The sequence below is a fragment of the Rubrivirga sp. SAORIC476 genome, assembly GCF_002283555.1.
Classification (GTDB): domain Bacteria; phylum Bacteroidota; class Rhodothermia; order Rhodothermales; family Rubricoccaceae; genus Rubrivirga.
This window is the reverse complement of record NZ_MVOI01000003.1, coordinates 1,318,170-1,375,840: the sequence shown is the minus strand read 5'-3', so window position 1 is coordinate 1,375,840 and position 57,671 is coordinate 1,318,170. Positions and strand designations below refer to the sequence as shown.

Here is a 57,671-nt window from a genome sequence, read left to right as displayed (position 1 = left end):
TGCGGTTACGGGCCGACACGATTCATCGTGTCGCTACGGGGCGGTCGACGGGCCTCCGTCGCTACTGTCCGCCGCCTGGGGTGGTCCCGGCAGGGATCTGGCCGCGGAGCCGCTCGATCTCAGCCAGCGCCTCCTGGATCTGACGCTCCTGCTCGGCGAGGCGCCGCTCACGCGCCTGGAGGTCCTCGAGGATCTCCGCGATGGCCGCCTCCCGGACTTCGAACGGCGCCATCTCGTAGTAGCCGCGGTCCTCGAAGTAGCCCCGGAAGAGGAAGTTGTGCTTCAGCGCCTCCATGTTTTCCGAGAACCGGAACGCGCCCACGGCGCCCCACCCGGCAGCCTGGTTGAGGCGGTCCGTGATGGCCCGGATGTCGGTCGAGACGGTCTGGAGCTGCGCCGCGCCCTCCTGGAGCTGGGCCGCCGTCGAGAGGAACGTGGTGTAGATCTCGTCCTCGTTGAGGAAGCGCGCCACGGTGCCGTTGCCCGTGTAAACGCGCGTCAGGATCTCGTCGACGCCGCGAGACGCGTTCTCGGCCACCGACACCAGCTCGTCGGCGCGGGCGGTGAGGCTGCGGAGCGTGTTCTGCGACTCGGCGACCGTCGCCTGGAAGGTGTTGGCCGTGGCGACGGTGGACTCGTAGAGGCGGTCGTCGTAGAGGAACTGGCCGAGCGTGCCCTCGCCGGTCCGCACGTCGCCCATGATGCCCGCAAGCTGGACCGTCACCGAGTCGAAGCGCGAGATGGACGTGAACAGGCGGTCCGAGACCTCACTCAGCGCAAACGGGTCGACACCCGTGATCTGGCCGTTGTCGGCCACTTCGGGTCGCCCTGGCGAGCCGTCGGTGAGCGACACGATCACGTTGCCCACCAGCCCGTCGGTCTGGATCAGCGCGCGGCTGTCCTCGCGGATGAGCGGCCGGGCGTCCTCGTTGATCGCCATCGTGACGGTGATCGGCTCGCCGGGCGCGCTCGGCAGGCGGACCGACTCCACGCGGCCCACCGAGATGCCGTTGTAGAAGACGCTGGCCCCGTTCTGGAGCCCGGCGACCTGGTTGAAGGTCGCCCGGACCGAGAAGGTGTCGGCGAAGAGGCTGTTCTGGCTGCCGATCACGAACATGATCCCGACGGCCGAGAGCAGGCCGATCAGGACGACGAGGCCGAGGCGGGCTTGACGGGTCATGTGCGAAAGCTAAGGAACGAGGGTACGCCGGGTCGGCGGCCCCGGTGCCCGAGCGAGAATGGGAAGCGAAAGAGGACGTGTGCGCTGTGAGCCGGGGAGGAAGGGACCGGGCTGGGTCTCCATCCGCAAGCCCGGCTAGGCGTGCCCGTAGGCGTCGGTGCCCTGGAAGAACTCCTTGAGCGCGGGAATGTCGGAGTGGCGGACCTCGTCGAGGGTGCCAGACGCCGCGATCTGCCCGTCCAGCAGGAAGAAGGCCTTGTCGGTGATGATCTCGGCCGCCAGCAGGTCGTGCGTGATGGCGATCGAGGAGATGCCGCGCGTGTCGCGCAGCTTCACGATCAGCTCGGAGACCACGCGGACGGAGACGGGGTCGAGGCCCGTCGTGGGTTCGTCGTAGAGGATGATGTCCGGCCGGAGGATGAGCGTCCGTGCGAGTCCGATGCGCTTCTTCTGGCCGCCCGACAGCTCGGCCGGGTACTGCTTCGACGTCTGCGGCAGGTTGACGTCCTCCAGGCTCTCCTGGATCAGGTCGTCCTTCTCGTCCCTCGTGAGCGTCGTGAGGCGGTCGAGGAAGAAGCGCATGTTCTCGTAGACCGTCATCGAGTCGAACAGCGCGCCACCCTGGAAGAGGTAGCCGAGGCGGGTCCGCTTGCGGTCGAGTTGCTCGGGCGTCATCAGGTCGAGGCGCTCGCCGAGCACCCAGACCTCGCCCTTGTCCGGCTGGAGCAGCCCCACGACGTGCTTCGTGAGCACGCTCTTGCCGGTGCCCGAGCCGCCCAGCACGACGCCGCTCGTGCCGCGCTCAATGGCCAGGTTGACGCCCTTCAGGATTTTCTTCGGCCCGAAGCCTTTGTACAGGTCGCGTAGCTCCACGACCACGTTGTCGGGCGGCGGCGGCGACGTGCCCGTGACGGGGCCCGCCTCGGGGTCGACGAGGTGCGGCTCGGCGTCGCCCGGAACGCCGGACATCGGGGCTCCCGTCGGCGCGTCTGCCGGGCCGGGCAGGCCCTCGTCGGCGAGTGGGCGCGGCCCGGAGGTCGCGTCGCCTCGGCGGCGGTCGGCACGGTCGGAGATGCGGGACATGAGTGAGGAGGTGCGAGATGCAGGATACCGGGAGGGCGGATCTCGTCCCCGGTGCCTCGTGCCGCTAGGCGGAGCCGGAGATGTCGCCGAAGATCATGATCGAGAGCCGAACCACGACCACGTCGGCGAGGAGGATGAGGAGGCTGGAGATGACGACCGCCTGCATGGCTGCCCGGCCGACCTCGCGCGTCCCGCCGCGGACGTTGTAGCCCAGGTAGCAACTCACAATGCCAACGATGAACCCGAACACGGACGTCTTCATCGTGTCCACGCCCACGTCCACGAAGCGGAGCGTGTCGAAGGCGGTCGCGATGAACACGCGGATGTCCATGCCGTCGGAGAGCCAAGCCTCCAGGTAGCCGCCCGTGAGCGCGAGGATGTCCGAGATCATCGTCATGATGGGAAACATGATCACGCAGGCGAGGACGCGCGTGATGACGAGGTAGTGGAACGGCTTCAGCGCGGCCACCTCCAGCGCGTCGATCTGCTCGGTCACCTTCATCGACCCGAGTTCGGCGCCCATGCCCGCGCCGAGCCGGCCGGCCAGCACGAGGCTCGTCAGCACCGGCCCGATCTCCTTGATCACGCTCAGCGCCAGCATCGACGGCAGGAAGCTCTCCGCGCCGAAGCGCGCCAGCGTCCCGCGGCTCTGCATCGCCAGCACGATCCCAATCGAGAAGCCGACGACGCCGGTCAGAGTGAGGCTCTTGACCCCCACCTCGTCCATCTGGTTGATCAGCTCCTTGACCTCGAACGGCCGCCGCCAGACCCGTGAGAGGAACCGACCGATGAAGCCGAACAGCCCGCCCACCTCGGCGAAGAAGGCCTCGCCCGGAACCGACTGGGTGCGCGCGGCCTCTTGCCGCTCCTCGGTCTTGCGCTCGATGTCCTTCTCCTGAAGGATCTTCTCGTTCTGGCGCGCGCGGCGCCCCGCCCGGAGGCGTTGCGTCAGCGAGTCGGTGGGGAGAGGCTCCATGCGTCGAAGCTAGTGTCCAAGTGTAGGGGTGGGCGAGGGAGCGACATCCCGCGGGCGCGTCGGCGCGGGAGCGCGTCCGAGCCCTCGGTCGCCGCTGCGCGCGGGCATCCGCTCGCTCACCATGCCACCTCGTAGTTGAGCCCGGCGCCGACGCCGCGCTGGCCGCTGTATTCGGTCTGGGCCGAGAGCCACTTGAGCAGCTCGTAGTCGAGCGACACCAGGATGGGCAGCCGGTCCTCGCCCTGCGAGTTCTGACCGAGCGGGACGATGGCGCCGAGCGTCCAGAATAGCTTGCTGGAGAGGTAGTCGCCGAACTTGATGACGAGGTCGCCGCCCTCGTAGTCGATCTGGGCCAGTTCCAGACCGAGCGTCTCGCTGGCGAGGCCCTCGGCGAAGCCGGAGACGGTGCCGAGGGCGAGGTTGGTGCCCGCGCCCGCGAGCGCGCCGGTGCCCACGAACTCGTCGGCGAGGCGGCCCGTGGCGATCAGCGACACGATGTCGGCCGCCTCCATGGTCGGGTTCGAGCTGAGCCGGATGGCGGGGTTGTCGTCCAACTGCCCGTTCGCCGAGAGCGTGATCGTGACCGAGGACTGGCCCGCGATGGAGCCCGGCAATCGGATGTCGAGGTTGGCCGAGAGGTCGACCCGGGCCGCGAGCGGATCGCCGTTGAACTGGATCGACCCGCGCTGCAGCTCGAACTGCCGGTTGAGCGTCTCGACGCTGCCGCGGACGAGGTCGATGGTGCCGAACAGGCGGCTGGACTCTGCGAACGACGGCTTGCGCGCGTCGACCTGCCCGCGGAACTCGATGTCGAACGGGAGCCCGGCCTTCGACCGGAGCCACACGTTCTGCTGGATGTCCACGGAGAGGGCGTAGTCGAGGGCGTCCACGAAGCGGCTCGTGGCGGTGTCGCGGGCCGTCACGACGCGCCCAAAGCGGGACTCGACCTCGCGGATCTGCGCGGGCGTCAGCTCGACGGTCGCCAGCTCTGGGGGCACCAACTCGTCGGTGAGGTAGATGTCGCCCTGGGCGAGGACCACCGAGCCGCGCAGCACGGGGCGGTCGAGCGTGCCGGTCAGCCGCATCGGCGTCGTGCCCCGGTCGAGCACGAGCGCGTCGTACGTCCGCGTGTCCATCGCCAGGAAGTCGCGCGGCGTGATGGTGAGGTCGAGCTCGCCCACCGACAGCTCGCGCAGGCGGATGGTGCCGGTCACGTCGAGCGCGGTCTCGCCCTCCTCGTTGAGAATGCGGACGCTCTCCAGCTCGATCTGGTCGTTGCTGAACGTCACGTCGGCCTGCACGGGCTCGTAGGTGACGCCGGTCGCGACGACGCCGAGGCGGCCATCTTGCAGCTCTGCACTGCCCGCGAGTTCAGGCGCGGCCTGGGTGCCTGAGATCGTCAGGTCGAGGCGGAGCGTGCCGCCGAGGGCGTTGTAGGCGCGGTCGTCGAGGAACGGGCGGGCCCAGTCGATGGGGAAGGCCTGCGCGCGGGCGCGGAGCGCCACCTGCTCGTCGCCGGCGACGCCCTCGTCCGTCGGCCCGTCGACCAGCGAGAACTGGAGCGGGATGGTGCCGTCGACCGTGAGTGTCTCGCCCTCAATGTGGGTGAGGACGGCGTTCAGCCCGAGGCGGCCGTCGGCGTAGTTCACGGTGGCCTGGAGGGCCCCCACCGGCTCGCCGCGCGAGGTCAGGTCCGCCAGCCCGATCCGGCCGTCGATACGGGGCGCGTTGGCGGGACCGGTCAGGTCGAGCGTGGCCGAGAGGTCGCCGCCGAGCGCGTCGAGGTTGACGAAGTCGGTGAGCCCGTCGATGGGCACGCCCTCGGCCGTGATGACGAAGTTCTGCTCGCCCTGGAGGTCCACCTGGCCGTCGGCGGCGATCTGGCCGAGGCCGTTGTCGGACGCCAGCAGCAACCCGCGCACGTCGTAGAGGCCGTCCTCGATGGCGATCTCGCTCGGCTGGAGAAGGCGCCACGTCTGGTCGTCGATCTGGAAGCGGCCGGTCTCCAGCACCACGCCGCGCGTGGTGGGGTCGATGCGTGCATACACGTCGAGGTCGCGGCGGTCGTCCACGCGCACGGAGGCGTCGATCACGAAGTCGCCCGCGTCGGCGCTGAGAATCGCCGTCCCCTGCTCGACGCGGTAGGTCGGTCCGGAGAGCACGTCGAAGGACGCGCGAACGCCGCCGCTGAGCGCGCCCAGGCCGAGCGAGTCGGCCAGGGTGCGGTCCCAGGAGGCGTCGATGAGGGCATTGAGGCCGGTCACGGCGATCTCGCCCTTCGCAGGCTCATCCGGATCCTCGACCGGTCCCACGACCAACTGCCGGGCCTCGGCCGAGCCCGTCAGGCGGAGCGGGCCGCCGGCCTCAGCCGTCGCGTGGAGCGTCAGCGTGCCGCGCTCCAGGCCCAGCACGCGGTTGGTCGAGGCGGCCAGCGGCGCGAGGCTGCGGACGCTGGCGTCGAGGCGGAAGTCGGACGCGGCGTCGGGCGCGAACAGGGCGAGCGTGCCGCCGCCGGACGCGTCGGCGAGGTCGCTCGCCAGCCGCAGCGTGTCCACGCGGACGATGCCGTCGGCGAGGGCGAACCGGGTGGCGAGCGTGTCCACGGTGACGGGCCCGAGGGTGGAGGAGGCCCCACGGATCGCGCCCGAGAGCGTCATCGTCTCCGGGGCCGTGCCCCGCCCGGCCACGTCGAAATCGAGCGAGAGACGGATCTGCTGATCGGGCGGCAGGTCGAGGAGCGCGACCACGTCGAGCGCCTCGGTACGGCCGCGGACCGAGTAGGTCGGCAGGTCGGTGAAGAGCTGCGCCGTCACGTCGGCCACGACCCGGCCGCCGGTGCCCGCCTCGGTCGGCGGGAAGGCGAGATCGAGGGCGCCGTCGAGCGAGCCGTCCGTGAGCGTGAACCGCAGCGTGCCGTCGTCGATCTCGGCGTCGTTGATGCGTGACGGGCGGAGCGTGATCACCCCGTCGGCGTCGGCCGTGGGCAGGTCGGCGAGGCCCGCGAGGCGGCCGGAGAAGCAGCCGTTGAGGTCGGTGCGGGGCGCCGTCTCCGAGAAGTCCGACACGTCGAGGTCCGAGAAGCAGGTGCCGTCGAAGGCGAAGCTCTGAGTCTCGTCGAAGGGGCGGCCCGTGAGGGCGAGCGTGAAGGCTCCCTCCGGCGTCCGCAGCGGCCCGTTGACGGTCAGGAAGCCGTTGTCGAGGGTGACGGCGAGGTCGGCGCTGTCGATCAGCCGCTCGCCGTAGGACGACGGTTCGGTGATGGCGACCTGGGCGTCGAGCGTGAGCGTGGCCGGGTCGAGGCCCGCGCCGCGGGCGACGTAGGTACCCGTGAGGTCGCTGTAGCGCTCCGGGATGCCCTGCACCTCGGCGAGGTCGAGGCGGGTCATGGTGCCGCGAAGGTCGTAGCTCAGCGGCTGCGCGAACGGCCGGGCGGTGCCGACGGCGGTGGCCTGCCCGCCGGGCCCGAAGTCGAGCGCGGCCTCCAGCGTGGCGACGCCCTGGCGAAGCTCCACGTCGAGGTCGGCCGCGGCGAGGTCGAACTCGCCGTAGCGCGAGCCCCGGAGCTGGGCTGTCAGGTCGATGGGCGCCTGCGTCAGGTCGATGCCCGAGCCATCGAGCGTGAACGAGCCGGTGAGGTCGCTGTTTTGGCTCGGGTTGCCCGTCAGGGCCTCCAGGTTGAGGCCGTACGCCTCACCATCGGTGATGGCGTAGTTGAGCGGGTCGCCCAGCTCCAGCGCGCCGAGGGCGACGATCCGGCCCTGGTCGCCTGCCAGTGCCACGTCGGCGTCGAACTCGATCAGGCCGCGGTCCACGTCCGCATCGACGCGGGCGTCGGAGAACCGCAGGCGCCGGTCGGGCAGGCCGATGTCGGCGCGGGTGAGGTCCAGCGCAACCGTCCCGCTGAAGGTGTCCACCGAGTTGCCGCGGCCGACGACGGCGAACTCGCCTGCGAAGGCGTCGGTCCGGCCGGAGCCGGGCAGGAGGACGCCGAGGTCGACGTCCTGGGCCGTGCCGGCGACCTGGACCGTCGGGAGGTCGTCGAAGGGGCGGGCGCGGCCCTCGGCGGTGAGCGTCGCGCCGGGCAGCGAGCCGTCGAGCGTGAACGTGACGCGCCCGGCCGCGAACGACCCGTCGAGCGCCAACCGGTCGATCTGCCGTTGGCCGACGCGCGTCTCGCGCAGCGCCACGTTGAACGGGCCGCTGAGGGTTTCGAGCGTCGTGCCCTGGAGGTTGACCTGCACGTCGCCCGTGACCTCGGCCGCGAGCGCCGGGTTGCCCGTCAGCACGGACGGGTCGAAGCGCTGGAGCGTGCCCTCGGCGCGGTAGCGGACCGGCCCGTCGGTTTCGCGCGACACCTCGCCGTTGAGCGCGATCGTGGCGTCGTCGAGAGCGCCCGAGAGGGTGGCCGTGAGCAGGCCGCCGTCCGAGTCGGCGCGGAGGCGGAGGCGGGGGTCGCCGTAGAGCTGGACACCCGCGAACGCTCGCGCGTCCTCCAGCGCCAGCGGCGTCGCCTCGACGTTGGCGTCGAACACGGGTAGCGCGCCGTCGCCGGTGAACTGGAGCCGCGCGCGGCCCCGGAGATCGGTCCCGGCGGTGCTGCGGACCGCGAGCGAGGTCAGCGAGAGGTCGCGCTTCGAGAAGTCGCCTGCGGCGGTCAACACGGCCTCGCCCCGGTCGAGGGGCGCCAGCGCCCGCAGGGAGAGCGCCTCGATGGAGCCGGAGAGGCTGTCGCCCCGCTGCCGGAAGCCCGTCACGATGGCGTTCAGGTCGCGGACCGAGTGGACCGAGTCCTCGATGCCTTCGGCGCGGTACCAGATCACGTCGGCCTGGCTGCGGCGCACGATGACGCGGTCGAGGCGGACGCCGAAGTCGCTCGGGCCCTTGTCCGGGTCGGCGGGCTTGAGCAGACCGGCCATGTTGAACGTGCTGTCGGCACGCTGCCGGGCCACCACGCGGGCGCCGCTCACCATGAGGTCGCTCGCCGAGAACGTCCGCCGGAGGAGCGTGGTCAGGTTGTAGTCCACGAGCACCGTGTCGACGGCCACCACCACCTCGCCATCGCGGCGGACCTCCAGGCCCGTCAGCCGGGCGCCGCTCAGAAATGAGCCCGCGAGGGTCTCCGCGGAGACCTCGACATCGTCAGCGAACACATTCGCGATCTGCTGCACGACCAGCCCCCGGGCCAGCGACCGCCCGGCACCCGTCTGCAGGAAGATCAGCGCGCCCGCGACGACGAGGACCAGCCCCAGGCCCACGAACCCGAGCACCCGCCCGGCCCGGCGGACCGGCCCGCGCCGCCTCGGTGCCGCGCCGGGCGTCTCTGCGGGGCCGCCGTCACCGGAGAGGGGCGCGTCCGGACCGTCCACACCGTGAGGGACGCTCGCCTGGGGGGCGGCGCCGTCGCCCGAGGAGGCGGCGTCGGTGCGGGTGGGATCGGTAGGCACGGAGGCGTGAACGCCGGAGCGAGGCGGAAGGTCTGAGGCGGACAGAGAAGAGCGTGTCTGGGGGCGTCCCCCAGATCAGAACGTCTGGCCGATGGTGATGTAGAGCTGCGTGCGCCGGAGGAAGGCGTCCAGGAAGCCGACCCCCACGACCGACCGTACCGGGATCACGGTCGGGTCGAAGGCGACCCCGGCCGCGCGGGCGTCCACGTAGCCGGGCGTCTCGTCCTGGCCGAGCGGGCTGACGCAGCTCGGCTCGTCGGCGTAGATCGAGGCGCCGCAGTAGACGCGGGCGGGTTGGCGGAGGTCGAGGTAGGACGGGTTCACCTTGACGCCCAGGCCCACCGCCACGAAGCCGACCGGCGTGAGGTACGACAGCCCCGCGCCCACGCCGACGCGCAGGCCGCCCTCCTTGTCGAGCTGGTCGGCGAGGGACGAGTCGGCAGGGGTGCCGCCAGCGCGCAACAGGGCGCCCGCCGGCACCGTGCTCGGCGACCAGACGCCGCCCGCGTCCGCGAACACCTGTGCGCCCCACTGCGGGCCGAGCGCGTCGAGCGGCAGCGTGAGCTGAACCGACGCGGACGCCTTGTAGCGCCCCCCCACGCCCACGTAGTTGACGTCGCGCGAGCTCGTGAGCAGCGTCGGGTCCGGGATGACGCCAGCCGTAAGGGCCGGGGGGGTGACGGAGAACGTCTTCGGCCCGAGTTGCGCGGACGACCAGCCCCGCACGTCCGACGTGCCGCCCGCGTAGAACAACTGGTCGCGGAAGAGCACGTAGTCGCCGACCGAGTCCGGGTCGGCGCCACCGGTGGAGAGCAGGGTGCCCAGGGTGACGCGCGAGACGAGGGTCGTGCGGGCCCCGATGGGCCGCGTGACGGACGCCGCGACGCGGGCTCGGCCGTACGCGATGTCGCCCGCGGCGACCGACAGGGAGGGCCGGACGACGTAGCCGCGCGTCGGCTGGAGGGGGTCGTCGAGGGTGCCCCAGGCCACGTCGAGGCCGAGAACGCCGGTGGTGGCGCGGAGCGTGTCCGGCAGGAAGGGAGTGAGCGGCGAGTCGATGCGCCCGGCATCGAGGATCCGGATGCCGAGGCCGCGCGAAAGGTCGCGCGAGCGGCCCGTCAGGGAAAGCGCCGCCGTGCGCAGCGGCGCCAGCGTCAGCAGCAGCGTGTTGGCGACCTCGGCCTGGACGCTCGACTCGATCTCGTCGTCGCGGACGCGGTACGACGGCTGGAGCGTGTACGAGAGGCGCCGGTCGAAGACGTACGGTTGCCGGAACGGGACCGCCGCCCGGAAGTCGCGGATCGGCCCCCCCGAGACCGAGGTCGCGCCCGTGCCGCCGATGCCGGACGCGATGCCCGTGCGCCACTCCACGTTGACGCCCAACTGGCGGGCGCCGCCGAACGCGTTGCGGTGCGTCGCGGCCGTACGCAGCGTGATGCCGCCGTCGGAGAAGTAGCCCGTAAACGCCGAGAGGACGCGGCTCGGCCCGCGCCGGACCCGCACCGAGACGGGCACGGTCGTGTCCCCGCGGACCGCCTCGGGCGCCACGTCGACCAGGGCGAGCTGGAAGAGGCCGAGGCCGAACACCTCGCGCTGGCCCTCGGCGAGGGCGCTCGCGTCGAATGAGTCGCCCGTGGCGAACGGGAGCTCGCGCGTGATCACGTTTGCCGACATCGACGAGTCGCCCTCGACGGTGACCGCGCCGATGCGCGCCTGCGGGCCGAGGTTCACCTTCACGCGCACGTCGGCGCGGAGGCCGGTCGAGTCGGGGAATTGCTCGGCGCCGGCGTCGGCCCAGGCGTAGCCGCGGTTGCGGAGCCACGAGAGGGTCTGGCTCTGGAGCTGCACCAGCGCGAACGCGTCGAGGCGGGCGCCCTCACGGAGCGCCGTCCGCCGCTTGAAGTCGCCCCAGGCCTCTCGGATGTCGGGCGGGAGGGCGTCCTGGACGCTGCTCTGGCCGGGCCCGGCGAACGTCACCTCGCCGATCAGCCGCGGCGGCCCCTCCTCGATCACGAACGTGACGTCGACCGCATTGTCGGTCGTGTCCAGCTCCACCTCGTAGTCCACCTGGGCGCGCGGGAAGCCGCTGTCCTCGTAGTACCGCGTCAGGCGGACGACGTCCTTGGCCAGCTCGATGGGCAGAAACGGGTACGGGCCCTCGTCGCCGCGCCGGAAGATCCACAGGATCGGCTTCACGGGCGCCTTGGTCGCGATCTGCAGTTCGAGGTTCTCGATCAGCAGCGTCTGGCCGTCCACGAAGTCGAAGCCCATCGTGGCGACCGTCGTCTCGTCGTCGACGAGGGTCAGCGGAGCCTGCGCGCGGGCGGGAGCGAGCACGCACAGGAGGAGGGCGACGGCGAGGGGGCGGGCGATCACGCGGGGGCGTCCGGTCGGGGGAAGCGGGCAAGCTACCGACCACCGTGCGAAGCTCACGAGGAGGGAGGCCCTGGGATGTCGTCCTCGGCGGGGTGGGGCGTGAGGGCGGCCCCGTCGCCGCCGGGCGGCAGCGCCGACACGTCGGGCGCGTCAGCGGGTTCCACGGCCGCTTCGGTGTGCGCCTCGATGGCCTCCGCCTCGACGCGCTCGCGGTGGCGCCGGAAGATGCCCGCCTTGCTCGCCCAAAGCTTGCGCAGGCGCGACTTGCGCGGGCGCGTCCGCCGCTCGTGCAACGCCGCCACCGCCGCGCCGATCACGAGGATCAGGCCTGAGACGTAGACCCAGAACACGAACGCCAGAATCAGGCCGAACACGCCGCCGAGGCCGCCGAGGCCCTCGCCCTCCTGGGCGTATCGGTCGAAGTCGGCGACGTGGGTGGCGTAGATGGCGAAGCCGTTCTTGGCGATCTCGAACAGGACCGCGGCGACGGCGGCGCCTGCGAGGGCGCTCCGCACGGGCGTCCGCGGGCGGGGCACGAAGAAGTAGAGCTGCGCCAGCATCCCCACCGTGAGCACGTAGGGCACCAGGAAGGTGACCAGCTGCAGCAGGCCGCTGGCTGCCGTCCCGACGAGGCCGGGGTCCAGCCCGACCTGGGCGGCGAGGGCCCCGCTCCGGGCGCTCAGCACGCGCGCGCCGGCTGTGATCGCGAACGACATCAGGAACAGCGTCCCCACCTGTGCCGCCATCCGGAGGTCGAACAGGTAGCCGCGGACGATGCCCCGCATCTGGTGGCGGCTCTCGCCCATCGCCGCGCCGACGACGTAGCGCAACGTCGAGAACATCGTGATCACCGTGACCAGGAAGAACACGGCACCGAACGTGGTGATCGCGCCGGACGCTTTCTGCAACTGCATCACCAGCTCCACCAGCCCGTCGCTCTGCCCCGACGGCAGGAAGTTGCGCAGGAAGGCCGAGACGGTCGTGAAGGGGTCCTCCTGGCGGATCACGAGGCCGAAGATGCCGGTCGCGAGCAGCAGCAGCGGAAGCAGGGTGACGAGCGTCTTGAAGGCGATCGCCTGCGCCCACACGAACGCGGGCTCTTCGGTCAGCACCTTCAGCAGCCCCTTCCCGTAGTAGCGGGGGATGGTGAGGGCCTTCTTGGCGTGATGGGCAGCAGTGCGCAGCATGTGTGCATAGAGTACGACTGCCGCGGGACGGTAGGTCCAGAGGCCGTCCCGCGTGACCGGCGGTTCTGCGGTGTCGCAGAGTCTACTCTGTCGGCAAGGGCAGGCCGTGCTGGCGCACGAACGAGAGCCGGTCCCAGTAGCCGCGCTGGAATACAATCCGCCCGTCGCGCACGTGGAAGAAGCCGCAGCCGCGCAGCCCCAGCGGGTCGCGCCACTCCAGGATGGCGCAGTCTCCGTCCTCGTAGATCGCCTCGACGAGGCACACCATCTCGGCCAGCGCGAACTCGCGTGCGAACATCGCCCGGATCGCCTCGCGCCCCTCGATGGGGGCCTCCACCACCTGGTGGTTCACGGCGTCGGGCGCGTAGAGGGCTGCGAGGCGGTCCACGTCGGCGGCGTTGAAGGCCTCGACCCAGGCCTCGACGGTGGCGCGCGGGCTCACGCTGTCGCCTTCCGCTCCTCGTAGACCGGCGGCGCTCCGTCGGTGATCGAGGCGGCCGTGATGCGGCAGACGGTGCCCGCGTGCGCGTCGGGCGCCTCGAACATGAGGTCCAGGAGGACGCCTTCGAGCACCGACCGCAACCCGCGCGCGCCCGTGTTGAGCCTCACCGCCTTCTCCACGACCGCGTTCAGGGCGTCGTCCTCCAGAACCAGGTCCACGCCGTCCATCGCGAACAGCTTCTGGTACTGGCGGACGAGCGCGTTCTTGGGATCGGTGAGGATGCGCCGGAGGTCGGCCGGGGTGAGGGCGTCGAGGGCCGTCAGGACCGGCAGGCGGCCGATGAGCTCCGGGATGAGGCCGTAGCGGAGGAGATCGTCGGGCTCGGCGTGGCGGAAGACGGTCGGGTCCTTCGGGTCCATCGAGGTCGCGTCGCCGTCGTGGAAGCCGATCTGGCCGCGCGAGAGGCGGCGTGCGATCTGGGGCGCGAGGCCGTCGAAGGCGCCGCCGCAGATGAACAGCACGTTCCGGGTGTCGAACTGGACGAGCGACTGCTCGGGGTGCTTGCGGCCGCCCTTCGGCGGGACGCCCGCGACGGTGCCCTCCAGCATCTTCAGGAGTGCCTGCTGGACGCCCTCGCCCGACACGTCGCGCGTGATGGAGGCGTTGTCGCCCTTCCGCGAGAGCTTGTCGACCTCGTCGACGTAGATGATGCCGCGCTCGGCGCGCTCGACGTCGTAGTCGGCCGCCTGCAGCAGGTGGCTCAAGATCGACTCCACGTCCTCGCCGACGTAGCCCGCCTCGGTGAGCGCGGTGGCGTCGGCGATCGAGAAGGGCACGTCGAGGATGCGGGCCAGCGTGCGGGCGAGCAGCGTCTTGCCGGTGCCGGACGGCCCGAGGAGCAGGATGTTGGACTTCTCGAGCTCCACGTCGTCGAAGGCGTGGAGGTACTCCTCGGCCTCGATCCGCTTGTAGTGGTTGTAGACCGCGACGGAGAGGGCGCGCTTGGCCCCGTCCTGCCCGATGACGTGCTCGTCGAGGGCGTCCTTGATCTGGCGGGGCGTCATGCGGCGCGAGCGACCCGCCGCGCGCCGGGCGCCGCCGCCGGGCGCGGGCGGCACGTAGGCCTGGAGGTCGCCGCGCACGATGCCGGAGGCGTCGTGGATGCAGCGGTCGCAGATGTACACCTCGGGCCCGGCCACCATGGAGGTGACCTCGTGGGCGGTGCGGCTGCAGAAGGAGCAGCGGATGACGTCGTCGCCGCCGGTGGGCATGGCGCGTGCGGGTGCGGGGGACGGCAATCTAGGGCCGGTCGGATCCCCGCCGGGCGTCTCCGCCCGCAGGGCTGCCGAGGCGGGGTATCGGCAACGCTGCCGGAGAGGTTAGCACGGTCGATCCCGCGCTCCGTCCGCGCCCGCCGCCTCGGTGCCGAGGCGGTGAACGGACCCCAGACGCCAGGCCGCTATCTTGGCCGACCGCGCTCCTCGACCGCCCATGAAACCGCTCCTCGTCCTCGCGCTCCTCGCGCTCGGCGCCTGCCAGTTCGCCGAGGAGACAGACGGTGTTTCGCCGACCGCCACCACCGACGGCCTGGACGCCGTCTCGCCCGAGGACTCGACGCTGCTGGCGCTGCTTGGCCAGTACACGACCGTCCGCCTGGAGGCCGACCTGTCGGGCCTGAGCGACTCGACGCGCGCCATGCTGCCGCACCTGATCGCCGCGGCCCGCGCGATGGACGACGTGTACTGGATGCAGGCCTACGGCGACCGCGACTCGCTGCTCGCGGGCCTGAGCGAGCCGGCCCGGCGCTACGTCACCATCAACAAGGGGCCCTGGGACCGCATCGACGGCAACACGCCGTTCCTGCCGGGCGTCAGCGAGAAGCCGCTCGGGGCCAACTTCTACCCAGCCGACCTCACCAAGGACGACCTCCTCGCTGCGGCGGACCTCTACCCGGAGAACAACCTGACGAGCCTCTACACGCTCGTCCGCCGCGAGGGCAATCAGCTCGTCGGCATCCCGTACCACGAGGCGTTCGCCGACGCGCACGGCCGCGCCGCGGCCCACCTCCGCGCCGCCGCCGACCTCGCGCAGGACCCCGGCCTGGCGACCTACCTCCGCCTCCGCGCCGACGCGCTCCTCACCGACGACTACCAGGCGAGCGACCTGGCGTGGATGGACATGCGCGACAACCCGCTCGACATCGTGATCGGGCCCATCGAGACGTACGAGGACCAGCTGATGGGCTTCAAGGCGTCGCACGAGGCCTACGTGCTGGTCAAGGACCAGGCGTGGAGCGAGCGCCTCCGCGCCTACGCGTCGCTCCTCCCTGAACTCCAGCGCGGCCTGCCGGTCGACAGCGTCTACAAGGCCGAGACGCCGGGCTCCGACGCCGACCTCGGGGCTTACGACGTGGTGTTCGTGTCTGGCGACGCCAACGTGGGCTCCAAGACCATCGCCATCAACCTGCCCAACGACGAGGCGGTGCAGCTGGCGAAGGGCTCGCGGCGGCTCCAGCTCAAGAACGCGATGCAGGCCAAGTTCGACCGCATCCTGGTGCCCATCGCGGAGACGCTCCTCCCCGAGGATCAGCAGGCGCTGGTGACGTTCGACGCCTTCTTCGGCAACACCATGTTCCACGAGGTGGCGCACGGGCTGGGCATCAAGAACACGATCTCCGGCAGCGGCACCGTCCGCGAGGCGCTGCAGGACCGGGCGAGCGCGCTGGAGGAGGGCAAGGCGGACGTCCTGGGCCTCTACATGGTCCAGCAGCTCATCGACCGCGGCGAGTGGGCCGAGGCGACGCTGGAGGAGCACTACGTGACGTTCATGGCGTCCGTCTTCCGGTCGATTCGCTTCGGCGCGTCGTCGGCGCACGGGCGGGCCAACCTGGTCCGCTTCAACTACTTCCAGGAGCGCGGCGCCATCGTCTCCGAGTCGACGCCCGACGGTCCGGTCTGGCGCGTCGTGCCGGAGCAGATGGGCCCGGCCGTCGAGGCCCTCGCCCGCCAGATCCTGACGCTCCAGGGCGACGGCGACTACGACGCCGTGGACGCGTTCGTCCGCCAGTACGGCCGCACCTCGCCGGAACTGGCCGCCTCGCTCGACCGCGTCGCCGAGGCGGGCATCCCCGTCGACATCGTCTACGAGCAGGGCGAGGCGGTCCTGGGCCTGGAGCCCGCCGCGCCGCTCCCCCCTGCGACCCGCTAGGCCGCCCTCTCGCCCCTCGTCCCACGTCCCCCGTGAAGCTCTCCGACCTCACCGTCGTCGTCCCCACCAAGAACGAGGCGGCCAACATCGGCCCGTTCCTGGACACCATCGACCCGCGCGTCGCGCTCGTCGTGGTGGACGCCAGCACCGACGACACGCGGGACCGCATCCGCGCGGCCCGGCCGGACGCGGTGGTCATCGAGGAGCAGAGCACCATCCCCGAGGCCCGCCAGCACGGCCTGGAGCGCGCCACGACCGAGTGGGTCCTCTTCACCGACGCCGACATGTCGTTCGGCGACGGCTACTGGGATGCCTGGCAGGCCCTCGACCTCGGGCCGACCGTGGGCGCGGTGCAGGGGGCGAAGCTCTCGGCCGACGACGACTACAAGACCTACTACAAGCTCTTCTCGCTCGGCATCCGCGTGATGTCGTGGCTCACCGTCCCGGCGGGCTCGGGTTCGAACATGCTCTTCCGCCGCAAGGCGCTCCTGGACGCGGGCGGCTTCGACTTCGCGCTGACGGCCAACGAGGACATCTACGCGCTGTGGACGGTCCGCAAGGCGGGCTGGAAGGTGCCGTTCGCGGGCGGGCTCAAGGTCTACGAGCGGGACCACCGCCGTCTGGAGCAGGGCCGCCTCAAGAAGACCCTCCACGGCTGGATCCGCCCCCTGATGCTGTTCACCGGCGTCGGCGACGACCGCGTCCGCGAGTCCAGCTGGGGCTACTGGAAGGAGGGTGAGGAGCCGAAGGAGCCGCAGTAGGGCCGCAATGCGCCCCTGCCGTTATCGAGGAGGTCCCGCCGTTTCGCGGAGCCGGGCCTCGTCCAGGTCGTGCTGCCGTCCCTGCCAGAGTGGGTCGCCGTCGAGACGGGTGCGGCGGTCGCAGTAAACCTCCAACCGGTTGCCCTCGGGGTCGCGGAAGTAGCCCTGCCACGCGATCTGCGCGTCCTGCAGGTCCACCTCGGTGCCCATCTCACGGAGCCGCTCCACGAACGCGAGCAGCTCGGCCTCGTCGTCGACCTCGAAGGCGAAGTGGTCCAGCGGGCCGGAGCGGTCGGGGGCCGACCCGTCGCGGGCCTGGCGCAACACGAGCCGGTGGTGCATCCCGACCGGCTCTCCGTCGACATCGACGCCGCCCGGGATCGGCTGGGCGTCCGTCAGGAAGGCGTAGTGGCTCGTGTCGTCCGTCGCGCGCTCGCGGACGGTGAGGCCCAGCGCCGCGGTGTAGAACTGGACCTGGGCATCCAGGTCGGCGACGTCGAGGCGGAGGTGGCCGAGGCGGGCGGGCATGAGGTCGGCGAGAAGAGGACTCCTCGGACCGGATGCGCCCGACGCGGTTTCGCTACACCGCCAGCAGCAGTGCCAGCCCGAGGGGCAGCAGCCCGATCACCGTCGCCAAGACCACGAACAGCACCTGCGGCCACGCGACCGACCGCAGCTGCGGGCCGGCGGGGACGATCTCGTAGGGGGCTTCGGACGGCGGGGGCATCGGTCGGAGGGGCAGGCAGGGCGCGTCGGAAGGACGCGTCGAGATGGAGCAGAGTTACGCAGGTATCGGAGATCTGGGCGCCGACTTGACCGGCTCCACGGAGTCTTGCCGAGCCGTGCGCCGGAGCTTCCACAAGGAGGCGTGTGACCCGTTCCCTGTTGTGACAAGTATTTTTGGTGGTGACGGTGCGCCGGTCGGGAGCGCCGCCTTCCCTGGGCGTCCCCGTCAGCCGTCGGCGTCCTCGGCGCCCGGGTCGAGGTCGTCGCGGAGGGTGCCGAGCAGGATGGCGGCGGCGGCCTCGGGCGTGTCCGCCTCGACGAGGGCTTCGACCGTCTCGTCGGAGCGGACGAGCTGGGCGGTCACGGCGAGCTGGCGGAGGTAGGCGTCGGGCTCCATGTCCACCGGCGCCAGCAGGACGAGCAGGACGCGCGCGGGCTGCCCGGCATGCGGGATCCGCGCGCCCTTCGGACAGACGCCGATGAACGTCTGGGGCGTGTCCACCTCCGTCACATGGGCGTGGTAGAACACGACCCCGGGCATGATCTCCGGGGCGTCGTCCGAGTCGTCGTCGGCGAGGTGGGCGGCGAGGGCGGCGGCGGTGCGGGGGGCGTCCGGGAAGCCGCCCAGGAGGATGCGCCGGAGGAGCGGCTCGGGGGCGTCCGGGACGAGGTCCAGCGTGACGTGCGTGTCCGGGATGTCGAGGTCGTTGTGGCCGTCCCCGTCCACCGCGTCGGCCAGGATCGGGACCACCTCGGCCTCCGAGAGGGTGATCGAGAGCAGGTCGAGGTCTGGGAAGCGGCGCGCGAGCACGCGGGGCAGGCGTTGAAGCGCGGGCCGCCACGCGACGGTGCCGCGCCGGACGCCGATCAGCACGAGCACGTCACCCGTCTGAGCGAGGTCGTCGAGCGCGCGGACGGACCAGGCGTCCACGGACGTGACGACCAGCGGGGCCTCGGGGCGGGCCGCCGCGAAGCGGCCCTCGACCTCGGCGGCCTCGGCCTCGGGCACGAGCAGGTGGAGGCGCAGGCCCTTCTGCGCGGCGAGCACCTTGAGCACGCGCACGGCCCGTGCGAAGCCGATCTCGCGGTACATCTGCGGCGGCACCAGCACCACGAGCCGCTCGGCGGCGGCGAGCGGCGCTGCCAGCCGCGCCACGATCGCCATCGCCCGGCTCTCCGCCAGCACTCCGTCGATGATGTGCCCGAACACGAGCGCGCCGGGCGTCCGCTGCCCGTTCCACCCCGCCACGATCTCGGAGGCCCGCAGCTCGCGCGCCGCCCGCACGATCCCCCGGACCGGGTTGTCGTCGATGCGGACGGTCGGGGAGACGGGCACGCTCGCAGCGGTGGCGTGGAGCACGGCGCGCTCCATGAGCCGCTCGGCGTCGGCCACGTGGGCCGCCTCGTCCGGGCCGCCGCGCGCCACCGCGATGGGAAACACGGGCTCCTCGCTCGCCGGGCTCCGCAGCAGCAGCGCCAGCTCCATCAGGTCCTCGGCCGTCTCCGGGTTCGACAGCGGCACGATGATCCGCTCGGGCGCCGAGGCGGGCTCGTACGGCCGGTCGGACTCCGCGAGCGCCACCTTCCGCCCGAACGCCTGCACGAGGCTCGGCCCGATCAGGCACGTCAGCACGATCACCAGCACGACCGCATTGACGACCGTCTGGCTGAACAGGCCGATGTCGAACCCGATCAGCGTCACCGCCAGCGTCGCGGCGGCCTGCGGGAACGTCAGCCCGGCGACGGTCCCGGCCTCGTTGCGCGTGAAGCCGAACAGGGGGATGCCGAGGAACGCCGCGCCGCCCTTGCCCACGAGGACCAGCGTCGTGAACCCGAGCGCCAGCCCCCACACGACCGGCGAGCCGAGCACCGACACGTCCACCAGCAGGCCTACCGAGACGAGGAAGAAGGGGATGAAGACCGCGTCTCCGACGAACCGGAGCCGCGTCATGAGCGGGCTCATCTTCGGGATCAGCCGGTTGAGCGCGATGCCCGCCAGGAACGCGCCGATGATGGGGGCCAGCCCGGCCAGCGACGCCGTCCACGCGGCCAGGAACACCATCGCGAGCAGGAACGCGAACGCGGCGTCGTCCTCGCGGCGGACGCGGCGGAAGAAGGCCCGCGCGGCTTTCGGCAGAAGCCACAGCACGGCCAGCGCCCAGACGATGTCCTTGGCGAAGAACAGCAGCCAGAACTCGGCGTCGGCCTCGCCGCTCGTGATGCCCTGCACGACGGCCAGCACGACGAGCGACAGCAGGTCGGTGACCAGCGTCGCGCCGGTCGCGATCACGAGCGCACGGTTTTTCGACACGCCCAGCCGCCCGGCCAGCGGCAGCGCCAGCAGCGTGTGGCTCCCGACGATGCTGCCCAGCAACGCCGCCGCGGGGATCGAGTAGCCCAGGATGCCGGGGGCGAGCAGCAGCGCCAGGCTCATCGGCAGGGCGAACGAGAGCGCCCCGAAGGCCAGCGCCCGCGTCCGCTGGCGGGCGAACTCGGCGAGGTCTAGCGTTACGCCCGCCATGAACATGAGGTAGAGCAGCCCCAGCGTGCCCAGCAGCACGAACGTGGCGTCGCGCTCCAGCAGGCCCGTCACGCTCGGCCCGGCGACAGCGCCGAGCGCGATCAGCCCGACGAGGCCAGGGATCCGGAACCGCTCGAACAGCAGCGGGCCGACCAGCAGGATGCCCATCGTGATGGCCACGATGAGAACGGGGTCGGTGACCGGGAGGGTCGGGACGGGCAGGAAGTCCACGGAGCAAGGGGAAGGGCGGGCGTCAACCTACCGTGAGGGAGGCCGTTCCGGCCCGAGCGTCTCGGCCGCGGGGCCGAGGCGGGCCGGCACCTAGTGCATCTGCCCCAGGCACCCACGGTGCCGCGTCTGTAGGCTGGCGCCATGCGCGTGCTGCTGCTGCTCTCCGTCTGGCTCACCGGCTGCGTGACGTACGTCGTCGGGCCGGACCACGTGCTGCACCCCCGCCGCGACGCCGAGGCGGGCGGCCTCGCCATCGACCCGGCTGCGGTCGCTCGTGAGGTGCCGGGCGCGACCGTCGAGGCGCTCCCCGTCCGCACGCCCGACGGGACGACGCTCTACGGCCTCCGCGTCCGCCACGCGCCGTCGGGCGCCGACCGGCTGACGATCCTCTACTTCGGCGGCAACGGGTTTCGGATGTCGGCCCTCGGGATGAAGAAACTGATCCCGCTCCTCCGCACCGGTGCCGACGTGGTGCTGGTCGACCACCGGGGTCACGGGCGCAGCGAAGGCACCGCGTCGGTGGACGCGCTCAAGGCCGATGCGCTGGCCGTGTTCGACGCCGTCGCGGCCGAGGTCGGAGCCGAGCGCGTCGTCGTCCACGGTCACTCGCTGGGGAGCTTCCTCGCCAGTCACGTCGGCGCGCACCGCGAGGCGGGTGGGGTCGTGCTGGAGAACTCGGCCACGACGACCGCGGCGTACGTCCGCTCGCGCTACGACTTCTACCCCATCCTCCGGCCGTTCGTGCGCCTGTCGGTGGACCCCGCGCTGGCCGATGAGGGCAGCCTCGGCCCGGTCCGCGAGATCACCGAGCCGCTGCTGATCCTGGCGGGCGCGCTCGACGCCCGCATCCCGGCGTGGATGAGCGAGGACCTGTACGCGGCGTCCCCTCTGCCACCGGGTCGCAAGCGGCTGGCGGTGTTCGCGGATGCGGGCCACAACCGGGTGCCCTTCGACCCCGACTTCCAGGGCGTCTACGCGTCGTTCCTCGCCCTCGTCCGGACCGGGTAGACCGGCCTCGGGGGCCGTGCGGGGTCAGCGAGCCAGCGTCAGGCGCGTCGTGTGTGCGCCGTCTGGCGCGTCGAGGCGGAGCAGGTAGAGGCCCGGTGCCAGCGCGGACGCCTCCAGCGAGGCCCGGTGCGCCCCCGCGGCGTGGTGACCCTCGGCGACGACGGCCACCTCGCGTCCCAACAGGTCGTGGACCGTCAGGCGAACCGGCCCCGCGACGGCGAGGTCGTAGCGGACGACGCTGCGCCCGGATGTGGGGTTGGGCGCGGGCGCGTGCAGCACGGAGCCGTCGGCCCGAGGGCGGTCGGTAGCGGAGACCGGCTGGTCGGAGCCGAGCACGAAGAAGTCGACTGGCGTGACGTCGGAGACGGTGACCGTGCCGTCGGCGCGGGCCGTGACCGGCCGGGCGACCCAGTCCTGACCGTCGACGCTCCACTGCCAGACGCCCAGCCCGGCGGCGTCCGCGCCCGCCTCGGCGAGGTCCGCTGCGGTGTACGCGAGCGTCAGGTCCCCGCGCAGGCCCTCCAGCCCAGGGTCGACGCCGAGGTGGTAGTACCCGTCCAGCGGGAGGAGCGACGGGTTGGGGGCAGGGATCGACTCCCGAGCCGCCGACAGACGGGAGACGCGGAGCTGGCCCGCCGCCACGCCCGCCGTCGGGACGAACCTAGCCGGCTGAGCCGTCTCGCCCGCGAACACCTCGAACACGACGCCTCCGGCTGGTGCATCAGCCACGGTCCGGCGCGCGGCGCGCGGCCGCACGTCGTAGCTGTAGAGGTTGTCGCCGTTGGAGTAGACCAGGCCCCCGTTGTAGGGCGTCGGGTGGCTGAAGGTGAACCCCTCGGGCGGCACGTCGGCGACGGCCTGGAGGGTGGTGCCGTCGAAGGTGTAGATCTGGAAGGGGTCGCTGCTGGCTTCCCGCCCGACGAAGTAGGCCGTCTCCCCGTCCGAGTGTCCGTTGCGGAGGTCCGGGAGCGAGGCCACCACCTCGCCGTCGCGCCAGACGCGGGCGCCGCCCGCGGACGTGAACCCGCTGTAGTAGACCTCGCCCCGAAGCTCAAAGAATCGGACGTTGAAGCCGAAGTCCGGCTCGACCCCGCCGGGGTCGCTCAGGCGCTCGACGGTGCCCGCGTCCGTCGTGCGGAACACCACGTCGCGCGTGGGGCTGTCGTCGGTCCGCGCGCGGAAGTAGACGCGGTCGCCATAGACGCCGAGGAGCACGGGGCTGGAGGACGGCTGGCCCGGGCGGATGTCGGCCGCGAGGCTCGCCTGGCCGGCCAAGCCCTGGCTCGTGCACATCTCCCGGCCGCGGTCGATGCCGCCCTGCGTCCACCGGCAGCTGAAGAAGACGCGGTCCGACGTGGCCATCGGCGCGGACGGCTGCTCGAGGTCCTCGCCCAACTGGCCGCCCAGGATGGACTCCGTCGAGGTCTCGTTGCCGAACGACTTGTAGAGGTCGCCGTCGCTGCTGGCGCGGAAGAACAGCTGGGTGGCGTCCTCGGTAAGCTGAATGGCGCCCGACGTGGTGGCGAAGGGGCCCGCGGCACAGATCGGTCCGCCCGAGCCGTCGCGGCGGCAGTTGCCCAGGATCGCGGGGGCATCGTCCAGCGTCCCGCGCAGGAGGAGCGCGGGCGTGGTCGTCGACTCCAGCCGTCGCTGCGGCACGACGTCCTCAAGTAGCAAGCGGATGTCGTGGCCGTCGGTGACGTAGGTGTTTTGCCGCGAGCCCACGAGGCCCGAGAAGTACAGCCGCCCGTGGGTTCGGACGAACAGGTTGGGTGCGGACGGTCGGGGGCCGACGAGGAGCGGCGCGGTGCCCTCGGCAGTCCCGTTCGAGACCCACACCTCGCGGTTGCCGTCCGCGCCGGTGACGGTGAAGTACAGTTCGCCGCGGTACTCCACGAGGTGCTGGTCGACAGGCCCCCCGAAGGTGAGCGTGGCGTCGTCGCTGACGCCATAGTTCGTGCTCACGATCTGGTCGCCCCCCGTAGGGTTGGCGTCGAGGATCAGGACGGGTGGGGCCTGAGACGCGGCAGTCGCGCAGACGAGGAGGGCGGCGAGGAGGCGGAGCATGTCGGGGAAGATGTGGGCCTCAACTACTGAAAATGCCGCACCTCGCTGTCATGCACCCGTCCGCCTCGGGGCCGGGGTGGATCAGCCAGGGGCGAGCCAGCGGACCAGCTGATCGGTCACGTCGGGCGCGCGGAGCAGTTCGAAGTGGTGCATCCGCGGGAAGACGGCCGTCCGCTCGGGCGGGACGCCCAGGTCACGGGCCAGGTCGGCGTGGCGGCCGAGCGCGCTGTCGAGCGGGACGAGCCCGTCGCCTAGGGTCTGGTCGCGGACGCCGCCGCGCCCGTCGCCCGTCGTCGCGGCGACGAGGTAGACCGGCACGTCGGGGAGGGGGATCGGCTGGCGGTCGTCGGGGCCGCGCTCGAAGCGGTCCCGGTCGCGCCAGTCCGCCTCGGCGACGCTGCCGTAGCGGAGGTCGGTCACGCCCGCACTCCGGATCTGGCCGACCCGGGCGAGCGGGGCGGCGTACCGGGTCGCCTCCAGCAGTCCATCCGTTACGCTGCCGATGCGCTCCAGCGGAGCGCCGTGGTGCGGCGTGCCGAGGCACACCAGCGACACGTCGGCGCCGGGCCACGCGTGCCCCGCCTTCGCGCCGAGGTGGAGGGCGCTACGGAGCACCAGCCCGCCCATGCTGTGGCCGACGAGCACGAGCCGCCGCACGGGGCGCGGCCAGTTCGCCACCAACGGGTCGAGCAGGTCCGCGAGGTCGCGGCCGGTCTCGGCGACGTGCCGCCCGCTGTTGTAGCGGACCGTGAGGGCCGTCGCGCCGAGTGCCGACGCCAGCGTCTCGCGCGGGTCATGGGCGGCGTCGCCCCACTGGCGGTCGTTCATGCACAGGCCGTGGACGTGCACCAGCAGCACGTCCGACGGGTCGGTCACGCCGCGGGCCAGCGCGTCCGGGGTGAGGGCGAGCGCGCGGTCGCCGAGGCGGACCTGGGCGCGGATCGCCAGCGGGTTGCCCTCCGACGCCAGCGCGTCGCCGACGACGCCGTTCAGAGCCGCGACGGCTGCGCCGCGGGCGGCTGTGGTGACCTCGGGGGAGGTGGGGGCTCCGGCGATCGTCAGCCCGTGGTCGAGAAGCCGGGCGGCCTGTCGCGTCACGGCCCGGATCATGCGGTAGACGAAGCCGGTGATGCCGCGCGTCCGCTTCGGCCGACCGAACGGCCGGGCAATGGTCGCGTGCGTCGCCTCCACCACGTCGGTCACGCCGACGACGGCGCCGGAGGCGAGGCGGGCGGCGCCGCGGAGGTCGGAGAGCGAGAGCGGCATGGGCGCGGGAGGGCGCCGTGCACGGCCCGAGGCCGTCCGGGTTGCGCCGGGGTCAGGAGGGATTCGTGGTGTCCGCCGGCGTTGGTCGCCCGCGGCCCGGCTGCGAACCCATCATGGCCTCCGCCTCGCGGCGGATCTCGTCGGCCGTGCGCCGGAGGCTCGGGTCCCCCAGCGCCGTCGCGATCCGGTCCATGAACGCCGAGGCCGCCTCGTACTGCCCGCCGAGCACGTAGGCCGACTGGATGTACTGCACGAACTGGAACGCCTGGTCCTGCGCCGCCGACGTGCGGGCGGCCTGGATCTGGTCGATGGCGACCGTCTCGGCCTGGCGGAAGACGCCCAGCGAGGCCGTCGTGTCGCCCGCGGCCTGGTACGCGTCGGCGAGGGTGAGGAGCGAGCCGAAGCTGGTCGGGATGGTCGAGGCCGGGACCTGCTCCGTGAGGCGCGTCAGGAGGGCGCGGGCCTCGTCGGGCCGGCCGCCTTCAGCGAGCGCGCGGGCGATCGAGCCGACGCGGATGCGGTAGCCGTCGGCCATGTTGCGCGCGTTCTCGTCGTGGTAGACGTTGGGGTCAGCGAGGCCGCGGAACTCGAACTTGCCGAGGCGGTCGAGCGCGACCGAGGGCACGACCACGCCGTCGGCGTCGCCGCCGGAGCGGGTCAGCGGCACCACGCGGCGGGCGAGGCCCTCGTTCTGGAAGAACGGCTGGAGGCCGAGCTCCGACGACTGGGCGACGGTTCCGGCGAAGTAGACCGGCCGCTGCCAGCCGCCCTCGGCGACCGACCGGAGGATGTCGAGCACGGCGAGGTCGGCGGTGTAGAGCGCGCTCTGGCCCTGCCCGACGGCCTGGCCGCTGAGCGTCCACGTCATGCGGTCCGGGATGGTGGCCGGGTCCACGCGACCTGCCACGCGGTCGTCCGAGAAGGCGCGGGCGTCGACCGGGAGGGCCACCTCGGTGTCCTCGATCAGGCGCGGCGCCAGCGCGCCCGTCGCCCGCTGCTCGGGCGGACCACTGATGCCCGCCAGATCCGCGTCGGTGATCGACATCGGGATCGGCGCGCTCTCGCGGCTGAACTGGTCGCGCAGCTGCCGGATGTACCACGGCGTGTTGAGCAGCGACAGGTTCACGACCCGCACGTCGCGGCGGATGCCCTCCACCTCCTGCAGGTACCACAGCGGGAAGGTGTCGTTGTCGCCGTTGGTGAACAGGATCGCGTTGGGCGCGGTGCTCTCCAGCAGGTTGCGGGCGAAGTCGGTCGCGATGCGGCGACCGGAGCGGTCGTGGTCGGCGTAGTTCTCGACGGCCATCCAGCCCGGCACGGCCGCGAACACGAGCGCCGCCAGCGCGATGCCGACGGTCTTCTTCAGCGCGGCGCCCTTCGAGGTGAGCGCCTCGGACACCATCTCGACGAGCCCCGTCGCGCCGATGCCGATCCACAGCGCGAAGGCGAAGAACGACGCCACGTATGAGTAGTCCCGCTCTCGGGGTTGGAAGGGCGTCTGGTTTAGGTAGAGGATGATGCCGACGCCCGTGATCAGGAACAGCACCCCGACCGCGAGCGCCCGCCGCCAGTCGCGTTGGACGTGGACCGCCAGACCGATCAACCCCAGGAGGAGTGGTAACCAGAAATAGGCGTTCTGCCCGGACCGTTCAGAGGGCGTCTCGCCCGTCGTCGGTGCGTTGCCGAGGCCGCTGTACCAGCCCGCGTCCTGCACGTCGGACGCCTTCCCGACGAACTGCCACATGAAGTACCGGCCGTACATGTGGCCCATCTGGTAGCGCCAGAAGAAGTCCCAGTCGGAGTCGTACTGGGCGTAGACCTGGGTGTGCTGCGGGGCCGACGAGTGGCGGCGCGGGAACGTCTTGTCGTCGTCCACCTGGCGCGTGCGGTTGTCGTAGCTCTCGCCCGTGAGCAGCGGCGTCGAGCCGTACTGCTCGCGCTTGAGGTAGCTCACGATGGCCTCCGCGTTCTCCGGGTCGTTCTCGTCGATCGGCGGGTTGGCCGCCGAGCGGACGAAGATGAGCGCGTACGACGAGTACCCGATCATGACCGTCGTGATGACGAGCGCGATCAGGTTGAGGATCGGGCGGCCGTTCTTCTGGGTCCACCAGACGCCGCCCACGAGCACCGCCACGAGCGCGATCATGAACAGCGTTGGGGCGCCGGACGCGCCCGCCAGCGTCGGCAGGATCTGGACGATGCCGGGGTAGATGAGACCGAACGCCACCACCGAGATAACGCCCGTGATGAGGAGCCCCTTCACGCGGTCGGCCGTCGTCCAGTGGTCGCGGTCGACCTTCTGGAAGAAGACGATCAGCGCGAGGAAGAACAGCGTCAGCACGTTCAGCAAGTGGACCCCGATGGCGAGGCCGAACAGGTACGCGATGGCCACCAAGTAGCGGTCGGCGTGGAGCCCGAACGGGTGCTCGCCGCGGCGGGCCAACTCGGCCTCCTCGGCGCGGGTCGCATCGCGCCAGATCAGCGCCAGCCACACGACGAGCGCCGTGAACAGCATCGACATGGCGTAGACCTCGGCTTCGACGGCGTTGAACCAGAACGAGTCGGTGACGGCGAACGTGAGCGCGCCGATCACGCCGCCCGCGTTCGCGCCGACGCGCTGGACGGGCGTCCACGTGCTCGGGTGACCCTGCCAGATGCGCACCAGGCGCACGATCACGAGGTGCGTCAGCAGCACCGTCAGCGCGCTGCACAGCACGGAAACGAGGTTGACGGCGTAGGCGATGGGCTCGGGACTCAGCCCGCCGAACAGCGGCGCGGCCATCGCGAAGAGCCGCCCGACGAGCATGTAGAACGGCGCCCCCGGCGGGTGGCTCACCTGAAGCCCGTTCGAGATGGCGATGAACTCGCCCGAGTCCCAGAACGGCGTCGTCTCGGCCATCGTGGCCAGGTAGATGACGAGGGCGTAGACGAAGACCGCGGCGGCGACGAGGCGGTCGATCAGTTTGCCGGACATGCAGGGGGGCCGAACGGGAGCGGAGGGCGGACGCGGAAGATAGCCCGGTGCGGCGTCGGCTCCGGGGGTCGGCCCAACGAGGCCACCCGTGCGTTTCGGGTGCGCCCGCCTCGGCGACGCGCCGGGCACCTCGCGGCCGGCCGCCGCGTAGTCTCCACCCATGCGCCTCCTCCGCCCGCTCGTGCTCCTGGCCGTCGCCGTCGGCGCCGTCGTCTGGCTCCGGTCCGACCGCGCCTACCGGCCCGACTCGCTGGCGTGGCGCGCGGTCGACCGGGACCTCGCGTCCCGCTTTCCGGACCTCCCCTCGACCACGACGGCTGCGCTGGCCGACCGCCTCGACGCGCCCGACCCGCCGCTCCTCCTCGACGCCCGCACCGAGGCCGAGTTCGCGGTCTCGCACCTTCCCGGTGCCCGGCACGTCGACCCCGACGCCGAGGCGGGCGCCCTCGCGGCAGCGCTGGCGGACGTCGACCCGGAGCGCGAGATCGTGGTCTACTGCTCCGTCGGCGTCCGCTCGGCGACGGTGACGGCGCGGCTGCGGGAGGCGGGCTTCGCGCACGTCGAGAACCTGCGGGGCTCCATCTTCGAGTGGGCCAACGAGGGCCGCCCGGTCGTCCGCGACGGGCGCGAGGTGGAGGCCGTTCACCCGTACGACGCCGTGTGGGGGCGGCTGCTGGTGCCGGAGCGACGTGCCGACCTGCCATGAATGCTCCCGCCTTCCCCCGCCTCAAGGTCTGCTGCATCCGCTCCGTGGAGGAGATGCGCCTCGCCGTCCGCCTCGGGGCCGATGCGGTGGGGCTCGTCGGTCCGATGCCCAGCGGGCCGGGCACGATCCCGGACGAGGCCATCGCCGAGATCGCGCGGGCCACGCCGCCTCCCGTCATGTCGGTCTTGCTGACGAGCGCCACCGACGCCGACACCATCGCCCGGCAGGCCGACGCTGCGGGCGTCTCGGCCGTCCAGATCGTCGACGGCGTCGGGCCGGCGGTCTACGCGCGGCTCCGGGTGGCGCTGCCGGGGCGGTCGCTCTGGCAGGTGGTCCACGTGACCGGCCCCGAGGCGCTGGCCGAGGCCGAGCGGGTCGCGCGCCACGTGGATGCGGTGCTGCTGGACTCGGGCGACCCGACGGCGGCCGTCAAGACGCTCGGCGGCACGGGCCGCGTCCACGACTGGCGCGTGTCGAAGACCATCCGGGAGCAACTCGGCGTGCCCGTGATCCTGGCGGGCGGGCTGATCCCCGGCAACGTCGCCGAGGCGGTCCGGGTCGTCGGCCCGTTCGGCGTCGACCTGTGCACGGGCGTCCGCACCGATGGCGCGCTGGACGCGGACAAGCTGGCGGCGTTCGTCTCCGCGGCGGGCGTGCAGCGGCTGGCGTAGCGGGGAGGCGCCCCCGTCCTACCAACCGCTCCGCGCGCCCTCGACCGCCTCGGCGAGCCGCTCGGCCGACACCTCGCCGTAGTTGAAGGCCGTCGCCAGGAGCCCGTTGCGGTTGAATACCCAGGTGGTCGGGATCCACGAGACGGGCAGGCCGAGGAGCGTCAGCCGCCGGTCCGGCTTCTCAGGTTTGGGGCCTTCGACGACCAGTTCGCGGACGCCCGTGACGCCGCTCTCGGCCAGCGTGTCGGCACCGCTCTCGCCCTCGTTCCAGACCGTCACGAAGGTCACCGAGTCGGCTCCGAGGCGGGCGAGGTCGGACCAGACGGGCGCGTGCTCGTTCAGCGAGTTGTCGCACCACGGCGCCCAGACGTGGACCACGTGGACGCCGTCGGCGGCGACGGTCTCGCGGAGCGCCGCGTCGACGGCGGAGAGGGACGGGATCATGGGGGGCATCGGCTGATTCCTGTTTCCTGACACCTGATTGCTACTCGTGCATCCACTCGTCACGGGCGTGCTCGATGGCCAGCGCCAGCATCTCGTTCGAGACCTCGCCGTAGTTGAACGCATAGGCCAGCGTGCCCTCGCGGTTGAAGACCCACGTCGTCGGCGTCCAGCTGAGCGGCAGGCCGAGGAAGGAGCGGCGGCGGAGGTCGCGGTCGGCCGACGGCCCGCGGTCGGGCTGCCCGTAGACGAAGACGCGGTCGGACGCCTCGATGCCGTAGCGCGCGAGGCGGTCGGCGCTGTCGCGGCCGTCGGTCCAGATGGTGACGAACGAGAACGTCACGTCGGGGTGTGCCTCGACGACCTCGTAGAGGCCGCCCTCGAACTCCGCGCGCGAGTTGCCGCACCACGGCGCCCAGAAGTGGACCACGTGGATGCCCTCCTGCTCGATGGTGGCCGCGACGGCCGCCTCCACCTCGGTACGGTCGGCGAGCGAGTCGGCCGGGGCGCTGGCTATCGCCGCCGCCGACGAGTCGGCCGAGGCGGGCGCGGGCGCCGTCGGGGCGCAGGCGGAGGCGGCGAGAGCGGCGAGGAGGAGCAGTCGCATGGCGGGGAGCGTCGAGGCCGACAAGCTAGGCGCCGCCGACCACGACCACGATCTCGCCGCGCACCTTGGCCTGCGCGCCGTAGTGGGCGGCCAGTTCGGTCACCGTCCCGCGGCGGACCTCCTCGTGCAGCTTCGTCAGCTCCCGGCCGACCGCGGCGGGACGGTCGGCGCCGAGGTACTCGGCGAGCTGGCCGAGCAGCTTCACGAGGCGGTGGGGGCTCTCGTAGAGCACGATAGTCCGCGTCTCCTCCTGGAGCGCCGTCAGCCGCGTGTGGCGGCCCTTCTTGTGGGGCAGGAAGCCCTCGAACACGAACCGGTCGGTGGGCAGGCCGCTGGCGACGAGGGCCGGGACGAAGGCCGTCGCCCCCGGCAGCGCCTCCACGCGGACGCCCGCCTCGGCGGCGGCGCGGACCAGCAGGAAGCCCGGGTCCGAAATGCCCGGTGTCCCGGCGTCCGAGATCAGGGCGACCGTCTCGCCCGCCTGCATCCGCTCCACGAGTTGCGTCACGCGGCCGTGCTCGTTGTGGATGTGGAAGCTCAGCCGCGGCGTCTCGATGCCGTAGTGGGCGAACAGCTTGCCGGACGTCCGCGTGTCCTCGCACGCGACCACGTCGGCCTCCTGCAGGATGCGGAGCGCGCGGAAGGTCAGGTCTTCCAGGTTGCCGACAGGGGTAGGGACGAGGACGAGCACGGAGTTCGGAGTTCGGAGTTCGGAGTTCGGAGTTCGGAGTTCGACCGCGCCTTCTGAAAGGTTCCAGCGCGCGGGCGTGCCTCGCTTCTCCCTGTCCCCATCCCCGCGAGCGCAGCGAGCCCCTACTCCCGCCGCTTGAACCGCCCGGCCAGCGCTCGCACCGGGTCGCCCCAGGCCGGGTCGCGCGCCTCGCGGACGACGAGGTAGGTCCCCAGCAGGCCGATGATGACGTTCGCCATCCACATGCCGATCTCGGGCGGCAGCATCTCGCGGTCGGCCAGCTTCTCGCCGCCGACCAGCGAGATCCAGTAGAACAGGAACACGAACACGGCCAGCGCCGCCACCAGCCCGACGCCCGCGCGGGGCACAGCCAGCCCCAGCGGCACGCCCACCAGCACGAACACGAGGCAGGCCAGCGCGATGGAGTTCTTTTTGTAGATCTCGACCCGGAAGCGGTCGGCCCGCTGGCGGTCGTAGGCGAGCGCCGAGACCGCGCTCTCGGCGCGTCCGCGGATGGAACGGGCGCGCTGGAGCGCCTCGTCGTAGATCGCCTCGCGGTCGGGGTCGGCCAGCCCGGCCAGGGCCGGCCGGTCGGCACCGATGCGGGCGTTCTCGGCCGTCTGCGTGGAGTCGGTGGCGAAGCGGAGCACGGCCGAGGCCACCGGCGGCTCGTACCAGCGGTCGAGCGCCGAGCGGATCGAGTCCGCCTGGCTGGCCGTGAGCTGGTCGAGGGAGTCGACGACGGCCAGCATGTCGGTCGTGCGCATGGAGCGGTCCGTGCGGCTGCCGCCGTTGTCGGTGTCGCGGCGCTCGAAGCCGCTCAGGCCTGAGAGGTCGAACGCCATCCGGTGCCGGTCGAAGGTGAGGCGCTCGTAGCGGTCGGCGCCGTCGTCGGGTGCGCGGCGGTGGATGGCCCCATCCTCCAGGAGCATGGTCAGGCGCTGGCCGCCGTACTGGCTCTGGAGGCGCGCGCGGGCCGCGGTCAGCGTGGCCGTGTCGCCGCCGGTGCCGCTCTCGAAGACCGTCACGCCGAGGAGCAGCCCGGCCGAGTCCGGCGGGATGGCGTCGGCGCGGATGGCGTACCCGTTGACGTCGGTGTAGAACTCGCCGGGCGTCAGCGCGAAGCCGGGACGGCTGACGCGGATGTCGCGCCAGAGCCCATTGAGGCGGTAGTTCGCCTCGGGCAGCATCTGGTTGTTGAAGTAGACCATCCCGCCTGTCAGCACGAGGCCGACCGCCAGCGCGGGCCACGCCAGCCGCGGCAGCGAGATGCCCGCGCTCTTGGCGACGAGGTAGCCCCGGCTCTCGGCCAGCCGCCCGAACGACGCCAGCAGCGCCACCAGCCACGCCATCGGGACGGCCAGCGTCACCATGTAGGCGAGGCTGTACGCGATCAGCTCGGCCACGGCGACCGGCGGCAGCCCGCGCCCGACCAAGTCGGGCAGGTAGTGGATCAGGAACTGCATCAGCAGCAGGAACAGCAGCGTCAGCAGCGCCGCCACGAACGGCAGCGGCAGGCCCTTCAGGATCTGGCGGTGGAGACGTGTCAGCATCGGCGGCAAGCTACCCGGGGAGGACGAGGGGAACGCGCGCGCGCCGGAACGCATGCACGCCCGCACGATTCGCACAGCCGACCGGATGACTCTGTCCCGTTCGCGTCCTCCTTCGCTCTGTCCGCCATGCCCCTCACCGTCCAGTCCTTCGTCGTCAGCCCGTTCGCCGAGAACACGTACGTGCTCTCCTCGCAGGGCGAGGCCGCGATCGTGGACCCGGGCACGGCGTCGCGCGCCGAGCGCCAGGCGGTCGAGGCGTACCTGGAGGCCGCCGGGCTGACGGTCCGGCACCTGCTGCTCACGCACGGTCACCTGGACCACGTGTTCGGCTGCGCCCACTTCGCCCGGCGCTTCCCCGAGGCGGAGCACGGCGGCTGGCAGATGCATCCTGCCGACGACCCGCTGTTGGCCAACGCGGTCATCCAGGGCGAGCTGTTCGGCGTCCGCGTGGACCCGCCGCCGCCGGCCGCGCACGCCCTGGCCGCCGGCGACACCGTCCGCCTCGGCGACGTGGCGCTCCGGGTGCTCCACGTGCCCGGCCACTCGCCCGGCTCGGTCGCCTTCTACGACGAGGCGGGCGGCCTCCTGATCGGCGGCGACGTGCTCTTCCAGGGCTCCATCGGGCGGACTGACCTCTGGGAGGGCGACCTCGACACGCTGCTGGCCTCCATCCGCGACGAGGTCCTCACCCTGCCCGACGAGACGGTGGTCCTGTCGGGACACGGCGCGCGGACCACCGTCGGCGCCGAGCGGCGGACGAACCCGTTCCTGCAGGACCTCCGGTGACGGCGCGCGAGCGCCTCCGGTGGGCGGCCCCGGCGCTGCTGGCAGCCGCGATGCCGCTGGTCGCGCACGGCGTCGTTCAGGTGGTCGGCCCGGCCTCCGATCCGGCCGGGGCGGGCGTACTGGTGGGCAAGATGGCCTGGGCCGCGATGCCGTTCGTGGCGCTCGCCGCGCTGGCCCTCTTCACGCGGCGCCCCTGGTCGAGCGTTCGCCTGGCGATGGGCATCGGGTGGGTGCTGACGGCCGCCGTGTGGGCGGTCGCCGCCTGGAACGGCGTGCGCGCCGCCGCCGGACAGTCGACCGTCTACGAGGACATCGCGGTCGGGGTGATCGTGGGCGGCTCGCCGGTGGCGCTGCTGTCCGTGATGGTGACCGCCGCCGCCGTCCGCGCCGCGTTCGTGCCGCGGCCGACGCTCCGAGGCGGAGGGGACGGGGCCTGAGGCATGTCGGGTCGGCCTCGTGCTACCGCTGCCCGCGCCCGCCGTTGCGCCCGCGCCCGCCGGAGCCCGCGCGGCCCTTTCCGTTGCGCTGGCCCTGCCCGCCGGACTTCTGGCGCGACCGGTGGCCGCTCGGGTTGGAGCGCTTCTTGCCGCCGCCCGCGTTCTGGAGCGCCGCCGCCATCGCGGGCGGCTCGAAGCCGTCGACCCGGATCTGCTCGATGGGCCGCCCGATGTGCTTCTCGATGCCGTCGAAGTAGGCCGACTCCTCCGCCGAGACGAACGTGATCGCGTCGCCCGTCGACTCCGCGCGGCCGGTCCGCCCGATGCGGTGGATGTAGTCCTCCGGCATGTTGGGCGCGTCGAAGTTGATGACGTGCGTGACGCTGTCCACGTCGATACCGCGGGCCGCGATGTCGGTGGCGACCATGATCTGGTACTGGCCCGCCTCGAAGCCCTTGAGGGCGCGCTGGCGCTGGCCCTGCGTCCGGTTCGAGTGGATGGCGACGGCGCTGAACCCGGCGCGGTCGAGCTTCTTCTTGATCCGGTCGGCGCGGTACTTGGTGCGCGAGAACACGATCATCCGGTCGACGTCCTCGGTCTGGATGAGGCGCTCCAGGAGGGCCTGCTTCTCGGACTCCGCCACGCGGATGGCGCGCTGGGTGACCGTCGCCGCCGGGTCGCGGCGCTCGCCGATCTCGATGGTCTCGGGCTTGTAGAGGATGCTCTTGGCGAGGTCCTGGATGGGCGGCGGCATCGTCGCCGAGAACAGGAGCGTCTGGCGCTGCTCCGGGACGGCAGCCACGATCTTGCGGATGTCACGGATGAAGCCCATGTCGAACATCCGGTCGGCCTCGTCGAGCACGAGCACGTCCACGTACGACAGGTCGAGGACGCCCTCGCCCATGAAGTCGAGCAGGCGGCCCGGCGTGGCGACGACGATGTCGATGCCGTTGCGGAGGGCGGTCCGCTGGTTGCCCTTGCCGACGCCGCCGTAGATGGTCGCGACGCGCAGCTTGGTGTACTTCCCGTACTGGGCCGCAGCCTCCGTCACCTGGATGGCCAACTCACGCGTGGGCGTGACGACGAGCGCGCGGATCGGGCGCTTCTTGCCGCCAGACGGCTCCTTGACGAGGTAGTCGAGGATGGGCAGCACGAAGGCGGCCGTCTTGCCGGTGCCCGTCTGCGCCACGCCGACCACGTCGACGCCGTCGAGCGCGTAGGGGAGCGTGGCCGCCTGGACCGGCGTGGGCGTCGTGTAGCCCGCGTCCGCGATGCCGCGGCGGACGGCCGGGGCGAAGTCGAAGGCGTCGAACGAGTCGGCGGGGGAGGGGGTGGGCATGGGTCGTCGTGGGCGGCCTGCGCTAGCGAGTCCAGCGGATGCGCGCGAGAAGCGAAGAGGGTCCGCTTCCGAGAGTCACGACGGCGCCGGGCGCCTCCGGCCGAATGCGGGGGGGAGCCCCAAGGTCGGGGCAGGACCGCCCGGGCGCCTCTGCGTGCCCTTCGCGGACTCCCCGCCTCGGGCCCGAGGTGGGCCGGCCTGTCCGCGGGGCCTGACGCGTTCGTGACGCCACCGGCCGGAGGTGCGGCTGTGGGGAACGGAACGGGCTTCCGCTATCTTCGCCCGTCGTTCACTTCTTCCCAGACCCCACCGACATGAGCAAAGGACCCGATGCCGAGGGCGCCAGCGACCTCGCGGCCCATCAGATCGCCGCGGCCGGAGGCGGCACGGCCACCGGCGCGCTCAGCACCGAGGACACGCGCTTCTTCGGGCATCCGCTCGGGCTCTCGAACCTCTTCTTTACGGAGCTCTTCGAGCGCGCGTCCTACTACGGGATGCGGGCCCTGCTCATCCTCTACATGACCGCCGAGACGGTCGACGGCGGCCTGGGCTACGACGTCGGCAAGTCGGCGCTGGTCTACGGGCTCTACACGTCGCTGGTGTACCTGGCCAACCTGCCGGGCGGCTGGATCGCGGACCGCCTCATGGGGCAGCGGCGGAGCGTGCTCCTGGGCGGCATCCTGATCGCGCTGGGCCACTTCACGATGGCCTTCGAGATGATCGCGGCCTTCTACGGCGGGCTGGGGCTCATCATCCTGGGCACGGGCATGCTGAAGCCCAACATCTCGGTGATGGTCGGGCAGCTCTACAGCCAGGAGGACCCGCGGCGCGACGCCGGGTTCACGCTGTTCTACATGGGCATCAACATCGGCGCGTTCGCGGCGCCGCTGATCTGTGGCGCGCTGGCCGTGAACTACGGCTGGCATTACGGCTTCGCTGCGGCGGGCGTCGGCATGGCGATTGGCGTGATCGTGTACCTGCTGACGGGCAACCAGCTCGGCGAGATCGGCAAGCTGACGGCTGAGGCGCAGGCCGAGAAGGCCGCCTCGCTGAGCATGTTCTGGAAGGGTCTCGCGGGAACGCTCGTGTTCTTCGGCGGCGTCGCCGGCCTCATGGTGGGCGGCGTGATCCCGGCCACCCAGGCCTGGATCCAGGGCATCTACATCGTGCTCCTGTTCACGATCACGTTCGGGCTGTTCGGCTGGCTGCTCACGCGGCCCTACTGGACCGACGGCGAGAAGAAGCGGCTCTGGATGATCATCCTGCTGTTCGCGGGCTACGCCATCTTCCTGGCCGCCTTCGAGCAGGCCGGCTCCAGCCTCAACCTGTTCGCCGAGCAATCCACCGACCGGACCCTGGGCGACTGGCTCCAGTGGATCCCCGGGTTGGAGAACGGCACCATGGTCCCGGCGGCCTGGTTCCAGTCGCTGAATGCCTTCTTCATCTTCACCATCGCGCCGTTCGTCGCGATGATCTGGGTGTACCTCGGGCGGAGCGGTCGGGACCCGTCGACGGCCACCAAGTTCGGGATGGGCCTCGTGCTGCTCGGCCTCGGCTTCGTGACGATGGTCGGCGCCGGGCTGGTCTCCGCCGACGGCGGCCAGGCCTCGCCGTGGTGGCTGGTGCTGACGTACCTCTTCCACACGCTGGGCGAGCTGACGCTGTCGCCGGTCGGCCTGAGCGCGACCACGAAGCTGGCCCCGCAGCGCGTCTCGTCGCTGATGATGGGCGTCTGGTTCCTGGGCGCCTCGGTCGGCAACTTCATCGCGGGCTCGATCGCGGGCTTCTACGACACGCTCAACCTGCCGTCGTTCATGGGCTTGGTCGCCGCCATCGCGATCATCGCGGGCATCGGCTTCTTCTTCCTGGCTGGCCCGATGAAGCGGATGATGGCGTCCGCCGAGCGCGCCTAGCCTGCCTCGCTCTTCACGCCCCGCCGATGGCACGCGCTGTCGGCGGGGCGTTTTCTTGTCCGCATGATCGACCTCACCGACGTCCGCGTCACCGTCCTCCCGCACGGCGAGGGCCTGGACCTCCCCGCCCACGCCGAGCCGCACGCGGCGGGCCTGGACCTCCGCGCGGCCGTCCCCGCGGACGCGCCGCTGACGCTCGCTCCGGGCGCCCACGCGCTCGTGCCGACGGGCCTCCAGATCGCGCTGCCCGACGGGACCGAGGGGCAGGTTCGGCCGCGGTCCGGTCTGGCCTACAAGAAGGGCGTCACGGTGCTCAACAGCCCGGGCACCATCGACTCCAGCTACCGCGGCGAGGTGGGCGTGCTGCTCATCAACCACGGCGCGGAGCCGTTCGTGGTCGAGCGCGGTGAGCGGATCGCCCAACTGGTCGTGGCGCGCTACCTGCCGGTGCGGCTCGTGCCCGTCGCCGACCTCGACGCGACCGAGCGCGGGGCGGGCGGCTTCGGCTCGACCGGCACCGCGTAGCCTCTCCCTGGCCCCACCATGTCGCTCCGTTCTGCCGTCCGCTCCCTGCCGTTCGCCTCGTCGCTCGTGCACGTGGCCCGTCGTGCGGCCGCGCCGCTGCCGCGGCAGGTCCGCTTCTGGGACGGCGTCGACCGCCCGGCCACCGAGGGCGTCGCTCAGCTTTTCCGCCTCTGGCGCCGGGGCGCCGAGACGGCGGCCGAGTCGACGGCCGTGTTCGCGGCGTACGACGGCGGCGACGTGGTCGACATCGGGGCCTTCCACGGCTGGTATGCGGCCCTGCTCTCGCCGAAGGCCCGGCCGGGCGACACGTTCGTGCTCGTCGAGCCCGACGCGTCCGCCATCCCCACGCTGCTGCGGATCGTCGGGGCGCTGGCGCAGACGTTCCCCGACCTGCACTACTGCGTCGTGACGAAGGCCGCCGGCGACGGGTCGTGCGTACGCCCGGTCTACCCGTACGGCACCGATGGGCACCCCCGGTTCGAGGCGGTGGAGGGGGACGACCGGGACCGGAGCGTGACGCTCGACGGGCTCGTGGCCGGCCTCGGCGTCCGCCCCGCCCTGCTCAAGGTGGACGTGGAGGGCGCCGAGGTGTACGTGCTGAAGGGCGCGCTCGGGATGCTCGAAGCCGGAGCGCCGCGCGTCATGCTGGAGGTGCACCCGCGCTGGCAGCCCGAGGGCGTCGAGGCCGACGACCTGCTGACGCTGATGCGGGAGCGCGGCTACGTGGCCGAGGACCTCGACGTGAGTGAGGACGCGATCCGCCAGCTCTGGCGCCGCGCCTCGTGACCCCCGCCCCCATGACGGTCCAGGCGACGTGGCTCTACGCCGAGCGCGAGGGCGAGGAGAGCGTCTACCCCCAGGTCGGCGGGCGCTCCTCGTCGACGTGGTTCCAGGCGGTCTACTGGCGGTGCGTGGCCATCTTCTTCGCCTCCGCCGCCCGCACCTCGCCCGATGCGCGGCGCGTGCTCTACACCAACGTGCCGACCGTGCCGGACGTGGACAGCCACGACCTCGGAGCGTTTCTGGAGGCGCTGGGGGTGGAGGTCGTGGTGCGCCCGTTCACCTACGTGCCGCCGGTCGGCTACTATGGGTCCTGGCGGAACCAGTTCTACGTGCTCGACCTGCTCGACGCCTTCGCGGAGACTCTAGGCGACGACGACGTGGGCGTGCTCCTCGACTCGGACTGCGTCTGGACCCAACCCGCCGACGCCCTCGTCGCAGCGGCCCGTCGGCATGGGGCGCTGACGTTCGACGTGGGGCTGGGCCCGGACGAGTGGCAGAACGGCCTCACGCGTCGCGAGATGGGCGCGATCTACGCCGACCTCGACGGGGCACCGGTCGACCCACCCCCTCCGTACATCGGGGGCGAGTTGATGGCGACGACCGGCACGACGGCCCGCGCGCTGGCCGAGGCGGCCCGGCCCGTGTGGGAGGAGATGCTGCGCCGCCACGCCGAGGGGCTGCCGAAGTTCAACGAGGAGGCGCACCTGCTGAGCTACCTCTACCGCCGCCTCGGCATCGCGGAGGGCACGGCCAACCCCTTCATCGAGCGCATCTACACGAGCCTCAAAGACGGCAAGAACGTCGCCCCGGAGCACCTCGGCCTGATGCTCTGGCATCTGCCCAACGAGAAGCGCTATGGTCTCCGGCGGCTCTTCCCGGACGTGATGGACCCTGCCTCGTGGTTCTGGACGGGGACGCCGGACGCCGCCTGGCGCCACCGCCTCGGCCGCGTCCTCGGCGTGCCGCGGCGGACGCCCACCAAGGCGCTCCTCGACGTGAGCGCCGCCCTCCGCGACAAGGCCCGCGCGCGGCTGGGCTAGGCGACGCGGTCGAGCAGCGACAGCCACATCTGCCGGACCGCGTCGGGGCTGTAGGCGGCGTCGAAGCGGGCGCGGGCCGCGCGGGAGGCGTGGGCCCAGGCGCCGGGGTCGGCGAGCGCCTCGGCCGCGTCGGCGAGGGCGTCGGCGTCGGGGGGGACGAGGGTGCCCGCCCCGTCGCGGACGATCTCCGGGAGTGCGGCGTGGGCGACGCCGACGACCGGCGTTCCGGCGTTGAGTGCTTCGAGGACCGCCACCGGCAGCGCCTCGCTCGGGTGGGTGGACGGGAAGAGGAGCAGGTCGGCGTCGAGCACGAATCCCTTGACGTGCGCGTGGGGCACGCCGCCATGCGCGACGACGCGGCCCTCCAGGCCCAGACTCTGGAGCCGCCCGGCGAACGCCGCCTCGGCGTCGGCCGACGGCCAGCGGCCGACGAGGTCGAGCCGCACGTCGTGCGTTCGGGCTAGCCGGGCGGCGGCGTCGAGCGCGAGGTCGTAGCCCTTCTCCGGCATCAGGTTGCCGAGGAAGAGGAGCCGCAGGCCGGTACGGCCGCGCCGCGCCGCGCGGGCCGCCTCCACCTCGGCGTCCGTGCAGAGCACGTCGGCGCCGACCGTGTTGGGAATCACGACGCGCTTCTCGGCCGGGACGTACGGCGCCGCGCGCTCTGCCAGCCCCTCGGTCAGGAACACGACCGCCGCGCACCGCTCGACGACACGCCGCGCGGTCGCCGACGTGATGCCCGCGAACATCCGGTCGAAGTACGCCCGGTGGACGACCGCCACGACGGGCCGCGTCGGGCCGAACGCGGGCAGCGTCGTCAGCACGTCGCGGGCGTGGCCGAGCGGGTGGGGCGAGATCGACGCCCAGAGGACGGGCGCCTCCGGCACGGCCGCCAGCTCGCGCCGAAGGCGCCGTCCCGTCCCGAGGTAGTGGGCCGCACGGCGCCAGCTCCAGCGCGCCTCCGTCGACACCAGTCGGTCCCCCTCGGGCGCCGAGGTGGACACGGTCACGACCGGGCGGGCCGTGCCCACCAGCTCGGCGAGACGGGCCGTGGCGAGCGTCTGGCCATCCAGCGGGGGAGGGAAGCGGCCGACGACGGCGACCTCGGCGGGGAGGGTCATTCCGGAATCGCGTAGTAGCTCCCGACCTCGCGCGACAGGCCCCACATGGCGGTCAAGATCGCCCGGAGCGCGAGGCTGGGGCCTCGGCCCGACCGCGCGCGGCCGGCGCTCACCGCCTCCCACATGCCCCGGGCGAACTGCTCGGGCGACCATCCCTCGACGACCGTCTGCCCGCGCTGCCCCATCCTGGCCCGCGCCTCGGCCGACATCGCGGCGACCTGGACGAGGCGGTCGGCCAGCGCGTCGAGGTCGGTCGGGTCGAACGTGTAGCCCGTCTCCCCGTCCCGAACCAGGTCGGTCGCGCTCCCGACGCGCTCCGACACGATCACCGGCAGGCCCGCTGCCAGCGCCTCGTTCACGACCAGCCCCCACTGCTCCACGAGCGCCGTGTGGACGAAGGCGGAGGCGAGGCCGTAGTACGCCGGAAGCTCGGCGATCTGGCGGAAGCCGGCGAACGTGACGCCGTCGATGTCGTCGTCGGCCACGATCCGTTCGAGGGCGTCGCGCTGGTCTCCGTCGCCGAGCATCACGAGGCGCCAGGGGGCGGCGGCGCGCTGGCGGTAGCGGGCGTAGGCTCGGAGCAGCCGGTCGAGGTTCTTGCGCGCCACGAACCGGTTGGAGGCGAGGAAGAAGGGCTCCGGAGAGTGGAGCCCCGGGAGATGCCGCACCGCCTCCGGCGCGTCACGGGCCGCCTCGGCGCCGAGGTGGAAGAAGTCGTTGTCGACCGCGTCGCAGGTCAGGAAGGCCGCCTCGGTCGGGAAGCCGAGCTGGCGGAGGTAGGCCACCTGCGGCGTGCCGCCCGCCAGCGCCGCGTCGAACTGGCGGACCAGGCGGGCCTTGACCCATTCGCGGGCGGCGGTCCGGTCGGCATCGTCGGCCTTGCTCTCCATGAGGCAGACGGCCACGCGGCGGTTCCGGCGGCACCAGAGCAGCGCTGCCTGCGCGTCCGGTGCGCTGTAGCTGTTGATCACGACCGCACCCGGGTCCAGCCGGTCGAGCGCGGCCGTCACGGCATCTACGATGGCGCGGGGCGGGAGCGCCTCGAAGACGGCGTCCGGGAACACCTGGACGTGCTCGAAGGCGTGCGCCGTCCCTGCGTCGTCCCAGGCGTAGACAGCGTTGTCGCCCGCGGTCTCCAGGGCCACCACCTGGACGCCCCGCTCGGCGAAGAAGGCGTGGGCGGCCCGCAGCCGCGTCACGTGATACGGCCCCAGGCGAGACCACTGGACAACGACACGAGAGGGCAGGGGAGAGGGCAACGAGACGGAGGAAGCACGGTGGGAAGATCGCGCCATGCCCGGAGGGCGCTGGCACCGAGACGTAGTTTTCGATTCGCAATGGACGCCCCGCCCCCGCCCCCCGACGTGCCGGAAGCCCCCCGCTCCCCGACCGCCGCCGACGGGCCGCCACCGATCCCGAAGCAGGGGATGGTCCGCAACATCGCGTGGCTGAGCGGGGGCAGCATCCTGGTCAAGCCGCTCTGGATCCTGTTCATCGTGGCGGCCTGCCCGCGCCTGCTCGGGGTGGAGGCGTACGGAACGATGCAGTCGGCGCTCGCGCTGGCAGCCATGATCCTGATGGTCTCCGACATGGGGACGTCCAACCTGACGCTCCGCGAAGTGGCGGCCCAGCCGGGCGAGGCGGTCCGCTACCTGTCGAACATCCTGGTCCTGCGCGGGGTGCTCGCGGCCGTCTGCATCCTGGGCGCGCTCCTGGCGGCGGTCCTGCTCGACTACGACCGCCTCGCGCTGCTCACCGTCGCGGCGGCGTGCGCCTACCTGCTGGCTCAGTACCTGATCGGCTTCTCCCGCGTGTTCTTCCGCGCCGCCGAGAACCTCCGCTACGAGGCCGTCTCGACCGTCGCGGAGCGCGCCCTCGTGATCGCGGTCGGGAGCACCTTCCTGGTCACGACGCGGTCGCCGGCCTGGACGCTGGGCGGCATGGCGCTCGGGGCGGGCGTCGTGGGCCTTACCCAGATCGTCTGGATCTCCCGCCACCTCGCCCGCTTCGACGCTGGGAGCGTGAGCGTGGCGTTCATCCGCCAGGCCGCGTGGCTGGCCGTCCCGCTCGGCATCGCCGACCTGCTCCTGGGCCTCTACTACCGGGCCGACCAGGTGATGGTCGAGGCCATGGCCGGCGATGCCGCGGCCGGACAGTACGGGCAGGCCTACCGCATTCTGGAGGCCCTCAGCCTGCTGCCCGCCATCGTCGTGCAGGGGGCCCTCTTTCCCCGGCTGACGCGGCTCCGGGCCGAAGGCGGGCTGGCCGAGGCCCGCCGCCTCGCCGTGCGGACCGGCGTCTTCCTCACGGCGAGCGGCATCGGCGTTTCGGTGCTGCTGTGGGTCGCCGCTCCGCTCCTCATCCGCGTCCTGACGGGCGACGCCGCGTTCGACCCGGCGGCGAGCGCGCTCCGCGTGCTGGTCTGGGCCTTTCCCCTGACCTGCCTCAAGGACCTCTTCTTCATCACGTCCCTCTCGCGCCAGCAGTACCGTACCCCGGTCGTCATCTTCGGAGCAGCGGTCGCGCTGAACGTCGCCATGAACCTGTGGGCGATTCCCCGCTACGGGATCGTCGGGGCGTCCGTCACGACCGTGATCTCGGAGGCGCTGACGGTCCTGCTGTTTCTGATCCCCCGCAGGTCTCCGGCCCCATGAGAATTCTGACCGTCGTCGATCACCTGGGACCCGGAGGGACACAGCGAGTGGCCCAGAACTACGCGGTCGGGTACGCCCGCGCCGGGTTCGCGTCGGCGGTGCTCGGGCATGAGGGGAGCGGCCCGCGGGCCGAGATCCTGCGCGAGCGCGGCGTCGAGGTGTTCGTGGACGAGCCCCAGGGCGCCGCGCCGGACGCGCTCGACCGCGCCGTCGCCTGGGCCCCGGACGTGGTCCATGTGCACCGGGAGGGGGACGCGCACCCGGTCGTCGGGGGCGTGCTGCGCCGCCTGCGGGCGGCCCTCCCCCAGGCGTCGATGGTCGAGACGAACGTGTTCTCCCGCGCCGACGTGACCGACACGGGCCGGATGTTCGACCTGCACTTTCACCTGTCGCGGTGGTGTCTGTGGAAGTGGCAGAAGTGGACGCGCTTCGTCCGCCCGCGGCCGGTCGGGATCGTGCTGCCGTACCTCATCGACGCCGAGGCCTTCTACCCGGACCCCGAGGCCGGGGCGGCCTTCCGCGCCGACCTCGGGGTGCCGGACGACGCGGTCCTGTTCGGCCGGATCGGGCAGGCCATGGAGGCGAAGTGGATGCCGCTCCTGTTCGACGCCTTCGCGGCGGTCGCAGAGCGGGACCCTCGAAGCCACCTGCTGGTGGTGGGGCTGCCCGAGGAACTCCGCCAGGGCGCGCTCGCGCATCTGCCCGAGGACATCCGCCGGCGCGTGCACGACGTCACGTTCCTCAAGGGCGATGCTGCGCTCCGGGCGGCCTACAGCGCCATCGACGTGTTCGCGCACGCCGCGCACAAGGGCGAGAGCTTCGGCATGGTGCTCGTGGAGTCGATGCTCTGCGAGACGCCGGTGGTGGCGCTGAGCCGTCCGGCCCACGACAACAGCCAGATCGAGGTCGTCGGGCACGACGTGGGGGGGCTCCTCGCGGCCGACGCCGAGGCGTTCGAGGAAGCCCTCGACGCGCTCCGGGCCGACCCGGAGCGCCGCCGCCGACTGGGGCAAGGCGCGGCCCAGCGGGTCCGCGAACGCTACGCGGGCGAGCGGGTGGTGCCCGATCTCGTTCGAGCCGTCGAGGCCGTCCGCGCGTCGTCGTCGCCCGATGCCTTGCGCGAGCGGCTCCGCGCGCTGGGGTTCACGACGACTGTGTCGGACCGCGACATCCGCGCCCTCCTCGCGCCGATCCTCGGCCGGACGCCCGTCAAGCAGCGTCTGCTCTCGGCGCTCGTCCACCAGCCTCACGTGTACCGTCTGTGGCGGTGGGTGCGGCGCTAGGGTCGCCGACGCGCTTCGCGAGGCCGGCGGCCGTCCCCATCAGCAGCGCGAACGTGAGCACCGTGTCGGAGGTCGTGAACGGCGCCGAGACGAAGTGGGAGGGGATCAGCGAGATCAGGATGATGGCGACCGTGAGGCCGAGCGTCCGCTCCCAGTCCGCGATTTCGCGCCGCCGCCAGACGCGGTGCGCGGCCAGGATCGCGCGGGCCCACGCGAACAGCACCAGCAGCAGCCCCACGACCCCGAACTTGAACCACAGCAGCAGGTAGCCATTGTGGATGTAGGACTTGACCCAGGTGGCGTTGTAGATCGTGTCGAAGAAGCCGAACGTGGTCCCGATGCCGTAGCCCGCGATGGGGTTCTGCTTGATGAGCTCCCAGGCACTGCGTGACTCCAGGAAGCGGTTCAGCAACGAGACGTCTGCCGTCGACGCGGTGCCGATGCTCAGGATGCGGTCGAAGATGCCGACCACGATGAGCTCCATCGCCCCGGGAAAGAGCAGGTAGCCCAGCCCCATCCCGAGCAAGCCGCTGAGGCCGACCAGCACGACCAGGCGCCCCCGGCCCCGCCACTCCAGCAGCAGCACGAACAGCATCACGCCGAAGGCGAGGTCCACGTAGTACGCGCGCCACTGGGTGAGGATGACGCCCACAGAGAACAGCGCGAAGCCACCCGTCAGCACGATGCGGGTGGTCCAGCCGGAGGCTCGCGCCGCGAAGCCGAGGCAGCCCAGCGCGGGCACGAACAGCAGCATCTCGTTCATCGGGACCCTCCCGCGCGCGATCTGCCAGGCGTACTCCGCGTCCTGAATCGCTGCTGAGAACGTGAGCAGGTTGCGGATGAACGAGAACAGCCCCAGGTAGATCACGATCCCGATCACCACCCACGGGCCCCACCGGTACCGCGCGCACGCTTCCTTGATGGGGAAGTAGAAGGCGAAGGCCGAGAGCGCGATCCAGTCGCCTCGGGCGAGCGACAGGCTGCCCCCGAAGAGCACGGTCAGCCCGAGCGAGGCCGTCATGTAGGCGAGGAACAGGCCGAGGGCGATGTCCAGGGGAGTGTCGAACACCCGCTCGCGGTAGACCCAGAGTCGGGTCGCGAACCAGCTGCCGAGGTAGCTCAGGTAGTAGACGGCGTACACCACCTCCTCGACCTGAAGGCCCTCCTTGAGCCGCGCCGTGACGCCGAAGAGCACCATGACGCCGCACAGCTGCCCGAGCGGAAACCGGGACATGGCGCTCAGCATCCCCCCACCGATCAGCAGCCCCGGCACCACGAGGGCGTATACCGGGGACTCGAACGCCAGCGCGACGCTCGCGGCCACTGCGACGAGCAGGAGCGCCCCCAGCCCGAGGCGGCCCAGCCGCATCCACGAGGCAGGCACGGGGGGGGCTGCGGGCGTCACGCCGCGGTCCGGCGGAGGCGAGCGAACAGCGCCTCCCCATTCCGGTTGAACCAGTCGAGGGCGAGCAGGAACGCGCAGACCAGCAGGAAGGCGGAGAACGCGCTCACGAGCACGATGATGGTCCGCCGGGGCTCGGCCTTCCTGACCGGCGGGACGGCCTCGTCGACGACCTGGACGGCGACGCGCTCGCGGGCTTCGTCGAAGCGCGCCTGTTCGAGCAGGGGCCGCGACGCTTCGAGCACCTGGGCCTGGATCAGGATCTCCTGGTAGAGGGCCGCGTAGCGGCTCCCGAGCGACGGGAGGCTGCGGTAGGAGAGGGGGACGGCGCGGTCGCCTCCCTGGAGCAGCGTCTCTTCATTCCGGCGGGCCGTCTGGAGGGCGGCAGCGGCGGCGGCGACGTCCGGGTTCTCGTCGCCGTACTGGCTGCGGAGGGCCTCGTACTGAATCTCCAGGGTCGCCTGCTCGGCGCGCTGGGTCGCGAGGGCCTCGACGTACGCCTGCGCCATCGTCTCCAACTCGACGACGCCGTTGCGCTCCTGAAACTGCTGGAGCGCGACGCGGGCCGAGTCCAGCGCGTCTTCCGCCTCCTGATACCGTGTCTCGACGTACTCCCGGAACGCCCGCGCGCTCTGGGTCGCGAGCGCCGCGTTGCGCTCGTTGAGTTGCGCCGTGAGCGCGTTCGCCATCGCGGCAGCGCGCTGCGGGTCCTCGTCGATGACGCTGATCTCCAGGAACTCGAGTTCGATGTCGACGGTGAAGTCCACGTTCGAGGCCAGCTGGGAGACCGCGTCCTGCTTCGGGTGCTCCTTCTCGCCGAGGTCGTACACCTGGACGAGGTCGAACTGGTCCACCATGTCCTCCATCACCGTCCGGCTGGTCAGGATGGCGATGTAGCGGCTGTAGTCGCCGCCGCCGCCGCCGCCCAGCACGCCTCGCGCGAGTGGGGAGAGGTCGCCGATGAGGGCGCCCAGGCCGCCGCCGGAGCTGTCCGGGATCAGCAGCCGCGCCGACGCTGCGTAGCGGTTCGGGATCTGAAGGCTGATCGCCGCCGCGGCGACCGCGATCAGGAAGCAGAAGACCATGATCCACCACTTCCTCCGGAACAGAAGGCTCGCGCCGTGCCAGATGGCGCCCTCCAGCCGAGCCTGGCGCTCGGCGTCGGTCAGGGGGGAGGGCGCGAGGAGAGGGGCGGTGGAGACCTCCGCGCCGTCGCCGGAGTCGGAGGACACGGCCGGGCCGATGTCGGAGGGAGACGCCATGTCAGGCTAGGGGGTCAGAGCGCTGTGGGCGAAGATGGCGGTACTCACAGCCGAAATCGTCGTCGCGAGGGGCTTCAGAACGGGGGCGTGCCGGCTCTGCGTAGTCGTCGCGGCCGGCGTCGCTGCGAGGGAGGAGAGGGCTTCAGCCTGTGTCGCGGACTCGATGGGCGCCGAGCCGCGCTCGAAGAGCGGGCCGAGGGTCGGGGCCGCGTCGGCTAGTTGGCGTTGTCCCGGATCAGGAAGTAGGTCGAGATCAGGAAGCCGACGGTCGAGATGGTGGTGGTGATCGTCTGGAGCAGGAACTGTCGGCGGTCCCGCTCGGCGTCTCGCTCGGAACGCTCTTCCTGAAGCCGGATGTTCTCCTGCTGGAGGGCCAGGCTCTCGAACTGAGGCGAATCGGAGGTCGGCGGCCGGTCGACGAAGACGGCGTCGCCGGCCTGGACCTGGACCTCGGGGCCGGCGGTAAAGCGGCCTGTGCGGGCGTCGACGGTGAAGAACGTGGTGCCAGCTGGCCCGAGGCCCCCGGCGCGCTCGACGTAGTCCGCCGCGGTCAGGCCTGCCGTGAAGGGAACGTAGCCGGGCTCGGAGACCTGCCCGAAGACGCGCACCGTGCCGAGGTCGCGCGGCACCACGAGCCGGTCTCCCGGCTGCAACACCAGATCTGCGTCGCCTCGGAGCGCGCCCGGCACGTCGACCGAGAGCCGCGGCGTGGAGACGTACTCCTGGACGTAGTACCGGCGCCCGACGAGCCCGAGGCCGCTCAGCCGCCCGAGCGTCGTCACGGTCGAGTCGAACGTGGCGATGGTGATGGGCTGATCGGAGGGGTAGGCGAGCGGGTCGAGCGCAGCCTGGGGCTCCGAGCGGGCCGTCCGCTCCAGGTACGCGCCGCGGATGAGGGCGTCGGTGGTGAGCCCGCCCGCGGCCTCGACGAGTTGGCGCAGCGTCGTCTGGCCAGACTCGATGGGGTAGGTGCCGGGGTAGGCGACCTCGCCGACGACGCTCGCCTGCCCGGCCGTCGGAGACGCGGCGCGGAGGAACAGCTGGTCGCGTGGCGCGAGCGGGAGCGTACTCGCCTCGGAGAGCGAAACCTCGACGCTCTCGACGCGCCCAGCCGTGGTGCGCGTCCGCCGGATCGTCGCTCCCGACAGGTCGAGTCCGGGGCCGCCCGCGACGGCGGCGAGCGCCGCGGCGGTGTCGTCGGGGCGCCAGTCGTAGGTGCCCGGGCGGTCCACGTCGCCGTCGACCGAGACGCCTTCACGCGTCGGGTCGAAGGTGGGCACGAAGACGGCCGCGCCGTCGGTGAGGAGCGGGTTGAAGGCGAGGTCGCCGGTGGCGTAGTAGCGCAGCAGGTCGACGCGGCTCTCCGAGCCGTCGCGGTCGGTCACGCGCACGTTGCGGAGCGCGACGCGGCGCTCGACCTCGAACCGGGCGGGCGTGGCGTAGTCGGCCAGGTCCAGCGGGCTGCCCCGGTCGGTCGTCTCAGCGATGGCGTCCTCGACGCGGCCGAGTGCCGTCACCACCTGGCGGCCCGGCTGGGGGACCGCGCCGGAGACGTACACCGAGAACCGGCGCGGAACGGCGAGCGCGACATCCGTCGGGAGGTTGGTGTAGCGGCGCGCGAGCGCGGCGCGGGCCTCGGCGCGGACGGCGGCCAGCGTCCGCCCGGCGGCGCGGAAGGTGCCCGCCTCGGCCACGATCAGCAGGCCGTCGGCGGTGACGGTGGTCTCGGTCTGCCGCGGCGGACTCGACACGGAGCCGCCGCCGACGGACACCACGAACACGTCGCCCGGCCCGACGAGGTATTCCGCAGGGTCGACGGGGCCGCCGAGCGCCAGCGCGTCGTCGCCGACCGTGGCGGGACGGATGCCGGTGCTGAACGTCGGCACGCGCACCGAGGCGGAGGAGGGGGGGACGTACTGCGCGGCTGCGTCCGGGCTCGCGCAGAGGCACAGCGCGGCGAGCACAGACAGAGCGATCCCGCGAACGGGAAGGGGCATGGGGGTGCCGGAGGGAGAACGTGCGTAGCAACCGTCGCCGAAGGTACGCCGATGTGTGCGAAGCCCTGGGGGAATCCGGCGGACCCTCGCGCATCGCTCCGGGGTCCGACGGGGGTCCCTGCGCTTTGCCTGTGCCCGCTCGCCTCGCCCCTGCCAAGGTCAATCTCGGCCTCCACGTCCTTCGCCGCCGGCCGGACGGGTTCCACGATCTCGCCACCGTGTTCCTGCCCATCGGGTGGGCCGACCGGCTCTCGGCGGGCCCGGCGCGGCGGCTGGCCTTCTCGTCCGACGACCCGCACCTGCCCACGGGCGCGAGCAACCTCGTGGTCCGCGCGGCGATGGCGCTCCGGCTGTGGATGGGCGACTCGGCCCGCGGCGCTACCCTCCGGCTGGAGAAGAACGTCCCCTACGGCGCCGGGCTAGGCGGCGGCTCGTCCGACGCGGCGGCGGCCCTCCGCCTGCTGGCCGAGCTGTGGGCGGTCGACATCCCCGAGGCGGACCTGCACGCGCTCGCGCTCGGCCTCGGCTCCGACGTGCCGTTCTTCCTCGACGGCGTTCCGGCCCACGGCACCGGTCGTGGCGAGCGCCTCGCACCCCTCGTCGGCACCGATGGGGCGCCGTACCGGTGTCCGTTCTGGCTCGTGGTGGCAGTCCCCCCCGTCCACGTCTCCACCGCCGACGCGTTCGCACGCGTCACCCCCGCCGACCATCGCCGCCCCGATCTCGCCGCGGCGGTCGCCTCGAACGACCTCTCCCGCTGGCGCGCCGAGGTGACGAACGACTTCCAGGCGTCGGTCGAGGCGGCCGAGCCGACCATCGGCAGGACCCGCGAGGCGCTGCTGGCGGAGGGCGCTGGCCACGCCGTGCTCTCGGGCACCGGCTCCGCCGTCGTCGGCGTCTTCGAACAGGAGGACGTGGCGAGGACGGCGAAGCGGAGGCTCGGGAAGACCTGCCGCGTCTGGGTCGAGGCGCCGGCCTCCTGACCCTCTCCGAGGCTCAGCGCGTCGCGGCGTCCACCTCGCGCTCGATTTCCAGGGCCGCCGCCACGAGGTCGTCCTTGATCCTGGCGAGCGTCTCGTGCTGGTCCACGTAGCGCTCCATGGCGTCCTTCAGCGTCGTGTCGCTGCGGACGACCGTCCGCTGGCGGCGCTCGACGGCGTCCAGGTCGCGCTCGATGGCCGCGATGGTGTCGGCCGAGGCGAGCGCCTCGCGCACGGCGGCCTCGTCGACGGCGGGCTGCTCCTCCCCGACGCGGTACCGCACGCGGACGACCGCGTCGGCGATGTCGTGGGCGCCGATGGCGGCGAGCACGGCCGCGGTCGGGTCTTCGGCCTCGGCCGCGTCCACCTGGATGGGCACGAAGCGGCGCGCGGGGGTGGCGACGAACTCGAAGGAGGTTCGGCGACCGGGCACCCCGGCCGGGTCGATGTCGACCAGCACGAAGCCCTTCTCAGCGTCGTGCTCCTTGAACGAGATGCGCTCGATGGATGAGGAGTACACGACAGGCGGCCCTTCGCCCGCGGCGAACGCCTCCGCGTTGCGGTCCTGGAACCGGTGGATGTGGCCGAGCGCCACGTAGTCCACGCCGGGCGGCGCGAGCTGGGGCACGGTGAACGTGGGCTCGTGGGCGATGAGGCTGGCGCGCTCGCTGCCGCTCAGCTCCGAGCCCTGCACGGTCAGATGGGCGCAGACGACCAGCGGGACCGCGGGGTCGGCCGCCTCGGCGCACTGGCGAGCGAACGTGGCGTAGTAGGACTCGATCAGCTCCCGGATCTCGTGCGGCGTCTTGCCCCGGTACTGGTCGGTGGCGAGGATCTTCGAGCGGATGGGCCAGGGCAGGGCGATCAGTTGGAGCGGCCCGCTTTTGGTCCGGATCGGGTTGTCCTTGCCGCGAAACGAGGGCTGCGAGAACACCTCCACGGCGCCGTCGAGGACCCCGAAGATGTCAACCGACGAGGCCTTGCCGAAGCTGACCGGGTGGTCGTGGTTGCCCACGATCATGGCGACCGGGATGCCTGCCTCCAGCACCGGGCGAAGCGCCTCGGCGAACTGGCGCTGCTGGGTCGGCGTGGGGTCGGCGGTGCGGTAGGCGTCGCCCGCGAACAGGAACAGGTCCACGTCCTCCGCGATGGCGCGCGCCGCGAGCACGTCGAAGGACCGGCGGAAGTCGAGCAGCCGTGTATTGAGGCCGGTCGCCGGGTCGAGGCGCCCGTGCGTCTCGTAGCCGAGGTGGAGGTCGGCACAGTGGAGGATCTTCATGTCCGCAGACTACGACTGCGGGGGTGACAGGCGCGTGCCCGTCACCCCCGCAGGTCTCGAAGCGAAGAGCCTACCAGCCGATGCGTCCGCCGGAGCCGCCGCCCTGGGTCTGCGGACGGGGCTCGGCGGCGGGCGCGCTGCCTCCGCCGGAGCCGCCACGGTTCCGGTTGTTGAAGTTGTTCAGCGCGTCGCGCGCGGGTCGGTCGGCGGTGCGGTTCTGACGGTTGCCACCCGCCGAACTGCCTCCCCGGCGGCTAGACCCGCCCCCGCGTCGCGCGTCGCCCGGCCAGTAGCCCGCGTCGCCGATCCGGCTGCGGCGGCTGGGCGGCTGGAAGTTCTCCGGCCGCTCGAAGCGGAGGTCCGCATCCAGCTTGATCTCCTCGTCGCCCTCGGTCTGGAGCTTGCTCAGGAACGCGCCGACGTTGCGGAGGCCGGTCCGACCGCCCTGACCCACCGAGGTGGACGGGTACGTGATCCGGCGGTCGTCGAAGCCCGTCCACGAGCCGACCACCAACTGGGGCGTCATGCCGATGAACCAGCCGTCGGCGTTTTCCTGCGTGGTGCCCGTCTTGCCGGCCACGTCGAGCGCGGAGACGCCGCGGAAGCCGCCGAGCCCGCGGCCCGTGCCCGCGCGGACGACCGCGCGCATGGCGTCGAAGGTGGTGTACGCCGTGGAGGGATTGAGGACCTCGCGGGCGACCGGCGTGAAGTCCGCGATCACGTTGCCGTAGCGGTCCTCGATGCGGTCCACCGCCAGCACGATCTGGGGCGGCACGTCGGCGTTGGCGGGGCGCTCCTCCTCCAGCGTCGGGCCGTGGTAGACGCCGTAGTTGGCGATGGTCGCGTAGGCGGTGACCATCTCCAGAAGCGACACGTCCTGCGTGCCGAGGGCGATCGAGCGCGGGTAGCAGTCGTTCTTGCGCGCCTGGAAGGGCGGGCAGGTCGCGGCGTCGAACTCGGGCAGTTCGAGGGGGGTGCGGATTCCCATCTGGTAGGCCGTCCGCGCGATCTCGGACGTGCCGAAGTGCTTCGTGATGCGGGCCGCGACGACGTTGCGGGAGGCTCGGAGGCCCTCGGCGAGCGTCGTGTAGCCCGCGTAGCCGCCGCCCGAGTTCTGAGGCGCCCAGTCGCCCCAGCGGAAGGGGCTGTCGAAGACGCCCGACTGGGGCGAGTAGCCGTTGTTGAACGCCGTCGTGTAGGCGAACAGCTTGAACGTGGAGCCCGGCTGGCGGCGGGCCTGCCCGCCGTGGTCGTACTTGTTGAGCACGAAGTCGCGGCCGCCGACCCAGGCCTTGACTTGGCCCGAGGCGGGATCCATCGCGATGAGGCCCGCCTCGAGGCGCGTCCGGGCCGTCTTCAGCGAGTCCATGAACGCGCTGTTCTGGCGCAGCTGGGCGACCGCGTCCTCGGCCGAGGTGTTGTCCCCCGCGGTGAGCGACCGGAAGCGGTCGGTTTCGCGGATGTATTCGTTGACGACGGCCGTGTTGCGGCTCCACCAGAACGAGAACGGGTTGGCCGACGAGCCCCAGCCGCGGTTCACGATGCCCTGAAGGCGGTCCATCTCCTCCTCGACGGCCTGCGCGGCGAGCGCCTGCATGCGGCTGTCGATGGTCGTGTGGATGACGAGGCCGTCCTTGTACGGGTCGTAGCCGTTGGCCTCGGCCCAGTCCTTGAACCAGAGCCGCAGCACCTCCGCGAAGTGCGGCGCGATGTTGTCCTCGTGGCTGTAGACGTCGAAGGCGAGGCGGATGGGCGCCGCGCGGGCCTCCTGGTAGGCCGCCTCGTCGAGAACCCCCTGGGCCCGCATGTTGGTCAGTACCACGTTGCGGCGGTCGATGGATGCCTGGTTGACGCTCTCCGTCAGCACCTCGCCGTCGGCACCGAGGCACTCGGCGGACGTGCCGCCCTCGGCGAGGCACGGGTTGAAGCGGCTGTTGGCCGCCAGCATGCCGACGAGCGTGGCGGCCTCGCTGGCATCGAGCTCGGCGGCGGTCTTCGAGAAGAACGTCTGGGACGCTGCCTCGATGCCGTACGCGTTGTACAGGAAGGGGACCGTGTTGAGGTAGGCCTCCAGCACCTCCGGCTTGGTGTAGGTCCGCTCGATGCGGACGGCGATCAGGATCTCCTTGGCCTTGCGCACGATGGACCGCTCGCCGACCTGGAAGCCGGTCGCGTCGCGGTAGAGGTTGCGCGCGAGCTGCATCGTGATCGTGGATGCGCCGCGCGTGCCGCGCCCGGTCAGGGCGTCCTTGATGATGGCGCCGATGGCGTACGCGTCGACGCCCCAGTGCTGGTAGAAGCGCCGGTCCTCGGTCGCGATCAAGGCGTCCGGAACGAAGTGGCTCATCTCGTCGAGCGAGACCCAGGTGCGGTTCTCGCCGTCGTAGTAGCGGGCCAGCTCCATGCCGTCGGCCGTGAGGACCTCGGTGGCGAGCAGGTTGCGCGGGTTCTCGATCTGGTCGAGGGAGGGGAGGCCCTGGCTCAGCCACGCAACCACGCCCAGGCCGGCGAAGACGCCGAGGCCGATCAGACCGAGGATGACGGCCAGCGCGCGGCCGACGCGACGGCGACGCACGGCCTCGGGGCCGGTCGGCGGGGGCGGGGCGGAGGGGCCGACCGGCGGCGGCGGCATCAGCCGGGCCTCGCGCGCGGCGCCGTCGCCCGCGGGGGCGTCGGGCGAGTCGAAGAACGACGCCAACTCGGCGTCGGCCGGGGAGACGCGCGTGGCGGGAGCCTGCGCAGGGCCGCCGTCGCCGGACGCCGTGTCCGCCGCGCGCTGGGCGTCCAGGGCGGCGTGCCGGGCGTCGGGCGATCCGAAGAAGGTCGCGAGGTCGTCGTCGGGGTACTGCGTGTCGTCCATGGGGCCGGAGGGAGGGGGCGCCAGGTGGCCAGGGCTCAGAGGGAGGAGGTGGCCGCGAGGGGCCGGGCCGCGGGGAGCGGCTCCGCGGCGCCGGAGCGCCAGCGGTAGAGGGCGGGCCCGTCCGCGTCGATGCGGGCGAAGGTGCGGGCGCCGAACCAGTAGCCGGGGTTCAGGTAGGTGCCGTGCGGCGTCGTCTGGAGCGCCTCGCGGTGGGAGTGTCCGAACGCGACGAGGTCGGCGTCGGTGCCTTCGAGGCGCTCACAGGCGGCCTCGGCGAGGGCGCGGTGGGCGGCCGGGTCGGGCTCGCCGTCGGTGCCGAACCGGCGGGCGAACTGGCGGGCGAGGCCGAAGCCGGTGTCGCCGGGCAGACCCATGCGGTAAAGGCGGGTTATGAAAGGAGCTCGGAGGAGCGGACGGAGGCGATGCGAGAGCCGGTCGGCGAGGGACGCGGGGCGGCCGTGACCGTCGCCGTGGGCAATATACAGGGCCCTCCCGTCGCGTCGCGATTCCCACGCGCCGCGCACGAGCGTGACGCCGATGTCGTCGGCGAAGAACGTCTCGTGCCACGGGTCGCGGTTGCCGACGACGTACACCACCTCGGCGCCCGCGTCGGCCCACTCGGCCAGCAGGCCGACGAGCCGGGGCCCGCTCTTGGGCACGAGGTGCCGGTACTCGATGTACTGGTCGTAGACGTCGCCCAGGAGCACGAGGGTGCCCCCGTCGAGGATCTCGCGCTCGTGGGCTCGGAGCATCGCCACGGCGTCGCGTTCGGCGTCGCGCGTGGCATCGCGCGACCCGCGGCCGAGGTGGAGGTCCGAGAGGAGGAGGAGCAGACGAAAGCGGGGGCAGAGCGGGCAAGAAACGGCGCGCGTGGGGGGCTGGTCTCCTCTTCGTGGGAAATGCGGAGCAGGCCGAGGGGCCGGAACGCAGGCAGACTGACCGGTCCTGCGCTCTCGCGCGCCTGCGATCTTGCGCCCACTGCCCTCCGGCGGTCCCACCGGTCCGCAACTTCCCCCGACCGGCCTCCGTTCGCGGCCCCCGCCCCGGCGTCTCCCTCGACTCTGTGCAGAACGCATACCGCCCCCCGACCTCGCTCGGCCTGTTTCCGCCGGTCGTCAAGAACCTCCTGATCCTCAACGGGCTGGCGTTTCTGGCGCAGATGATCTTCCAGGCCCGGTCGCCCGAGCCGTTCGACCTGATCGAGCGGTTGTTCGCGCTGTGGCCCATCGGCGGCCCCGAGGCCATTCAGTTCTCGGACGGCGTGGTCGCCTTCGGGAGGTTCCAGCCGTGGCAGGTCCTGACGAGCGCGTTCCTCCACGGCAGCTTCAGCCACATCCTGTTCAATATGTTCGGGTTGTGGATGTTCGGCGGGGCCATCGAGCGCGAGCTGGGGTCGAGGCGGTTCCTGGGGTTCTACATCGTCTGCGTGCTCGGCGCGAGCCTGCTCCAGTTGGGCGTGACCTCGTGGCCGTTCCTGATGGGCGACCCGTCGGGCGTCATCCCCATTCCGACGCTGGGGGCCTCGGGTGGTGTGCTGGGCGTGCTCGCCGCGTTCGGACTGCTCTATCCCAATTCGCCGATCTACCTGCTGTTTCTGCCCGTCCCGATCCCCGCCAAGTGGTTCGTGCTCGGGTATGCGGCGTTCAGCCTGTTCGCCGGGTTCACGGGCACGCAGGCGGGGGTGGCACACTTCGCGCACTTGGGCGGCATGGTGACCGGCGCCGTGCTGATCTTGTACTGGCTGGGGCGGCTGCCGGTGCGCCCCCGAACGCTCCTCTCCTGAGCCCCGACCGCCCCAGGCATGGCCGCCGCTGACTCCCCGCTCTTCCGTTTCCAGATCTGGCGGGCCGCGCTCCCGCCGACCCTGCGGCTGCTGCTGACGGTCAACCTCGTCACGTACCTCGCGTTCGTGCTGCTGGCGCTGGTCGCCGCCTTCGGCGCGCCGACGATGGTCGTGCTGGAGTACCTGTGGCTCTCCGCCGACCCGGCGACGGTCCTCACGCGACCGTGGACGCCGCTGACGTACGGCTTCGTGAACGCCTTCGGGGGCTTCTTCGGGCTGATCTCGTTCGTGTTCGGCTTCTACTGGCTCCAGTGGATGGGGCGCGACTACGAGGAGACGTACGGCTCGGGCCACCTGTTCGCGCTCTACCTGCTCGGCGGGTTGGCTGGGGCGGCGCTCGCACTGGCGCTCGGGGCGGTCGGGCTGGCGCCGCGCGGCGTCTACTTCGGCATCTGGACGCCCGTCACCGCGATCCTGTGCGCGGTGGGCACGCTGACTCCGAACCGTGGCATCGGCCTGTTCCTGCTCGGCGTGGTGCCGATGAAGTGGATCGCGGTCGGCTTCGTGGTGCTGAGCTTCGTCTTCTCGCAGGACATGACGGTGCTGGGTGCCGCGCTCGGCGGCGTCCTGTTCGCACGGGCGCAGCGGGCCGGGATGAGCCCTGGCGCGTGGGCGTCTCCGTTCTTCGGGCGGCGCGGCGGACGGTCGGCGGGGACGGCCTTCCGCAACCCGTTCGCCCGGTCTGAGCCCGCGACCAAGACCGCGGGGCGCGCGACCAGCCGCTCGGCGTCGCCGAGGCGGGGCGGGGCGGCCTCGCCGACGCTCAGCGTGGACCAGATCCTCGACAAGATCCTCGAGAAGGGCTACGACAGCTTGACCCCGGAGGAGCGGGACGCCCTCGACCGGGCCAGCCGTGACTGACGACGCCCCCTCCAAACGCCGGTCGTCGGTCGGCCGCGTGCTCCTGTGGCTTGTGGAGGCGCCGGTTCTCGGGGCCGTCCTCGTCGGGCTGATGGCGGCCTATCTACGGCCGGGGCCGTACTGGTGGGCGCAGCTCGTGGCGATCGGGTTGCCGTACGCGTCATGGGCGCTGGCGGTGTTCGCCGTGCTGTGGCTGCTCGGTCGGCGCTGGCGGGCGGTGGCCTTCCACGCCGTCCTGCTCCTCATCGTGGGGGTCCGTGCGGGCGGCCCGGCCCGCCTCGGCGAGCCTGCCGACGGGCCGGACGGCCTGGTGCTGACGACGTTCAACGTGCCCGAGGCGGGGCAGCGCGAGGCCCTTGGCGACTCCGTGGTGGCGTACGTCGGCGCGACCGAGCCGGACGTGTTGCTGATGCAGGACGCCCGGGTGGTCGCACGCAGCGAGCGCCGGCGGCGCGCCGGCGAGGTGGTCCAGGTGGAGGCCGTCCGCACGCGGCTGCCCTACGCGCTGCGCCTGCCGGCGCGACTGGCGAGCCACCCCGGCTGGCTGGTCAACTCGACCGACGTGCCGTTCTTCGTGCGCATCGGCTCCGACGTCGAGGTGGTCGAGCAGGAGGTGCTGATCCTGGGCGTCGAGCGCGACCCCGACGTGTCGCTCGCGCTCCGGTCGCACCTCCGCTGGGAGGACCGCGACGTGGTCGTCTACAACGTTCACCTGCGGTCGTTCGGCTCGCCGAAGCCGTGGCAGGACGAGAACGTCCGCCTGTTCCGCCCGTCCACCTGGGTGCCCTACCTGCGCCAGTACCGGACGGTCTACGCCAAGCGCGGCGAGGAGGCGGCGCAGATCGCAGACCGGATCGCGGAGGAGACGCTGCCGGTGATCGTGGCGGGCGACTTCAACTCGACGGCCGACAACTGGAGCACGCGCCGCCTCCGCACCGCGGGCGGGGTGGACCGCACCGACGCCGTGCGCGCGGCTGGGGACGGGTGGGGGCGGACGTACCACGCGCAGCACCCGTTCGTGCGCATCGACTTCGTGTTCGTGGATCCGGCCCTGGAGGTCACCTCCGCTCAGACCACCCCGGTCGGGTTCTCGGACCATCGCCCGGTCCGCGTCGGCCTCCGCTGGGGCGCCGAGGCGGAGTGACTCGGGAACGCGGGGCGCCTCGATCGGGTGAGGACGGCCCACGATTC

General features: G+C 72.1%; 44 protein-coding genes. 17 read left to right on the top strand and 27 right to left on the bottom strand.

The window, feature by feature from the left end:
- Positions 1-61: 61 nt before the first annotated feature.
- The 8 genes from B1759_RS07550 to clpX form a co-directional block, all read right to left on the bottom strand.
- A complete protein-coding gene (locus tag B1759_RS07550; RefSeq protein WP_095514402.1) occupies positions 62-1,180 on the bottom strand; it encodes an MlaD family protein in 1,119 nt (372 codons plus the stop codon).
- 135 nt (positions 1,181-1,315) lie between these two features.
- The gene (locus B1759_RS07545; RefSeq protein ID WP_198948783.1) at positions 1,316-2,263 is read right to left on the bottom strand and encodes an ABC transporter ATP-binding protein; all 948 of its coding nucleotides are present in this window, start codon (positions 2,261-2,263) and stop codon (positions 1,316-1,318) included.
- Between the two features lie 64 nt (positions 2,264-2,327).
- Positions 2,328-3,239, bottom strand: a complete 912-nt coding sequence (locus B1759_RS07540; RefSeq protein WP_095514401.1) for an ABC transporter permease — start codon at positions 3,237-3,239, stop codon at positions 2,328-2,330.
- 116 nt (positions 3,240-3,355) lie between these two features.
- Positions 3,356-8,683 carry a translocation/assembly module TamB domain-containing protein gene (locus B1759_RS07535; RefSeq protein WP_095514400.1) on the bottom strand — a complete coding sequence of 1,776 codons (5,328 nt, stop codon included), beginning with the start codon at positions 8,681-8,683 and terminating at the stop codon, positions 3,356-3,358.
- Between the two features lie 75 nt (positions 8,684-8,758).
- On the bottom strand, positions 8,759-11,059 hold the full coding sequence (locus tag B1759_RS07530; protein ID WP_095514399.1) for an outer membrane protein assembly factor: 2,301 nt from the start codon (positions 11,057-11,059) through the stop codon (positions 8,759-8,761).
- A 53-nt stretch (positions 11,060-11,112) separates the two neighbouring features.
- Positions 11,113-12,246, bottom strand: a complete 1,134-nt coding sequence (locus B1759_RS07525; RefSeq protein ID WP_095514398.1) for a YihY/virulence factor BrkB family protein — start codon at positions 12,244-12,246, stop codon at positions 11,113-11,115.
- 82 nt (positions 12,247-12,328) lie between these two features.
- Positions 12,329-12,688, bottom strand: coding sequence for a nuclear transport factor 2 family protein (locus tag B1759_RS07520; RefSeq protein ID WP_095514397.1), 360 nt, complete (start codon positions 12,686-12,688; stop codon positions 12,329-12,331).
- The gene (clpX, locus tag B1759_RS07515; protein ID WP_095514396.1) at positions 12,685-13,959 is read right to left on the bottom strand and encodes an ATP-dependent Clp protease ATP-binding subunit ClpX; all 1,275 of its coding nucleotides are present in this window, start codon (positions 13,957-13,959) and stop codon (positions 12,685-12,687) included. The genes B1759_RS07520 and clpX overlap by 4 nt, the downstream gene beginning before the upstream one ends.
- A gap of 220 nt (positions 13,960-14,179) precedes the next feature.
- On the opposite strand from clpX, the gene B1759_RS07510 reads away from it, so the two are divergent.
- Positions 14,180-15,895: a Zn-dependent hydrolase gene (locus B1759_RS07510; RefSeq protein WP_095514395.1), complete on the top strand. Its 1,716-nt coding sequence runs from the start codon at positions 14,180-14,182 to the stop codon at positions 15,893-15,895.
- 32 nt (positions 15,896-15,927) lie between these two features.
- A complete protein-coding gene (locus tag B1759_RS07505) occupies positions 15,928-16,656 on the top strand; it encodes a glycosyltransferase family 2 protein (protein ID WP_095514394.1) in 729 nt (242 codons plus the stop codon).
- Between the two features lie 21 nt (positions 16,657-16,677).
- On the opposite strand, the gene B1759_RS07500 is transcribed toward B1759_RS07505, so the two are convergent.
- The 3 genes from B1759_RS07500 to B1759_RS07495 all read right to left on the bottom strand — a co-directional run bounded on the left by B1759_RS07500 (position 16,678) and on the right by B1759_RS07495 (position 20,134).
- Positions 16,678-17,184, bottom strand: coding sequence for a VOC family protein (locus tag B1759_RS07500; RefSeq protein WP_095514393.1), 507 nt, complete (start codon positions 17,182-17,184; stop codon positions 16,678-16,680).
- A 52-nt stretch (positions 17,185-17,236) separates the two neighbouring features.
- Entirely contained in the window at positions 17,237-17,383 is a 147-nt protein-coding gene (locus B1759_RS19660; protein ID WP_158225167.1) for a hypothetical protein, read from the bottom strand.
- A 225-nt stretch (positions 17,384-17,608) separates the two neighbouring features.
- Complete coding sequence (locus B1759_RS07495; RefSeq protein ID WP_095514392.1) at positions 17,609-20,134, bottom strand: cation:proton antiporter; 2,526 nt, start codon at positions 20,132-20,134, stop codon at positions 17,609-17,611.
- 141 nt (positions 20,135-20,275) lie between these two features.
- On the opposite strand from B1759_RS07495, the gene B1759_RS07490 reads away from it, so the two are divergent.
- The gene (locus B1759_RS07490; protein ID WP_095514391.1) at positions 20,276-21,142 is read left to right on the top strand and encodes a S9 family peptidase; all 867 of its coding nucleotides are present in this window, start codon (positions 20,276-20,278) and stop codon (positions 21,140-21,142) included.
- A gap of 24 nt (positions 21,143-21,166) precedes the next feature.
- Here B1759_RS07490 and B1759_RS07485 read toward each other — a convergent pair whose 3' ends face one another.
- The 3 genes from B1759_RS07485 to B1759_RS07475 all read right to left on the bottom strand — a co-directional run bounded on the left by B1759_RS07485 (position 21,167) and on the right by B1759_RS07475 (position 27,449).
- Complete coding sequence (locus B1759_RS07485; RefSeq protein WP_095514390.1) at positions 21,167-23,209, bottom strand: T9SS type A sorting domain-containing protein; 2,043 nt, start codon at positions 23,207-23,209, stop codon at positions 21,167-21,169.
- Between the two features lie 81 nt (positions 23,210-23,290).
- Positions 23,291-24,475, bottom strand: a complete 1,185-nt coding sequence (locus B1759_RS07480) for a triacylglycerol lipase (RefSeq protein ID WP_095514389.1) — start codon at positions 24,473-24,475, stop codon at positions 23,291-23,293.
- 52 nt (positions 24,476-24,527) lie between these two features.
- Positions 24,528-27,449 (bottom strand): DUF2723 domain-containing protein, encoded by a 2,922-nt coding sequence (locus B1759_RS07475; RefSeq protein ID WP_095514388.1) that lies wholly within the window; start codon positions 27,447-27,449, stop codon positions 24,528-24,530.
- 160 nt (positions 27,450-27,609) lie between these two features.
- Here B1759_RS07475 and B1759_RS07470 point away from each other — a divergent pair, with 160 nt between their 5' ends.
- Positions 27,610-28,155, top strand: coding sequence for a rhodanese-like domain-containing protein (locus tag B1759_RS07470; protein ID WP_095514387.1), 546 nt, complete (start codon positions 27,610-27,612; stop codon positions 28,153-28,155).
- Entirely contained in the window at positions 28,152-28,826 is a 675-nt protein-coding gene (locus B1759_RS07465) for a phosphoribosylanthranilate isomerase (protein ID WP_095514386.1), read from the top strand. Before B1759_RS07470 ends, B1759_RS07465 begins: the two co-directional genes overlap by 4 nt.
- Positions 28,827-28,844: 18 nt before the next feature.
- Here the strand turns inward: B1759_RS07465 and B1759_RS07460 are convergent, their stop codons facing one another.
- The 4 genes from B1759_RS07460 to B1759_RS07445 all read right to left on the bottom strand — a co-directional run bounded on the left by B1759_RS07460 (position 28,845) and on the right by B1759_RS07445 (position 32,118).
- Complete coding sequence (locus B1759_RS07460; protein WP_095514385.1) at positions 28,845-29,270, bottom strand: thiol reductase thioredoxin; 426 nt, start codon at positions 29,268-29,270, stop codon at positions 28,845-28,847.
- Positions 29,271-29,310: 40 nt separating this feature from the next.
- Positions 29,311-29,874 carry a thiol reductase thioredoxin gene (locus B1759_RS07455; protein WP_095514384.1) on the bottom strand — a complete coding sequence of 188 codons (564 nt, stop codon included), beginning with the start codon at positions 29,872-29,874 and terminating at the stop codon, positions 29,311-29,313.
- Between the two features lie 25 nt (positions 29,875-29,899).
- Positions 29,900-30,565, bottom strand: coding sequence for a 16S rRNA (cytidine(1402)-2'-O)-methyltransferase (gene rsmI / locus B1759_RS07450; RefSeq protein ID WP_095514383.1), 666 nt, complete (start codon positions 30,563-30,565; stop codon positions 29,900-29,902).
- Between the two features lie 122 nt (positions 30,566-30,687).
- The gene (locus B1759_RS07445) at positions 30,688-32,118 is read right to left on the bottom strand and encodes an LptF/LptG family permease (protein WP_158225166.1); all 1,431 of its coding nucleotides are present in this window, start codon (positions 32,116-32,118) and stop codon (positions 30,688-30,690) included.
- A gap of 126 nt (positions 32,119-32,244) precedes the next feature.
- Here B1759_RS07445 and B1759_RS07440 point away from each other — a divergent pair, with 126 nt between their 5' ends.
- Both B1759_RS07440 and B1759_RS07435 read left to right on the top strand, forming a co-directional pair.
- Positions 32,245-32,904: an MBL fold metallo-hydrolase gene (locus B1759_RS07440; RefSeq protein ID WP_095514381.1), complete on the top strand. Its 660-nt coding sequence runs from the start codon at positions 32,245-32,247 to the stop codon at positions 32,902-32,904.
- Positions 32,901-33,341, top strand: a complete 441-nt coding sequence (locus B1759_RS07435) for a hypothetical protein (protein ID WP_095514380.1) — start codon at positions 32,901-32,903, stop codon at positions 33,339-33,341. Before B1759_RS07440 ends, B1759_RS07435 begins: the two co-directional genes overlap by 4 nt.
- A 22-nt stretch (positions 33,342-33,363) precedes the next feature.
- Here B1759_RS07435 and B1759_RS07430 read toward each other — a convergent pair whose 3' ends face one another.
- Positions 33,364-34,680: a DEAD/DEAH box helicase gene (locus B1759_RS07430; protein WP_095514379.1), complete on the bottom strand. Its 1,317-nt coding sequence runs from the start codon at positions 34,678-34,680 to the stop codon at positions 33,364-33,366.
- A gap of 314 nt (positions 34,681-34,994) precedes the next feature.
- Here B1759_RS07430 and B1759_RS07425 point away from each other — a divergent pair, with 314 nt between their 5' ends.
- The 4 genes from B1759_RS07425 (at position 34,995) to B1759_RS07410 (ending at position 38,941) form a co-directional block, all read left to right on the top strand.
- Positions 34,995-36,593: a peptide MFS transporter gene (locus B1759_RS07425; protein ID WP_095514378.1), complete on the top strand. Its 1,599-nt coding sequence runs from the start codon at positions 34,995-34,997 to the stop codon at positions 36,591-36,593.
- A gap of 63 nt (positions 36,594-36,656) precedes the next feature.
- A complete protein-coding gene (dut, locus tag B1759_RS07420; RefSeq protein ID WP_095514377.1) occupies positions 36,657-37,118 on the top strand; it encodes a dUTP diphosphatase in 462 nt (153 codons plus the stop codon).
- An 18-nt stretch (positions 37,119-37,136) separates the two neighbouring features.
- Positions 37,137-37,904 carry an FkbM family methyltransferase gene (locus tag B1759_RS07415; protein WP_095514376.1) on the top strand — a complete coding sequence of 256 codons (768 nt, stop codon included), beginning with the start codon at positions 37,137-37,139 and terminating at the stop codon, positions 37,902-37,904.
- A complete protein-coding gene (locus B1759_RS07410) occupies positions 37,901-38,941 on the top strand; it encodes a hypothetical protein (RefSeq protein ID WP_143537304.1) in 1,041 nt (346 codons plus the stop codon). The genes B1759_RS07415 and B1759_RS07410 overlap by 4 nt, the downstream gene beginning before the upstream one ends.
- Here the strand turns inward: B1759_RS07410 and B1759_RS07405 are convergent.
- Entirely contained in the window at positions 38,938-40,059 is a 1,122-nt protein-coding gene (locus B1759_RS07405) for a glycosyltransferase family 4 protein (protein WP_143537303.1), read from the bottom strand. The genes B1759_RS07410 and B1759_RS07405 overlap by 4 nt on opposite strands.
- Positions 40,056-41,258 (bottom strand): glycosyltransferase family 4 protein, encoded by a 1,203-nt coding sequence (locus B1759_RS07400; protein WP_143537302.1) that lies wholly within the window; start codon positions 41,256-41,258, stop codon positions 40,056-40,058. The genes B1759_RS07405 and B1759_RS07400 overlap by 4 nt, the downstream gene beginning before the upstream one ends.
- 138 nt (positions 41,259-41,396) lie before the next feature.
- Between B1759_RS07400 and B1759_RS19245 the strand changes: the two genes are divergently transcribed.
- Positions 41,397-42,713 (top strand): flippase, encoded by a 1,317-nt coding sequence (locus B1759_RS19245; RefSeq protein WP_143537301.1) that lies wholly within the window; start codon positions 41,397-41,399, stop codon positions 42,711-42,713.
- Positions 42,710-43,996, top strand: a complete 1,287-nt coding sequence (locus B1759_RS07390) for a glycosyltransferase family 4 protein (protein ID WP_095514372.1) — start codon at positions 42,710-42,712, stop codon at positions 43,994-43,996. Before B1759_RS19245 ends, B1759_RS07390 begins: the two co-directional genes overlap by 4 nt.
- On the opposite strand, the gene B1759_RS07385 is transcribed toward B1759_RS07390, so the two are convergent.
- The 3 genes from B1759_RS07385 to B1759_RS07375 all read right to left on the bottom strand — a co-directional run bounded on the left by B1759_RS07385 (position 43,923) and on the right by B1759_RS07375 (position 48,657).
- Positions 43,923-45,380 carry an O-antigen ligase gene (locus tag B1759_RS07385; protein WP_143537300.1) on the bottom strand — a complete coding sequence of 486 codons (1,458 nt, stop codon included), beginning with the start codon at positions 45,378-45,380 and terminating at the stop codon, positions 43,923-43,925. The genes B1759_RS07390 and B1759_RS07385 overlap by 74 nt on opposite strands.
- A gap of 17 nt (positions 45,381-45,397) precedes the next feature.
- A complete protein-coding gene (locus B1759_RS07380; RefSeq protein WP_095514370.1) occupies positions 45,398-46,660 on the bottom strand; it encodes a Wzz/FepE/Etk N-terminal domain-containing protein in 1,263 nt (420 codons plus the stop codon).
- A 215-nt stretch (positions 46,661-46,875) separates the two neighbouring features.
- Entirely contained in the window at positions 46,876-48,657 is a 1,782-nt protein-coding gene (locus B1759_RS07375; protein WP_095514369.1) for an SLBB domain-containing protein, read from the bottom strand.
- Between the two features lie 131 nt (positions 48,658-48,788).
- Here B1759_RS07375 and ispE point away from each other — a divergent pair, with 131 nt between their 5' ends.
- On the top strand, positions 48,789-49,640 hold the full coding sequence (gene ispE / locus B1759_RS07370; protein WP_158225165.1) for a 4-(cytidine 5'-diphospho)-2-C-methyl-D-erythritol kinase: 852 nt from the start codon (positions 48,789-48,791) through the stop codon (positions 49,638-49,640).
- Positions 49,641-49,653: 13 nt separating this feature from the next.
- On the opposite strand, the gene B1759_RS07365 is transcribed toward ispE, so the two are convergent.
- The 3 genes from B1759_RS07365 to B1759_RS07355 all read right to left on the bottom strand — a co-directional run bounded on the left by B1759_RS07365 (position 49,654) and on the right by B1759_RS07355 (position 54,528).
- On the bottom strand, positions 49,654-50,916 hold the full coding sequence (locus B1759_RS07365; RefSeq protein WP_095514367.1) for an exonuclease SbcCD subunit D: 1,263 nt from the start codon (positions 50,914-50,916) through the stop codon (positions 49,654-49,656).
- 70 nt (positions 50,917-50,986) lie between these two features.
- Positions 50,987-53,776: a transglycosylase domain-containing protein gene (locus B1759_RS07360; protein WP_095514366.1), complete on the bottom strand. Its 2,790-nt coding sequence runs from the start codon at positions 53,774-53,776 to the stop codon at positions 50,987-50,989.
- A gap of 35 nt (positions 53,777-53,811) precedes the next feature.
- Positions 53,812-54,528 carry a UDP-2,3-diacylglucosamine hydrolase gene (locus tag B1759_RS07355; protein ID WP_095514365.1) on the bottom strand — a complete coding sequence of 239 codons (717 nt, stop codon included), beginning with the start codon at positions 54,526-54,528 and terminating at the stop codon, positions 53,812-53,814.
- Positions 54,529-54,839: 311 nt separating this feature from the next.
- Here B1759_RS07355 and B1759_RS07350 point away from each other — a divergent pair, with 311 nt between their 5' ends.
- From B1759_RS07350 to B1759_RS07340, 3 genes are read left to right on the top strand one after another with little or no spacing between them, the layout of a single operon-like run.
- Complete coding sequence (locus tag B1759_RS07350) at positions 54,840-55,559, top strand: rhomboid family intramembrane serine protease (RefSeq protein ID WP_198948782.1); 720 nt, start codon at positions 54,840-54,842, stop codon at positions 55,557-55,559.
- 18 nt (positions 55,560-55,577) lie between these two features.
- Positions 55,578-56,480, top strand: a complete 903-nt coding sequence (locus tag B1759_RS07345) for a DUF6576 domain-containing protein (protein WP_095514364.1) — start codon at positions 55,578-55,580, stop codon at positions 56,478-56,480.
- Positions 56,473-57,624, top strand: a complete 1,152-nt coding sequence (locus tag B1759_RS07340; protein WP_095514363.1) for an endonuclease/exonuclease/phosphatase family protein — start codon at positions 56,473-56,475, stop codon at positions 57,622-57,624. The genes B1759_RS07345 and B1759_RS07340 overlap by 8 nt, the downstream gene beginning before the upstream one ends.
- The last annotated feature ends 47 nt before the right edge of the window (positions 57,625-57,671 follow it).

Coding starts and splice junctions, on each gene's coding strand:
- B1759_RS07550 (WP_095514402.1), bottom strand. CDS start 1,180: ATGACCCGTCAAGCCCGCCTCGGCCTCGTCGTCCTGATCGGCCTGCTC.
- B1759_RS07545 (WP_198948783.1), bottom strand. CDS start 2,263: ATGTCCCGCATCTCCGACCGTGCCGACCGCCGCCGAGGCGACGCGACC.
- B1759_RS07540 (WP_095514401.1), bottom strand. CDS start 3,239: ATGGAGCCTCTCCCCACCGACTCGCTGACGCAACGCCTCCGGGCGGGG.
- B1759_RS07525 (WP_095514398.1), bottom strand. CDS start 12,246: ATGCTGCGCACTGCTGCCCATCACGCCAAGAAGGCCCTCACCATCCCC.
- clpX (WP_095514396.1), bottom strand. CDS start 13,959: ATGCCCACCGGCGGCGACGACGTCATCCGCTGCTCCTTCTGCAGCCGC.
- B1759_RS07510 (WP_095514395.1), top strand. CDS start 14,180: ATGAAACCGCTCCTCGTCCTCGCGCTCCTCGCGCTCGGCGCCTGCCAG.
- B1759_RS07500 (WP_095514393.1), bottom strand. CDS start 17,184: ATGCCCGCCCGCCTCGGCCACCTCCGCCTCGACGTCGCCGACCTGGAT.
- B1759_RS19660 (WP_158225167.1), bottom strand. CDS start 17,383: ATGCCCCCGCCGTCCGAAGCCCCCTACGAGATCGTCCCCGCCGGCCCG.
- B1759_RS07490 (WP_095514391.1), top strand. CDS start 20,276: ATGCGCGTGCTGCTGCTGCTCTCCGTCTGGCTCACCGGCTGCGTGACG.
- B1759_RS07485 (WP_095514390.1), bottom strand. CDS start 23,209: ATGCTCCGCCTCCTCGCCGCCCTCCTCGTCTGCGCGACTGCCGCGTCT.
- B1759_RS07480 (WP_095514389.1), bottom strand. CDS start 24,475: ATGCCGCTCTCGCTCTCCGACCTCCGCGGCGCCGCCCGCCTCGCCTCC.
- B1759_RS07475 (WP_095514388.1), bottom strand. CDS start 27,449: ATGTCCGGCAAACTGATCGACCGCCTCGTCGCCGCCGCGGTCTTCGTC.
- B1759_RS07470 (WP_095514387.1), top strand. CDS start 27,610: ATGCGCCTCCTCCGCCCGCTCGTGCTCCTGGCCGTCGCCGTCGGCGCC.
- B1759_RS07465 (WP_095514386.1), top strand. CDS start 28,152: ATGAATGCTCCCGCCTTCCCCCGCCTCAAGGTCTGCTGCATCCGCTCC.
- B1759_RS07460 (WP_095514385.1), bottom strand. CDS start 29,270: ATGATCCCGTCCCTCTCCGCCGTCGACGCGGCGCTCCGCGAGACCGTC.
- B1759_RS07455 (WP_095514384.1), bottom strand. CDS start 29,874: ATGCGACTGCTCCTCCTCGCCGCTCTCGCCGCCTCCGCCTGCGCCCCG.
- B1759_RS07445 (WP_158225166.1), bottom strand. CDS start 32,118: ATGCTGACACGTCTCCACCGCCAGATCCTGAAGGGCCTGCCGCTGCCG.
- B1759_RS07440 (WP_095514381.1), top strand. CDS start 32,245: ATGCCCCTCACCGTCCAGTCCTTCGTCGTCAGCCCGTTCGCCGAGAAC.
- B1759_RS07430 (WP_095514379.1), bottom strand. CDS start 34,680: ATGCCCACCCCCTCCCCCGCCGACTCGTTCGACGCCTTCGACTTCGCC.
- B1759_RS07425 (WP_095514378.1), top strand. CDS start 34,995: ATGAGCAAAGGACCCGATGCCGAGGGCGCCAGCGACCTCGCGGCCCAT.
- dut (WP_095514377.1), top strand. CDS start 36,657: ATGATCGACCTCACCGACGTCCGCGTCACCGTCCTCCCGCACGGCGAG.
- B1759_RS07415 (WP_095514376.1), top strand. CDS start 37,137: ATGTCGCTCCGTTCTGCCGTCCGCTCCCTGCCGTTCGCCTCGTCGCTC.
- B1759_RS07405 (WP_143537303.1), bottom strand. CDS start 40,059: ATGACCCTCCCCGCCGAGGTCGCCGTCGTCGGCCGCTTCCCTCCCCCG.
- B1759_RS19245 (WP_143537301.1), top strand. CDS start 41,397: ATGGACGCCCCGCCCCCGCCCCCCGACGTGCCGGAAGCCCCCCGCTCC.
- B1759_RS07390 (WP_095514372.1), top strand. CDS start 42,710: ATGAGAATTCTGACCGTCGTCGATCACCTGGGACCCGGAGGGACACAG.
- B1759_RS07380 (WP_095514370.1), bottom strand. CDS start 46,660: ATGGCGTCTCCCTCCGACATCGGCCCGGCCGTGTCCTCCGACTCCGGC.
- B1759_RS07375 (WP_095514369.1), bottom strand. CDS start 48,657: ATGCCCCTTCCCGTTCGCGGGATCGCTCTGTCTGTGCTCGCCGCGCTG.
- B1759_RS07365 (WP_095514367.1), bottom strand. CDS start 50,916: ATGAAGATCCTCCACTGTGCCGACCTCCACCTCGGCTACGAGACGCAC.
- B1759_RS07360 (WP_095514366.1), bottom strand. CDS start 53,776: ATGGACGACACGCAGTACCCCGACGACGACCTCGCGACCTTCTTCGGA.
- B1759_RS07355 (WP_095514365.1), bottom strand. CDS start 54,528: ATGCTCCGAGCCCACGAGCGCGAGATCCTCGACGGGGGCACCCTCGTG.
- B1759_RS07345 (WP_095514364.1), top strand. CDS start 55,578: ATGGCCGCCGCTGACTCCCCGCTCTTCCGTTTCCAGATCTGGCGGGCC.